Source organism: Alkalimonas cellulosilytica (assembly GCF_036325985.1).
GTDB lineage: Bacteria > Pseudomonadota > Gammaproteobacteria > Enterobacterales > Alteromonadaceae > Alkalimonas > Alkalimonas cellulosilytica.
In genome coordinates, this window is sequence record NZ_JAUHLI010000004.1 from 1 (window position 1) to 55,149 (window position 55,149).

The following is a 55,149-nucleotide window of genomic DNA, read 5'->3' on the forward strand; positions in this document are numbered from 1 at the left end:
CCGCTGCGCGGAAGTACCACTCACCCACGCCAGCCACCGGGGTGGCATTGCGAAACACCTCCCTGTGTTTCGCCCTTCGGGCCTGCCTACGGCAGTCCAAATTCGTTCCTGACGAATTTGTCGCCATGCCGGTTCGATGCATCAACCAACTAGCATGGAGCCGTTAGAATTTGATAGTCAGCTTCAGAGAGTAACCCTCTATAGCGTAACCCCGCCAATCCTTGCAAGCCACCGGTGTGGAAGAAGCTAATGCTGCTGCCTTTGGGAAATGAGCCCTGTGCAATTAACTGGTACAGTGCAGACATGGCTTTGCCAGTGTAGATCGGTTCAAGCGTGATCTGGTGACACTGCCTGAAATCCAGACAGAGTTGCAGCAGCTCGGCATCAAAGCGGCCATAGCCCTTGCCGGTATAACCTCTGATCAGCTGCCAGTTGTTTGCTTGTGGGCACCACTGCTTAATTTTATCCGGCAAGCTTATATCGTTCACCACATCAATACCTATCACCTTGGCATCGGGGTTACCAAGAGCCAGGCCTGCCAGGGTGCCGCCACTGCCGGAGGCTGTCACAATATACTGGCTATTGCCATGCGGAGTTTGGGTTAAATCCAGCTCAGTAACACCCTGTACACCAAGAGCAGAGCTACCGCCTTCCGGCACAATGAGAAATTCTGGGTACTGCTGCTGTAACTGCGTTAACCAGTCAGAGTCGCTACGCATACGATATTCAGTGCGACTGAGGGGCACAAGGTGCATGCCTGAAGTTTGGCAGTGTTGCAAGGTTGGGTTGTGAGCATCCAGCTGATCGGTGCGCACCAGGCCAATTGAAGCCATGCTTTGTTGCTTGCAAGCGCTGGCAGTCGCAGCCAGGTGATTGGAAAAAGCGCCTCCAAAAGTGAGAACACCCCTTTTGCCTTGTTTCTGAGCTATTTTAAGTGGATAGTGAAGCTTCAGTTGCTTATTGCCCGAGAGCACATCGAATGGATGGGCAGGGTGGTATAACCAAAGCCTTAGATCATGCTGATCAAATAATGGATCGCAGATTTGTTGCCAGTTATTTGCTGGCTTCTTGTTCATCATGCTAAGCTAAACCTGAAAGATACCTGACTACAATGACAACAATAATAAAGTCGTTCATTATATCGACTTAGCTAACAGGTTATATCCTTTATGTGGGCATCGCTACGAAAGCTTTTCGATAAACAGGCTCATCATCATGCTATTGCAGCCCTGCATTGGCAGCAAGATAGCTGCCATATGATCGTGGCAACAAAAGTACAGCACTCAGTAGAGTGTACGTTTCGCCGCTCTCTAAGCTTTCAAGGGGAAGATTGGAGTAAGCAGCTTGCGCTTTGTTTAAAAGAGTTGCCCGCTGTCGCTGAAGTTATCCTGGTTCTGTCACCCGAGCTTTATCAATTGGTACAAGTTGATAAACCGCAAGTACCGGACGCCGAATTAAAATCTGCCCTGCGCTGGCAGTTAAAAGAGCTGGTTTCGTTAGAGTTGGATGATATGCAGTTTGATTATCTGGACTTACCAAGCTCGCATCAACAACAAGCGCAACGGTTGCAACTGGTGGTGAGCAGTAGGCATTTATTGCAACAGTTGGTTCGAAGCTTCCATCAGAACCACTTGTCGATCACTACTATTCTGCCGGAAGAATGGTTGTTCAAAGCGTTTATTCCTCGTCAGCCTCAACCCATATTGGTGTTATCGCATCGCAGCGGTCAAGATGTTTCCATGATGATAGTACGTGGGGAGCAGGTTTGTTTTTCCCGGCGTATTCGTGGTTTACAGCAGCTGGAGCAGCTCAGCCTGGATGCGTTGCAGCAGGGCTATCTGGATACATTAGGGCTGGAGGTTCAGCGATCGGTAGACTATTTCGAAGGCCAGATGAAACAAGCACCGGTCAGGCACCTGTGTTTGGCTCTGGATAGCGAGCTGCAAGCAGAAATCGCTGTTTTTTTCCGCGAGCTTGGTTTTGCTAAGGTCGAAATACTCGACTTTACGCCTTGGTTCCCTGACTTACCATTGGTGCAACAGGTGCAATTTGCCGTGCCTTTGGCTGCCGCTATGGGAACAGAGCTACTTGCTGCGCAGGAGGACAGTCTTGAAAACGCAAGTTAATCTGTTTGAACCATCACTCTTACCTGTTGCTGAGCAATGGAGTTTACCTCAGCTTAGCGTGTTGCTCTGTGGCTGTGCTGCAGCACTGGTGCTGCTTTGGGGTGGGCTAAGCTATCAGCAAAAACAGTTAGATACCCGCTTGCAGCAAGCGCAGTTGCAACTCACACAGCAGCTGCAGCAACAGGAGCAGTTCCAGCAATTACTGCAGCAAAGAACAGCATCCAATGAGTTGCTGCAAACCCAGTCAAGACTGCAAATGCGGATCCAGCGTATTGAGCGCATCGATCTGTTATTGCAGCAACAAACGCAGCCACAGGTGCGGTATTCTGAAGTCTTGACGCATTTAATCACGGCCGATGCGCCTGAGCTCTGGTTAAGCGATTTTCAGTTACAACAACAGCGCAGCAGTTTCAGCGGTTACACCCTACGCTCAGCCGAAGTTCCGCGCTGGTTGTCACGCCTGGCTGTGCACCCTTATTTTCGCGGGCAGAGTTTTCAGCGTCTGACCATGGATCATGCCGATGAGGACGGGCTCTTGTTGTTTCGGGTCGATGCACTGCCGGGGAGTGGATCATGAATTGGCAACAGCTCACAGAAAAATTTCAGCAACTGCAACTGAGAGAACGCCGTTTACTGTTTTTTGCCAGTCTTGGCTTGTTGGTTTGGTTGCTGTTCGTGCTTTTGCTGGAGCCGACTTGGTTGCTGATGCAGCAACAGAAAACTCAACTGGCCAGTGTGCATGAGCAAGTGCGGCAATCCGAACTGGGTATTGCTGCTTTACAAGGTGAGCTCGGCCGTGACATCAATCAACAGCATCGTGAACGCATCCAGCGCCAAGAGCAGCGCTTAAGTCAGTTAGAACTGCAGTTGGCAGAGCGTACCGCTCACTTTGTTGGGGCTGACAAAATGCTGCCTATGCTCCAAAGCCTGTTGCTCAATGAGAGCCAGGTACGTTTGATGTCCTTAAAGAGTATGACGCCTCAGCCCGTTGCTTATGATGAAGCGCAAACACCACTGCTGTATGAGCACGGTATTCGGATGGTGATACAGGGCAACTACCAAAGCCTGACTGAGTTACTCAGTAGTCTGGAGCAGTTGCCATGGCAGCTGGGCTGGCGAAGCTTGCATTATCGAGTGCTGGAACATCCATTGGCTGAACTTTCGATTGACCTTGTCACTGTGGGGGAGTATGCAGATTTTATTCAGCTTTAGTCTCGTGTTGTTGATGAGTTTTGCCGCGAGTGCAGATCCTACCCGTCCTGCCAGGGCCGTTGCCACGGCTGCACAGCAGCAAGAGGCATCCAGCATCCAGTTGCATTTGATCCGTTGGCAGGGAGCTGACTCTTTGGCCATGATCGATGGCAGCCTCCTGAAGGCTGGCGATACCATCCATGGCTATGTGCTGGAATCCATCCAGCCAGATCATGTGGTGTTGGCAAGAGCTGGTGAGCAACTTCAATTATTTCTATTCCAAAAGATGACGCACAATGACGAATAAACCTTATTTCAAGCAGTTAACCTTGAGCTGTGCTATCGCATTGGTACTGAGTGGTTGTCAGGGGATGCAAGCCGGACATCAGGCGCAGCAGGCAAAAGCTCAGCTCGAGCAAGCCGCTGCAGCGCGCCAGCAATCCATGAGTTCAGAGACACCAACCAGTGTGCCGCCTTCGGTTACGCAGGACTTGTTAAATACGGCCAGCGCTTTGCCTGAGCCCGTAATGATACAGCCACGCTTTAATGTGGCCGCAACTCAGGTGGAGTTGGCTGACTTTTTTGCTTCACTGGTAGCGGATACTGACTACAGCATCGCAGTACATCCTGAAGTACAAGGGCGCATCAGTCTGAACCTGCGACAGGTGACGTTGCCCGAGGCTTTAGCCGTGGTGCAGGATTTGTATGGCTTTGACATTCGGCGGCATGGTCGGGTGTACCAGGTGATGCCGGCAGGGCTCAGAACAGAAACCATCGCCGTGAACTATCTGATGTTAAAGCGCAGTGGTTTCTCAGCCATTTCGGTAAACTCTGGTGGGGTGTCGCAAGACATGCGCAGTGGCAACCAGCAAGCGGGCCGCTTTGGTCAGCAAACGGGGGCGCTGGCTCAAAATCCCATGTTGGGTGGGCAGCAAAGCATGCAGCAGCAGTTTAGTGGTAGTAACATTCATAGTGAGAGTGAAACCGATTTCTGGAAAGATTTGCAAAGCGGCCTGCAGCAGATGTTGGGCTCTGGCCCTGAGCGGATGGTAGTGGTTAGTCCTCAGGCTGGTTTGGTGACGGTTCGTGGCATGCCGGAGGAGATAGCGGCGGTTCGAACCTTCCTTGGCGTTGCTGAACAACACCTGCAGCGTCAGGTCATTCTGGAGGCCCGTATCATTGAAGTCACCTTAAGTGATGAATACCAACAAGGGATTAACTGGAGCAATGCGCTGGCATCGGTGCGCTCAACTGACTTTAATTTTACCACCTCAGGAGTCACGCCAGGGAACACCACCAGTGCGGCTCTGGGTGGTGTGACTGCCATCTCTTTCAGTAATGCTGACTTTGCGGGTGTGATCAACTTGCTGGAAACTCAGGGCAGTGCCCAGGTACTTTCCAGTCCCCGAGTGACTGCGATCAACAACCAGAAAGCCGTGATCAAAGTTGGCCAGGATGAGTATTACGTGACCAACATCAGCAGCGACACTACCGCGACGGTTGGTGGCACCATCAGTACACCATCGATTGAGCTGCAGCCTTTTTTTTCCGGCATCGCGCTCGATGTCACACCGCAAATAGATCAGCATGGCCAGGTGATTTTGCATGTGCATCCCTCGGTGACGGAGACGGCCGAGCAAATTAAAACCATTCGGTTAAGTAATGAAGACGTGGTACTGCCTCTGGCCCGCAGTAATATTCGCGAGTCTGATACCATTATCCGTGCCCGTAGCGGGGAAATTGTGGTGATAGGGGGGCTGATGCAGTCGGTCAGTACCGATATGGTCTCCCGCACGCCGATCCTTGGCTCCATTCCATTGTTAGGACAACTCTTTACCAGTAAGAATACGCTGGAGCAGAAAAAGGAACTGGTGATTTTGTTGCGACCGGTGGTGGTGGAGCCAGATCAATGGCAACCACACATTCAACAGTCGGCAGATAGTTTGAATCGTTGGTACCCTTAGGGGCAGCGCATGTATCTTCAGCACTTCGCGTTAACGCAGTTGCCATTTAGCCTGACGCCGAACACGGCGTTCTATGTAGGGCTGGCACCTCACCAGCAAGCTTTTGAAGTGTTGCAGACGGCGTTAAACGCGGGTGAAGGCTTTATCAAGATAACGGGTGAAGTCGGTACTGGCAAAACGCTGCTCTGCCGCAAGCTGTTGCATTCAGCTCCGGCGCACTGGCGTCTGGCTTACCTGCCTGATCCGGCCTTAACGCCGATGGAGCTGCGCTGGGCTCTGGCAGCTGAGCTTGGGTTGCAGTATTCGGGCAATATCGATCAACAGCAATTGCATCAGTTGCTGCAGCGGCATCTGTTGCACCTGGCTGCCAGGGAGCAGCAAGTGATTCTGGTGATTGATGAAGCGCAAGCCTTGCCAGATGAAACCTTAGAGGCGCTGCGTCTACTCACCAACCTTGAAACCGAACAGCATAAATTATTGCAGGTGGTGCTGTTTGCTCAACCTGAGCTGGATCTGCGCCTGGCAAAGCATCAGTTTCGTCAGTTGCGTCAGCGCATCAGCTTTTCCTATCGATTACGTCCCATGACCGCGGCGGAAGTTGCCGCCTATGTCCAGACACGGTTAAGTATTGCCGGGAATCCGCAGCTGCATTTTAGTTCTTTAGCACTAATGCGTCTGGCGAAGTGTAGCCGTGGTATTCCCCGGTTGGTGAACGTACTGGCCCATAAGGCCCTGATGCTGGCTTATGGCCGGGGCTTGCAACAGATCAATTGGTGGCATATCCGCGCGGCGGCAAAAGATACGGAAGATGTTCAACCAGAACCCGCTTTCCTCTGGTTGGCTGCTGTGCTGATGGTTGTCGTTCTTTTTGGGGCCATACTCTGGCAGTGGGGTCCTTGATGAGTGTGATCAATCAGATGCTCAAAGACTTGGATCAGCGCAAAGCCGGGGAGGAGCCTGTGCAATCCTCACCTTCGCCGGTTATCGCAGTGCGGCATCGTCTGCCGCTGTGGCTGTTGATTGGTCTGGCGGGCATCCTGATAGCCTGGGTGCTGTGGTGGTTTATGCCCGTTAGCAGCAAGCCGGAGGCATTTGTACTACGAACCCAAGCCGAAACTCCCGCAACGGCATTGCAGCTGATACCTTCGGATGAGACAAAGATACCGCAGCAGCCCGATAGGACAGAGACAAGCCAACTGCTTAAGATTGAGCCGTTGTTGCCGCAGACCAAAAGCGAGCCGCAGACTGCTGAGCAAGAGATGGCTGCCGCCCCTGAACCGGTTCCAAAGGGTGAAGCGGTTGACACGGAGCAAGTCGTCGTGGTCGAGATGCAAGTTGCCGAGCTGGTCCAGCCTCAGCTTAGCGTGGAGCGAGTAGAGTTGACCCTTGCTCAGCAGCAGCAACAACTGCGTCAGCAAGGCCTGCAGGCCGAGCAGCGGGGCCGCACCTCGGAAGCCCGTAACTATTGGCAGCAACTACAGGCCCTGGCACCACAGCAGGCTGAAGCTTATGTGGCTCTGGCCAGGATGGCGCAGCAGGCCGGCTATGAAGCCGGCAGTCAATATTGGCTGCAATTAGGGTTAGAGCAGGGGGCGGATGCGCAGCAGCTGGCACCACTGCTTGCTGCCAGTTATGCCAGGCAGCAGTTGTGGCCGCAGGTGCTGCAGGTACTTGCATTGTTGCCTGAAACCAGCTTGCGACCGGCTGAATTGGCTATGCGTGCCGCAGCCTGGCAGCAACTTGGTGAGCATCAGGCAGCTCTGGCTGCTTTTGAGCATCTGGGCCGGTTGGAGCCACAGCAAGGCCGCTGGTGGTTAGGGATGGCGATAAGCTCTGATGCCCTGGGACAGCGTCAACAAGCGGTCAACCAATTTCAACGCAGCTTGCAGCTAGGGGATGATCTCACCTCCGTGAGCAAAGAATATATCCGGCAACGGTTACAGGAGCTGAACTAGGCAATGGCGAAACCTAAACTGAAAATGCGGCTGGGTGACTTGCTGGTGCATGAGCAGATGATTACCGAGCAGCAATTAGCGCAGGCACTGGCAGAGCAACGTTTGACTGGCCGAAAGCTGGGCGCCACCCTGATCGATCTGAATCTCTTGCAGGAAGATGAACTGCTGCATTTTTTAGCGCAGCAGTTGAATGTGCCTTTTCTCGATTTAAGTCAACAACGCTTGGATCCGAAAGTGGCGCAACTCTTACCCGAAGTGCATGCCCGCCGCTCCAGAGCCCTGGTGCTGGAAGCGAACGATCAGCAAGCCTTGTTAGGCATGAGCGACCCAGCCGATTTGTCCATATTGGACCAGTTGGCACCGATGCTTGCGCCCCGTCACATTCAAATTGCGGTGGTACGTGAGAGCCAGCTGATGGAGGCTTTTAATAATTTGTATCGCCGTACCAAAGAGATTGAAAGCTTTGCTACCCAGCTCAAGGAAGAATACGCCGAAACCGGTGAGTTTGATTTCAATGCACTGAACCTCGATACCGAGTCGGATACCACCATTGTCAAATTGTTGCAGTCGGTGTTTGAAGATGCGGTGCAGGTACGAGCATCCGATATTCATATTGAACCGGATGAAAAGCTAATCCGCATCCGTCAGCGGGTGGATGGGGTGTTGCAGGAGAGTACACTGAACGAGGTCAGCATTGCTTCGGCACTGGTGCTGCGGTTAAAGCTGATGGCCAATCTGGATATCTCAGAAAAACGTTTGCCGCAGGATGGTCGTTTTCAGATCCAGGTGAAAGGGCATAAGATTGATGTGCGTCTATCCACCATGCCGGTGCAGTACGGTGAGTCAGTGGTGATGCGATTGTTGGATCAAACCGCTGGTTTATTGTCGCTGGAACAAACTGGCATGCCGGCTGACTTTATCCGCAAGTTGCGGCAGTTGATTAAAAGCCCGCATGGCATGATTCTGGTCACCGGCCCGACGGGTTCGGGTAAAACCACCACCTTGTATGGGCTACTGAGTGAACTGAATCAGGAGGGGAGCAAAATCATTACGGTGGAAGACCCGGTCGAGTACCGCATCTCCCGTATCAATCAGGTGCAGGTGAATTACAAGATAGGGCTGGGGTTTAGCGAAGTACTACGAACCTCGTTGCGGCAAGATCCGGACATTATCATGGTGGGGGAGATGCGCGATCAGGAAACTGCCGAAATGGGTTTGCGTGGCGCTCTGACCGGGCACCTGGTGCTCTCGACCCTGCATACCAACGATGCCGTGACCAGTACTTTACGATTGGTGGATATGGGGGCGGCCCCATACCTGGTGGCGAGCTCACTGCGGGCTATTCTGGCACAGCGTCTGGTACGGCGGGTGTGTGACAATTGCAAGGAGCCATACCAGCCCGATGAGCTGGAGCAAAACTGGCTTCGGCATAGTAAGGCGAACCCTGCGGCTCAGTACTGGCATGGCAAGGGCTGTCAATCTTGCCACCACACCGGCTTTAAAGGCCGGGTTGGGGTCTTTGAGTTGCTGATCCTGACCAAGCCGCTGGCTGATGCACTCCGGCGAGGGGATAACGAAGGCTTTGTGTCGCTGGCTTATCACAGTGAACATTTCCGTAGTTTGGGGCAGATGGCGCTGGATTATGCCCAGCAGGGCATCACCACCCTGGATGAAGTGATCCGTGTTTCTGAGTACCTGGATACAGAGGGTAGCTCTGTAGGCAGCGCGCATGGCTGAGTTTCGTTATCAGGCGCGCGATAACCAGGGGCGTTCAGTCCAGGGGCAGATAGAGGCTGGTAGCGAGGCTGGTGTAGCCGATATGCTGCGTCAGCGCCAACTGATCCCGGTCATGATTGAAGCCATGGCGCAGCCAACAGCAACCAAGATCGATTGGCTGCAATGGCGCCGGGGCATCAACCTGACCGAGCTAACTATGTTTTGCCGACAGATGTATGCCTTGATGAAAGCAGGCATTCCGATGATCCGTGCTATTGAAGGGCTGGCCAGCAGTACCAGCTCACCCCGGCTGCAGCAGGTATTGCATGAGCTCAGTGATGAGCTGGAAAAAGGCCGTACTTTGTCGGTGGCGATGTCTGCTCACCCTAAGGTATTTAGTCGCTTAGTGGTGAGTATTGTCCATGTGGGTGAAAATACCGGTCGGTTGGATGAAGCATTTTTGCAATTATCCGAATATCTGGAGCAAGAGCAGGAAACGCGTAAACAGATCAAGCAAGCAACCCGTTACCCGACCTTTGTACTGATAGCCTTGGCAGTGGCTATGGTGATCTTGAATCTATTGGTGATCCCACAGTTCGCCTCGATGTTTGCCCGTTTTAATGCAGAGCTGCCCTGGTCCACCCAGGTGCTGTTGGCAACGTCCTCATTTTTCCAGAATTACGGCTGGCTGTTGTTACTGGTTCTGATCATGGCTGTTGTGGCGCTGCGCTACAGCATTGAAACCGATAAAGGCCGGGTACGCTGGGGACACTTTAAGCTAAGGGTGCCGCTGGTTGGTGACATTATCAACCGCGCTACGCTGGGGCGCTATGCCCGCAGTTTTGGTTTGATGCTAAAAGCCGGCGTGCCGATGACCACAGCGCTTAGCCTGGTGGCCGAAGCGGTGGATAATGCTTACCTGGGCGATAAAATTCGCGAGATGCGGCGAAAAATAGAACGGGGTGAGAGTCTGTACCGGGTGAGCGCCCAAAGCCAGATGTTTACCCCGTTGGTCATGCAAATGGTGGCGGTCGGCGAAGAAACCGGCCAGATGGATGCTATGTTGGCGGAAGTCGCCAGTTTCTACGAACGCGAAGTGGCCTACGATTTAAAAACGCTGACCGCCCGGATAGAGCCGATCCTGATCACCATAGTGGCGGTGATGGTGCTGATCCTGGCATTGGGTATTTTTACGCCGATGTGGGATATGCTCAGCGCTTACCGGGGTGGAAACTAGCACTGTCGAAAAAGCGTGTAATTTTAACAAGTCGCTCTATACTAAAACAAAGCAACTCAGGAGATTGACGATGAAAAAGCAAGCAGGTTTTACCCTGATCGAACTGGTGATTGTGGTCATCATCTTAGGTTTACTGGCCGCCACTGCGCTGCCACGATTTTTAAATATTACCGAACAAGCAGAAGAGGCTGCGGTAGAGGGCATTGCCGGGGGCTTTGCATCTGCCGTAGGGTTGGTGCGGGCTCAGTGGGAAGTGGCGGGTCGGCCGGTCGACAATGTTGGCGCCAATGTGACTTCGGTCACCGTTGATGGTGCTGTGGTGGGGATTAATACCGAAGGTACCATCCGCGGTTATCCTACCGGTGAACCTGTGACCAACACCAATGTCAGCGCCATGAGTGCAGATCGCTGCTTGCAGACACTGAATCTGATTTTGCAAAACCCACCATCAGCCAGTACTACCTTCGCAACCTCGAACACCCTGTTCGTTCGATACGAAGCACCAGACTGTTTTTATCATCAAACCACTGGTCTGGGCTCTGCGCCAACCAGTATTGCCGCCAGCAACGGTTTTAGTTACAACCCGGCCAGCGGACAAATCAGTATCTTTTTAAATAAACCATAAGGGCTCAAAGATGCCAGCTATGCAAAAACAACAAGGTTTTACATTGGTAGAGTTGATCATTGTGATCGTAATTCTTGGAATTCTGGCTGTGACGGCAGCCCCGCGTTTTCTGAACATTTCAGGGGACGCTCGAGCCAGTACCTTAAATGCTGTGAAGGGTTCTTTGGAGTCAGCCTCTGCGTTGGTGTATGGTAAAGCTATCATTGCCGGAGTGCAGAATGAAGAAACTGCGACTGTATCCGATCCGGCAGGGACTATTGCTACCGCTTATGGTTACCCGGCAGCGACCGTGGCGGTGATGGCGATTATTCTGGATCTGGATAACAGCGAGTGGACCGTCGCTGCAGTGCCCGCGTCTGATCCTGCCAGTATTGCGATTACCCCAGCAGGTACTGAGTATACAGCAACAGAAACACAAGCTTGCCAGGTGCTGTATACTGAGCCGGATGCACCTGTCACTAAGCCCACCATTGTTGTGCAAGCGGCTGGCTGCTAGTTCAGGGGCCAGCATGATCAGGCAGTACACGTCACCTCAAGGCTTTACCCTGGTAGAGCTGATTGTGGTGATGGTGCTGCTTGGGATCCTCAGTGTTACCCTGCTGCCCCGCTTTTTGAGCGGGGCAGGCACGTCTGAATACCAGTATCGGGATCAGGCACTCGCTGTATTACGTCGGGTTCAGATAGAAGCCATGCAGTGCACCGATCCGGTGTTTTGTGCTGGCAGATCATTGCAGCTAAACAGCTCAGCTCTGGGTAGCAGCGCCGACTGCCGCAACGATGCGACCCACCTTTGCATTGCCAGCCGCGATAATGTCACCTTAACCGCTAACTTTAGTCAGTTAAGCTTCGATGCACTTGGCCGGCCACAGGGCTGTGCAGCAGCTACGCCAGCCTGTACCCTGACCATTACCGGCAATACCAGCCTGCAGATTTGCCTGGAAAGCGAGGGGTATATTCGGCCATGTTAAGTCTCAGTCAGCGCGGGGTAACCCTGATCGAACTGGTGATCGGTATCACGGTGCTGGCCGTGGCGCTGACGCTGATCACCGCTGTGCTATCGCCGCTCTTTGTACGCAGTACTGATCCCTGGCATCAGGTTCGGGCGTCAGAGCTTGGCCACAGCCTGATGAATGAAATACTGGCCCGCTCCTTTGATGAGCAAAGTGACCGCAGTGGCGGTTTGTTGCGCTGCGATGAAGTAACCCTGGGAGCTGAACCCTGCACTGCAGAGGCGAACTTTGGCCCGGATGGGGAAACCAGGCTATGGTTTAATGATGTCGATGATTTTGATGGCTTTGGTGCCAGTGGCAGCGATATTCTAACCAACATTCTGGCGCTGGAGCTGGACGATGTGTATCGCAATTACCGGGCAGAGGTCAGCGTGCGCTATGCCGGTACCGAGCTGGGTCTGCCACAGCGCTCGGTGAAACGCATTGAGGTGGTCATTACCACGCCTGCCAACAGCGCTATTGCTTTTAGTGCGTACAAGGGGAACTGGTAATGGCCAGCCGCGGTTTTACCCTGATTGAGCTGATCACCAGCATTGTGTTGCTGAGCATTGTGGCCATTTCAGTGACCAGCTTTATTGGCTTTGCTGCCCGCATGTATGTCGATGTCAGCGAGCGTGAGCAACTGCTGGGGCAAAGCCGCTTTGCCATCGAACGGTTAAGCCGAGAGCTGCGCAGTGCGGCACCCAACAGTGTGCGTATTGCGGGCAGTGGTGGTTTGCAGTGCCTGGAGTTCACCCCTTTTGTGCTCAGTGGTTTGTATTTGCAAGCTCCCATTGGGCCGGATACGGCTACTGAACTGGAATTGGCCAGTTCTGCTGGCTTTGCTGGCGTAGCCGGTAATGAGCGGTTGGTGATTTATCCACGTAACGCAGCCGATATTTATGATGCAGCAGGGCCATACAATGCGGTGTTAAGCGGCATCACCCCGGATGCATCGGGCTCTGTGGCGCTGGCAAACCTGGCTGCCAGCCATAGCTTTCCGCAGCATTCACCTGAGCGGCGCTTTTATCTGCTGGCATCGCCCATCAGTTATTGTGTGCAGGGCAGTCAGCTGTGGCGCTATTCCGGTTATGGCTTTGCCGCCACTCAGCCTGAGCCTGCAGTAATGGGGGCCGGGGTATTAATGGCGGAAGGGATTCGCACTGCAGTCATTCCCTCAGGTCTTACCTTCCGATACGATGCGCCTGTGCTTAATCGCAATGCGGTAGTGCATATCGTGCTGAACTTTGGTGGTACCCTTACCGAAGACTTATTTTTCAATCATGAGGTGCATCTGCCTAATGTTCCCTAACGCTCAACAACATCAGGGCAGTGCATTGGTGGTGGCCATCTTTGTCATCGTAGTCATCTTTGGCCTCTTGTTGGCGATGAGTCGGATCCTGACAAGCAGCAGTGACTCAGTGGTGTACGAAGTGCTGGGTACCCGGGCACTATTGGCTGCTCAAAGTGGACTGGAGCTAGCGGCTACTCAGTTGTTCCCATTGGAACAAGAGACTGCAGATTGCAGTGCTGTCTCTGCCCAATTTGTGTTGAGTGGCACTGGTTTCAGTACCTGTCGGGTGCAGCTTGCTTGCTCGGCCTCTGCAGTGCTTGATACCGGTACCAGCCAGGGGCAGCTCTTTCTGCTGCAAAGTACTGGTATGTGCCGCAGCCAGACTGACTGGTCAGTGCCTTGCCAACCTGATGAGCTATGCGCCAGTCGTACTGTGCAGATGGAGGTGGGGCTGTGATGCAGCGATTGCTCAGCCGGTGGTGTATGCTGCTTTGTCTGGTCTTTGCCTTGCCAGTACTGGCGCAGCCGGTTTGCCAGGAGTTGTATGCCAGCCCGAGCGGCATCAACCCGAATCTGGGAGCGAACGGTATCAGCCCGTTTGATATGGCCTCGGTTCCCTGGCAAACGACCCCCTGGCCAGCCAGTGGCACCACTTTAAACAGCGGCAGTTATTATTTTGGCACATTAAATACCAATAACTTTTATCAGCTATCCATTGCCAGTGGTGCTCGTGTCACCATCTATGTCAATGACAATTTGGTTACTAATAACTTTCTGCGGTTGAATGCCAGCGGCAACCCTGAGCAGCTCACTATAGTGGTGCGCAGCAATGTGTCCATTAACAATCAGGGTGAAATCAATGGCTTAATTTATGCTGGCGGTAGCATCAATATCAATAATAATGATGTGATTGTCGGAGGTCTGGCAGCTACTGGCAGCATTAGTATTGGAACCAATACGGTGGTCACTCGCGATGAAAATGCCATAGCACAGTTGGATTTACCTGGCTTATGTACGGTCGGCCCGGTAAGTCTGCCTGAGCCCAGAGCTCTGTATCCGCTGGATTTATGCAACACGCTCAATAACAGTGTGGTGGAAGATCGGATGCAGCAGTATCCGGCAACCGGCTATTTACTGAGCCCTGCTGAGGGCAAGGTGTTGGCAGCCGCCAACTTCAGCACGGTAGGGATGAACCGTGTAGAGTTAGCTCCCGGCCTGCTGCATGGTTTAACTGACTTTACTGTGTCTTTGTGGTTTAAAGCTGAGGCCAGCAATAGCTTTCGCCAACTCCTTTCGGCGTCTAACAACAGCCAGGATACCGTGTTGGAGCTTTATGTTCGCAACAACAACGTGCTGCGCGCTGGCTTATTAGGTGTTTATTATGCTTTTGGCTCGCCAGAACCGGTATTGAACAACAACAGTTGGTACCACGCCACTTTAACCAGAAGCGGCAATCAACTCTGTCTGTATCTGAATGCCACTTTGGTGCAGTGCCAGGCAGCTTCGCCAGCTGCTCTCAATGTTACTCGGGCGGCTTTAGGGGTTTGGTGGCAGGCCAATGGCGCTATGTCGGATCAGTTTCTTGGTGATATGGATGAAGTGCTGTTTTTCTCTACGGCGCTTTCAGCCGGGCAAATCCAAACTATCTATATCAATCAGAATGAAGGGCGCAATTACGATGGTGCAGTGCGCGAGGATACCTGCTTAGGCTGCTTTACGGATACCTTCTCTGGCAGCGTGTTATCGGATGATTGGGTTACCTCACGCAGCAGTGGTAGCTTTACCCCTTCCATCGTCAATGGGCGTTTACGGATGACGCAAGCGGTGGGTAACCAGTCAACAGCAGCCACCTATCAGCGTTTATTTCCTGCAGCAGATAATTTGGTGGTGATTGAGTTTGACTACCTGGCCTATGGTGGCACGGGGGCTGATGGACTGGCGGTTGTGCTGTCGGATGCCAATGTGACCCCACAACCAGGCAGCTTTGGTGGCCCATTGGGTTACGGCAGCCGGGCTAATCAGAATATACCGGGCTTTGCAGGTGGTTGGCTGGGGATAGGGCTGGACGAGTTTGGCAATTTCTCAACGGAAGGTGGCCCCGGCGGCCCCGGCCGGCGGCAACAGTCGGTAGCAGTCCGTGGCTCGGGCTCTGGTACGATCGGTTATCGTTATTTACGAGGGACTTGCAATAATGGTGCGACCAACCCGGCCGGTGGCTGCCTGAACCCAAGGGTCGATGGCAATCAAACAAACCCGCATCGTTATCGCATTACCATCGACTCCCGAGCCACCGGCCGGGCCATTGTGTCGGTAGAGCGGGATCATGGTACTGGTTTTCTTAGCCTGATCGCTCCATTTGATGCACTTGCTCAGCCTGGCCAGGCAGCGGTGCCTGAAAATTTCTTACTCTCGTTGACCGGCTCTACCGGTGGTTCAACCAATATCCATGAGCTGGACAATGTCCGTATCTGTGCTTTGCGCTCGTTGCCGGTTGGGGTGCAAATTGATCATTTCGAGTTTGATCACAGCGGCCAGGCATTGACCTGTCAGCCAGAAACCTTGACGGTACGGGCTTGCTTAAATGCCGACTGCAGTGTGCTTTACACCGATCCGGTTACCGCGACCCTAAGCCCCCAGCCGGTGCCTGGCGGTGAGTGGGTTGGAGGGCACGTGATTAATTTTAGCGGTGGCAGCACCACCGTTCAGCTGCGGCGCAGTACCGTGGGCACTGTCACTGTGGGTGTCAGTGGCTCTGTACCCGGCACCCGGCCACTGAGCACCACCCTCTGCCGGGCTGGTAGTGGCCCGAAAAATGTCGCCAGTTGTACTGTGAGCTTTACCAGCAGTGGATTTGTGCTTGAGGTTCCAGATGGGATTGCCAATCAGCCGGAAACAAACGTGCGACTTAGGGCTGTGCGGGAAAGTGATCCCGGCCAGGCCTGTGTGCCGGCTTTTGCCAATGTGAACCGTACGGTGCAGTTCTGGTCGGGTTATATTACTCCGGATGCGTCGGGCCGGCCGGTATCCATGCCAGTGGAAGTGAATGAGCAAGCTATTGGTCTGAGCAGTGCTTCGCCATCCCCCCGTTCGCTCAGCTTTGATGCAAATGGCGAAGCCTTACTTCGCGTGAACTATGCCGATGCTGGCCGGGTACAGTTGAATGCCCGTTACCAGGGCTCGAACGCAACCGGCGATGCTGGCCTGGTGTTGCAGGGAGCGACCCAGTTTAGCAAGCGACCTTATGGTTTGTGTGTGCAGACGGCGTCGGATTGTGCCGCTGGCAATGCCAGTTGCCCGGCTTTTGTCCGTGCGGGCGAAACCTTCCCTGTACAGCTCAGTGCCCACGCCTGGCAGGAGGCTGTCACAGCCATTTGTCAGATGCCGGTCACGCCAAACTTTACGCTGGCAGGCATTTCGCTTGAACACGAACTGCTGGCGCCGCTCGCGTCCGATGGGGCTGTGCCTGGTCAGCTGCAGCCAGCCGTATATCAACATCAACGCTCTGTATCGGCCACCACAGAGGTGAGTGCGCTGTTAACGGAAGTTGGAGTATTTCGTATTACTGCCCGACCAACCCCGCTGTCTTATCTTGGCATGACCATTCCACCGGCCAGCAGTCAACCGGTTGGACGCATTACACCAGATCACTTTGCGTTGCTGTACGCTGATATCGAGCCTGGCTGCTCAGGTTTTAGCTACATGGGGCAGCCGATGCGGTGGTCGATGGCGCTTCAGGCCAGAGCACTATCCGGGCAGAGAACGTTCAATTATTTTGCCAATTTTGCCCGTTCTCCGCAAAACAGGCAGTTGGTTGCCGGGCAGCTAACCAGCGGGCAGGAGATGTCAACCCGTGTGAGCACCATGGCTGCTGACTTTAACTGGCAAGCGGGAGAAGCCGAGTGGCTGCAGCAGGAAGTGAGCTTTTTGCGCGCAAGTGAGCCCGATGGCCCCTTTAGCCAACTGCAATTTGGGCTGCGCTTTCAGGATAGCGATGGCATTGGGTTAGCCGGTTTTAACATGGATCCAGCTACGGCCGGAGATTGTGTAGCTAGCGGAAGCTGTACAGCAGTGCAACTGGCTGGTCTGCAGGATCTGCGCTATGGCCGGTTGACACTGGAGCAGGCTTTTGGCCCGGAAGACATTCCGTTGCCCCTGACCCTTCGCAGCCAGTACTGGGATGGCCAGCGTTTTCGCTTGTCCGAATTGGATCAATGCACAGCGTTCAGTGCCAGCGAAGCCAGTGTTGATGTCAGTGCAGGCTTGCCCTTGCTCAGCGTACAGGGGCCGGGTGGCTTGCTATCCAATGGTCAGAATGAGGCGCAGTCTCTTTGGTTAACACCACCTATGCAGCCTGGCGCCTGGCAATGGCAACTGAGCACTGATAGTTGGCTGCAATTTGACTGGAATGGCAACGGGGATGAAAACCCCCGTGCTGAAGCAATCTTTGGTCGTTATCGCGGCAATCCACGACGAATTTTCTGGCGTGAACCTTTGCCATAAGCAAAGGTCGAACCTGTGATCTTCATAAAATCAGTCTTTCTGCAAGGAATTCAGTAAAAATGCTGGATAAAGCTGTTTTCTTGCGGCATTGTTACATAGAATAACCACAGAATTTTTGTCTATCCGATACCCGGGATTGCAGCCGGTCTCTTAGTGCCTCGCTTGCAGCATCCGGGCTTGAATGAGCATAAGGATCAATCAGTTCCATGTTTAATAAACTGCGCGGTATTTTTTCCAACGACTTATCCATCGATCTGGGTACAGCAAACACACTTATTTACGTCAAAGATCAGGGTATTGTACTGAATGAGCCTTCAGTGGTTGCTATCCGGCAAGAGCGCGCTGGTGGTCCTAAGAGCGTAGCTGCAGTGGGCCATGCAGCCAAGCGCATGCTCGGCCGAACGCCTGGCAATATCAAAGCTATTCGTCCGATGAAAGATGGTGTAATTGCGGATTTCTATGTGACTGAAAAAATGCTGCAGCATTTTATTAAACAGGCGCATAGCAACAGTTTCCTACGTCCAAGTCCGCGGGTGCTGGTGTGCGTGCCTTGTGGCTCTACTCAGGTTGAGCGCCGTGCTATCCGTGAGTCGGCACAGGGTGCTGGTGCGCGTGAAGTCTACTTAATTGATGAGCCGATGGCTGCTGCTATCGGTGCTGGTATGCCGGTGTCTGAAGCCACGGGCTCCATGGTGGTGGATATCGGTGGTGGTACCACCGAGGTAGCGATTATCTCATTAAATGGTGTGGTTTATTCGTCGTCGGTGCGTATTGGCGGTGATAAGTTTGACGATGCTATCATTAATTACATCCGTCGTAATTACGGCATCTTGATTGGTGAGGCTACGGCAGAGCGCATTAAGACTGAAATTGGCTCGGCCTACCCCAGCGATGATGTGCTGGAAATTGAAGTGCGTGGTCGTAATTTAGCAGAAGGGGTACCCCGCAGCTTTACCATGACCAGCAATGAAATTCTGGAAGCTTTGCAAGAACCACTGGCTGGTATTGTCAGTTCGGTCATGGTGGCGTTGGAGCAATCACCGCCAGAGTTGGCATCGGATATTTCGGAGCGTGGCATGGTACTCACCGGTGGTGGTGCCTTACTGCGCGATCTGGACCGTCTGTTGATGGAAGAAACCGGCATCCCGGTGGTGGTGGCTGATGAGCCGTTAACCTGTGTGGCCCGAGGTGGTGGCAAAGCACTGGAAATGATCGATATGCACGGTGGTGATGTCTTTAGTTATGAGTAAACGACTATTCTGGTGGCAGCCCTGCGCTTTTAGGGTTGCCTGATGAATCCTATCTTTGAACGTGGCCCTTCGCTTCGGCTGCGGCTGTTTTTTGCATTGGTTCTGAGTATCGGCCTGATGCTAGTGGACCGCTATACCGATAGCTCTACACAACTACGCAGTTATCTCACTGCTGCGGTGAGTCCGTTAATCTATGTTGCCAGTTTGCCGCAGGTGATCCTGACTGGCGCTTCCGAGCAGTTTATGTCGCATCAGCGCCTGCTGGCAGAAAATGATCAGCTACGTGAACGCTTGCTGCGGCAAAGCGGCAACCTGCAGCGATTGGAGTTTTTGCAGCAAGAGAACAATAAGCTGCGCGAGCTGTTGGGCTCTGCCCCAGTGACTGAAGGGCAGCGGCTGGTCGCTGAAGTGATGGCCGTGTACAGCCATCCTTTCAGTCACCAAATTGTGCTCAATAAAGGTAGCAATGACGGCGTAACCGAGTTTCAGCCCATTATTGACGAGTTGGGTATTCTGGGGCAGGTAGTCAGTGTGGGACCAACCAGCAGCAGGGCTTTGCTCATTACCGATACCACCCATGCCATTTCACTGCGCATTGAGCGCACCGGCGTGACGGTGATCGCCGAGGGGCTGGGGCAGTGGGATCGTATCCGGCTGGTGCATCTACCGCACAGTATTGATATTCAGGATGGTGATCGGTTGGTTACCTCAGGGCTGGATGGTCGTTTCCCCGAGGGCTATCCGGTGGCTCGGGTCAATCGCATTCAACGTGATGTCAGCCAGCCTTTTTTGCAAGTCCAGGCTGAGCCTTTTGCACAACTCGATCGCATTCGTTATGTACTGTTGCTCTGGCCTCAGATGGAATTACACCAACAAGGGGAAGACGACTAATGCAAGCAGCGAAAGGCATAGGAGTGATTTACTTGTCGTTGTTACTGGCGTTGATCCTGATGGTCATGCCAATGCCGGCGATGGTGAAATTGTTCCGGCCAGACTGGGCTTTGCTGGTTATGCTCTATTGGGTATTGGCACTGCCATTTCGTGCCAATATTGGCACTGCTTTTGTGGTTGGCTTTCTGGTTGATGTGCTGGTAGGGACTGTGCTCGGGGTCAATGCGCTGGCATTTTCTGTGGTGGCTTTTGTAATGGCGGCTAACCATCAGAAAATCCGCAACTTCTCGATTTTGCAACAATCCTTATTGGTGGGGTTGTTGCTGGCTCTGTACCACTTGCTTATTTTCTGGCTGAGCCACTTCTTAACGGGTGTGTATTTTTTGCCGGATTACCTCTGGCCGGTGTTGACCGGTACCCTGGTTTGGCCTTGGTTATTCTGGTTGCTACGCCGGGTTCGACGACAATTTAAAGTACGGTAACACAACAGCATGAAAACAACGATTGGGCTGGCCTCAGCCTCACCGCGTCGGCATGAGCTGCTAAGCTTACTGCAACAGCCTTTTGAGCATGTGAGCATTGACGTGGATGAACAACTGCTGCCGGCAGAGCCGGCCGTGGATTATGTGCAGCGCTTGGCGCGCACTAAAGCGGAAGCTGGTTTTAAAGCGATAGGCGGCAGCATGCCAGTGCTTGGGGCTGATACTATCGTGGTGATTGAGAACCAGGTGTTGGGAAAGCCGGCGGATGAGGCAGACTTTACTGCCATGATGCAGCGGTTGTCTGGCAAGATCCACCAGGTACATACTGCGGTGGCGATTGCCTGTCAGGGGCGGTTGCTGGAGCAACTGGTAACCAGCCGCGTGCATTTCGCGTCTTTATCCGAGCAGATGATAGCCGACTACTGGCAAAGCGGTGAGCCTGCCGATAAAGCTGGTGGCTATGGTATTCAGGGCATTGGTGGCCGTTTTGTCCGTTACCTGGAAGGCAGTTACAGTGCCGTAGTAGGCTTGCCCTTGTACGAGACCGACCAGCTGTTGCAGCAGTTGGAGGTAGTTACATGAGCTCCGAGCTGCTGATCAATGTGACGCCCAGTGAGACCCGGGTGGCGCTGATTGAAAACGGTGTGTTGCAGGAAGTGCATATTGAGCGGCAGGCCAAGCGGGGCATTGTCGGCAATATTTACGTTGGAAAAGTCAGCCGGGTGTTGCCGGGGATGCAGGCGGCTTTTGTGGATATCGGGCTGGATAAAGCGGCTTTTTTGCATGCTTCCGATATTGTTCAGCCTCAAGTCGCCGATGATACCGGCCAGGCAGCGATGCCCCGTGATATTCGGGGGCTGGTGCGCGAAGGGCAACTGTTGCTGGTGCAGGTGGTCAAAGATCCTCTTGGTACCAAAGGCGCCCGATTAACCACCGATATCACGCTGCCCTCCCGTTATCTGGTATTTATGCCCGATGCCAATCATGTTGGGGTGTCGCAGCGCATTGAAAGTGAAACCGAGCGGGCGCGCTTAAAAGCTGTGGTGGCTGAGTTTGTTGATGAACAAAGTGGGTACATCATTCGCACCGCCGCAGAAGGCGCTGGCGAAGAAGAGCTAAAGCAGGACGCCCGCTTTTTGAAAAAACTGTGGGCCAAAATCAGCAAACGCAAACAGAAAACCCGCAAAGAAGGCCGGGTATACGAAGATCTCAATCTATCCTATCGCATCTTACGTGACTTTATTGGCACCGATCTGGAGCGTATTCGAATCGACTCCAAGCTGACTTACCAGGAGCTGCTGGCTTTTACCGATGAGTTTATTCCGCAGATGACATCCCTGCTGGAGTATTATCCGGGTGAGCGGCCGATTTTTGATATGTTCGATGTTGAAAATGAGATCCAGCGGGCGCTGGAGCGCAAAGTGATGCTGAAAAGTGGTGGTTACCTGATCATCGATCAAACCGAAGCCATGACCACGGTGGATGTCAATACAGGCGCTTTTGTCGGACACCGCAATCTGGAAGATACCATTTTTAATACCAATATCGAGGCCACTCAGGCGATTGCCCGTCAGCTTCGGCTGCGCAATCTGGGCGGTATCATCATCCTTGATTTCATCGATATGCAAAATGAAGAGCACCAACGACGGGTGTTGCATAGCCTGGAGCTGGCGCTGAGCCGTGATCGGGCTAAAACCAATATTCATGGTTTCTCTGCCCTTGGGCTGGTAGAGATGACCCGCAAAAGAACACGGGAGAGTCTGGAACATATCCTCTGTTCGGATTGTCCTGTATGTAAGGGGCGTGGCAGTTTGAAAACGGTGGAAACCGTTTGTTTTGAAGTGCTGCGCGAAATTGTCCGGGTAAACCGGGCGTACGACGCCGATGAGTTTGTGGTCTATGCCTCGCCGGAAGTGAAAGATGCACTGACCAACGATGAGTTTCATAACCTGGCCGAAGTGCAGGTATTTATTGGTAAACAAATCAGTGTTCAGGTAGAACCCTTGTACAACCAGGAACAATTTGATGTGGTGATGATTTAGTGCAAAAAGTAGGGCGGCTTTGTTTATTTTGTTTGCACAAGCTATGGCTGATAGCAGCCATCAGTCTGGTGCTGCTGGCGGCGTTGGTGTCTATCCTGCGCTACAGCCTGCCTTATGCCGATCATTACAAGTCTCAGATTGAGCAACTGCTATCCAATCAGTATGGTACCGAAGTGCGCATCGGTGAGCTGAGCGCCAGCTGGCAAGCCAGAGGGCCGGCTTTACTGCTGCAGGATTTAGAGTTTGCCAGTGAGAGCCAGCAGTTGGGGTTTTCGGTGGCCAGTGCAAGAATTCATCTGCACTTTTGGCATAGCTTGCGCAGCTTACAGCTGCGCTCCAGTCATGTCGAATTAACCGGCGTTGAGTTACGTTTGGTGGCTGATCATGTGCTTGCTGGTAGTGATACCAGCCATCAAGAGCCCCTCACAGATGCGCTGGAGCAGCTTTTTTTCCGTCAGCTGCAGCAGTTTACCATTCAGGACAGTCGGGTAGTACTCGAACTGGCGCACAGTGAGCCCTTAGTGCTGTCGGTGCGTCAGCTTAGTTGGCGCAATCAGGGGCAGCGACATCAGGGACAAGGCGCCATTGCGGTCCAAGGGGTCACCGGTAACAGTTTATCATTTGTGCTGGATCTGTATGGTGAACGGCTCGACACTACTTTTGGTCAGTTGTATCTGCAAAGCGAGCAACTTGATATTCAACCCTGGCTCAGCCAGTTTTTGCCCGAGTTGGTCGAGCTGGACTATGCCCATGTGAATTTACAAGCCTGGGGCCGGGTAGAGCAAGGTGCTATCCAGCGTATCCAGGTCGATTTGGCGGATAACACTCTGGGATGGCAATTGGAGCAACAAGACCACTGGCTGAAACTTAGCCAGGGACAAGTGCTTTGGTATCCGGTTGAGCGTGGCTGGTCACTGTTTTCCTCAGAGTTGGAGTTGAGCAGTTCAGAGCAAAGCTACCCGGGCATCCAACTGCAGCTGCACCGCATTGATGAGCAGCTGTCTGGCCGGCTGCAAGGGCTGGATCTGGCGGCGTTGCAGCCATTAACCGGCTTAATTGCCGAGCAGCGCAGTGAGCTGCAGTTACTTACCAGGTTGCAACCGGCCGGTCAGCTAAGCGAGTTGGCCTGGGCCATGCAGCCGGATGACTGGCAGCTGCAAGCAAAGCTGGATCAAGTGCAGAGTCAACCCTATGCCGATATACCCGGTGTTGAGCGACTCAGCGGCGATTTAATCGCGGCGGCGGGCTTTGCCGAACTCAACCTGACAAGTGAGGACAGTGCGCTGCAGTGGCAAGGCGCCTTCAGTCAACCGATGCAGTATCAGCAGTTGCAGGCAGAGCTGCAGCTGCGCAATCAGCACGGTTTCTGGCAATTGCGTATGCCTAGGTTTCAACTGCTGGGGCCTGATGTGCAGGCTGAAGCGCAGCTGGTACTTAATTTTACCGAGCAGGCTGAACTATTCTTGCTGGCTGCAGCCGATGGGGTGGCCGTAGCCAATGCCATGCATTTTTATCCGCGTCGCTACATGCCAGGCAGTATTATCGATTACTTATCCGAAGCCTTGTTAGCTGGCGAAGTCCGCAATGCGGCGACGCTCTGGCATGGGCCTGTGGCTCAGTTTCCGTTTCAGCATGATGAAGGTATTTTTCAATCCACTGGTCAGGTCACGCAGGGACGCATGCGTTTTCAACCGGACTGGCCAGAACTCACGGAGGTAGAAGCCGTGCTCTGGTTTGAAAACAGCCAGATGAAGATTTCCAGCTCAACAGCTCAACTGCAAGGATTAACGGTGAGTGACTTGGTTGAGGTGCGTATCGATGATCTGTTTCAGGCCGATACTTTGTGGATTGATATCGCAACCACCGCCGATGCCACTGAAGTTGAACGCCTGATGCAGCAATCACCGCTGGCAGCAACGGTTGGTGAGGCGCTGGCTTATGTTGGTCTTCAGGGCCAGGTACAGGGTAAGTTACAGCTGGCTGTTGGTTTGGCTGAGGCTGCAGTAAGGGCTCAGGGCGAAGTGTGGTTCGATGACAATCACGCTTATCTGAAAGCACCTGCTTTAAAGCTTGAACAGATCCGTGGTCGCTTGGGGTTTGATAATGATCGGATCGATGCCAGCGACATTCAGGCCAGTTGGCTGGGACTGCCTTTTGCTGTTCAACTGGCAGGTCAACAAGCTCAGCAACAGTACGAGCTAACCGTGCAGTTGGATGGCCAGCAAGATGCTGCACAGATGCTGAGCCAGCTGCCGATGCCATTACCAGAACTGGCCAGTGGGGATGCCAGCTGGACGTTGCAACTGGATGTACAGTTACCGGGTGATGGTTTTTCCTATCAGGCCCAATTACAGGCTAATTTTGAGCAAACAGCGCTGGCCTTGCCGGCACCTTATACCAAAGCCGCTGGTGATGGGTCGGCTCTGGAAGTCTGGGTGCAAGGCGACACCGAGCAAAGTCTGATTCGGGCCGCCTACTCCGAGCCACTGTATTTTCAGGCGCGGCTGCAACACGACAGTGGTGTGATGGATCAAGTGTTGTTACGGCTGGGCGGTCGTCATTACGGTGTACTGGAGCCAGGCATGGTGGTGGATATTGAGCTGGAAGCTACCGAGTTAATGCCCTGGCTTGAGCTGTTGTTGCCCCCCCTGACCACAGCCAGTGAGCAGGGCTCTGGGGTATGGCCAGCGCTGAACCGGGTGCGTGGTCGGGTAGCGACTTTGCAACTGACTGACCAACTGGCGCTGCATCAGACACTATTTGAGCTCGCGCCTGAAGACGATCACTGGGCCCTGCAGCTCAATGGTGCTGAGTTGGCCAGTCAATGGCGTTTTTACCACGATTGGCACCAAGGCGGCATCGCCATTGATATGGATTATTTGCGCCTGAAAGCATCAGGCACTGAACAGCCTCAGGCGGAGGTACTGTCAGCCTTAGAGCGGCAGCCAATGGGCTGGTTGCAGCAGTTGCCTCCGATCCGACTGCGCTGCCAGGACTGCAGCTATGGTTCCTATGCTCTTGGACAGCTGACGGCTGAAGTCGTCAATACTGAGCGGGGCCTTGAGCTGGCGCGTTTACAGGCCGATTACAAGCGCAATCGCCTGCAGCTGAGCGGGTTCTGGCAGCCAGACTATGGCCTTGGCCAAAGCCACTTTAAGGGAAGTCTCACCAGTCCCAACTTAGGCTCCTTGCTTAGTGAGTATGAACTAAGTAGTGCCATCAGTGGCAGCCGGGCGGATATTCAGTTTGACGTGCACTGGCAGGGCAGTCCGCTGCAGTTTGACCTTGCCAGTCTTGGAGGGACTGCCAGCTGGCAGTTGGGCGAAGGCTCTCTTTCTGAAGTCAGCGACAAAGGGGCCCGCTTATTTTCGTTGTTTAGCCTGAATTCCCTGGTACGTAAATTACGTTTGGATTTTCGCGATGTCTTTTCGAAGGGCTTTTTCTACAACCGGATGCAAGGCGATATCAGTCTGCACCAGGGCGTAGCGCAAACCAGCAACAGCACCATTGATGGTGTGGCCGGCAACCTTAGCATCCAGGGCTACGCTGATTTGGTAAACCGGAAGTTGGATTATCAGATGACGCTGGTACCCAAAGTGACCTCCAGTCTACCGGTGATCATTGCCTGGATGGTGAATCCGGTCTCAGGGCTGGCAGCTCTGGCACTGGATGAAATGTTTACCTCGGCTGAAGTGATTTCCCGGGTCAACTTTACCGTAACCGGTACCTTTGATGAGCCGGTAGTGACCGAAGTGAACCGTCACAGCACCGAAGTACCTGTGCCGGTGCGGGTGGCCCAGCCTCAGAATGAGACTGAACCAGAGGAACAAAATGGCCAACCTCATGGCGGCTGAGTGGCAGCTCAGTGCCCTGCAGTGGTGCAGTGCACCCGAGCCTGCTGCAAATTTACAACAGGTGCGCTCTTTCTTGCAGCAGCTACCTTCTTTTAAACAGCATTTGGTGGTGTTGCCAGAGTGTGCGCTGATTTTTGGTGGGCCTGAGGGCTGGCAACATCGTTATCAGGAGCCGCTTGGCCAAGGCCACTGGCAACAGCAACTGGTGGATTTGGCCTGTGAGTTTCAGATATTCCTGCTGCTGGGCTCTTTTCCAACGCAAAGCGCGGATCCCAAGCGTTTTTCGGCCTCCAGCCTGTTGTTTAGCCCGGATGGTCGCTTGCTGGCGGATTATCAAAAACTGCACTTGTTTGATGTCGAAGTGGCTGATAACACCGGCAGCTACCGCGAGTCGGACAGCACCATGGCTGGTGAAAAAGTCACCCTGGCTGATTGCCAGGGGCTGAAGCTTGGTTTGACGATATGCTATGATGTGCGCTTTCCCGGCCTGATGCAGCAGCTGGCGACGCTGGGTATGCAGGTGCTGGCGGTACCCTCAGCGTTTACCAAGGTAACTGGTGCTGCTCACTGGCATAGCTTGCTGCGGGCCAGGGCCATCGAAACCCAGTGCTTTGTGGTGGCGCCGAACCAAACCGGTGTGCATGCCAATGGCCGTGAGACCTTTGGTCATAGCCTGATCATTGATCCCTACGGCCGGGTGCTGGCGGATGCCGGTGTTGAGCCAGGCTGGATTAGCTGCCGTATTGATCTGAACGAATTGACGGCCGTGCGTCAGGCCATGCCACTTTGGCAACACAACCGTTTTAAATGTGAGTTGACACCATGAACCGAGTCGAACAAAACCTGCTGCATGCCCATGAGCTGACTGAACAGCACTTGCAACAGAATTTAAGCTATTTGCTCCAGCACCAACTGGATTACGCCGATCTGTACTTTCAATCCAGCGTGCATGAGTCCTGGGTGCTTGAAGACGGCCTGGTAAAAGACGGTTCTTTCAATATTGAGCAAGGCGTCGGCGTGCGCGCCATCAGTGGCGAGAAAACCGGTTTTGCTTATGCCGATACCATCAGTCAGGATGCACTGCTGCAAACCGCCACTGCTGCCCGGGGTATCGCCAACCAAGGTCAGCAAGGTACGGTGAAAGCCTTTAGCCGGCAGGAAAACCAGGCAATTTACTTGCCGTGTGAGCCACTGCAAAGCCTGAGCAATACCGAAAAAGTAGCCTTGCTGCATCAGATTGAAGCTTTTATCCGCACGCTGGATACGCGGGTCAAGCAGGTGATGGTCAGTTTATCCGGCGTGTATGAAGAAATGCTGGTGGTGGCCAGTGATGGTACCTTTGCCACCGATATCCGGCCGTTGATCCGCCTCAATTGCTCCGTGCTGCTGCAGCAGGGGGAGCGCCGCGAGCGCGGCAGTGCCGGTGGTGGTGGTCGCAGCAATTACGATTACTTCACCGCCGAGCTCGATGGTAGTCCACGCTGGCAACAGTATGCCCGCAAAGCGGTGCGGATGGCGCAGGTGAATCTGACTGCCATTGATGCACCGGCTGGCACCATGCCCGTGGTGCTGGGCGCTGGCTGGCCTGGCGTGCTGCTACACGAAGCGGTTGGTCATGGCCTGGAGGGCGATTTTAACCGCAAAGGTTCCTCCACCTTCAGTGGCCGTATTGGTGAGCAGGTGGCGTCCAAACAGTGCACCATCGTCGATGATGGTACCCTGGCGCATCGCCGTGGTTCGCTCAATGTCGATGATGAGGGCACACCTTCCCAGTACAATGTATTGATTGAGAACGGTATTCTCAAAGGCTACATGCAGGATAAGCACAACGCCATGCTGATGAACACAGCGCCTACCGGCAATGGCCGCCGTGAGACCTTTGCCCATCTGCCGATGCCACGGATGACCAACACCTACATGCTGGCCGGCAATCATGCGCCGGAAGAAATTATCGCCAGCGTGAAAAAAGGCATCTATGCGCCGAATTTTGGTGGTGGTCAGGTCGACATTACTTCCGGCAAGTTTGTCTTCTCGGCGTCGGAAGCCTATCTGATTGAAAATGGCAAGATCACGGCGCCGATTAAAGGCGCAACCCTGATTGGTAATGGCCCGGCTGCGATGCAGCAGGTGTCAATGGTGGGCAATGATCTGGCTCTGGATACCGGCGTTGGCGTTTGTGGTAAGCAAGGCCAGAGTGTGCCGGTGGGCGTAGGTCAGCCCACACTGAAGCTGGATGCCATGACCGTAGGTGGCACTCAGTAAGTCTGAGGCCCCTTGCTGATACGGATGGCGGCTGGCTGGTGCAATCAGTTTGCCAGTCTGGCTGCCAGTGAGTACACTCAGGCCCCTAACAAATTTGTTTTATCAACCCGCCCCAGAGCGGGCTTAGACCCCGAACCTTACAGGAAGAAGTTATGGCAGCATTTGGTACCGTTTTTATGCCAGAAATGGCAATGGCCCGCTTCAGTGACGGCGCCTGGAGCAGTGCAGAGATCGCCTCATCCAACAGCATCAGTCTGCATCCGGGCGCGCATGTGCTGCATTACGCCAGCACCTGCTTTGAAGGTTTAAAAGCCTTCCGGCATGACGATGGCTCCATCCATCTGTTCCGGATGGATCGCAACGTGGCCCGGATGCAACAAAGCAGTCAGTTGCTGTCTTTACCAGCCTTTGAGGCGCCGATGCTGGAGCAGATGATCATCGACATCGTGCAGCGTTTTGCTGCCGAAGTACCGGCCCCGCCGGGATCCATGTACATCCGGCCTACGCATATTGGTACCGAAGCGGCCATCGGCAAAGCGGCGGCACCAACATCGTCATCGCTGCTGTATGTGCTGCTGTCACCGGTCGGTGATTACTTTGCCGGTGGTGCCAAGCCACTGCGTTTGTTGCTGGAAGAAAATGGTGCCCGCTGTGCGGCCCATATGGGCATGGTCAAAAGCGGTGGCAACTACGCCAGCGCGCTGCAGCCGATTTTAAAAGCCCGCGCCAGTGTGCAGGCCGATCAGGTGCTGTTCTGCCCAGGCGGCGATGTTCAGGAAACCGGTGCTGCCAACTTCCTGCTGATTGACGGCAATGAAATCATTACTAAGGCGCTGGATACCAGCTTCTTGCACGGAGTCACCCGCGATTCTATTTTAACGCTGGCACGTGATCTGGGCATGACAGTCTCAGAGCGCGAACTAACGGTAGAAGAGCTGCTGGAACGTGCAGCCAAGCCTGGCGCCGAAGCTGCGCTGTCTGGCACAGCAGCCGTGCTGACCCCGGTGGGTACCTTGATCCGTGGGACTCAGGAGCACCAGGTTGGCAGCGGCGAAGCTGGCCCGATCACCATGAAGCTGCGCCAGGCGCTGAATGCCATTCAATGGGGCAAAGCCGAAGACAAGCACGGCTGGCTGCGTAAAGTCTAAACCAGCCTACTGCACTAACAAAAGGCCCGTTCTCGGGCCTTTGTCATTATAGAACACTGATCCAGCCAAGGGTTACATCCAGCCTTTATTACTGCTTTGCGCCTGATACAGGGCGTCATTGGCGATCTGTTCGGCATCCTCTGCCGGCATGTAAGGAATGCTCAGGCTGCCGGAGGCAAACACCAACTGCAGATGGCGCAGCCTGGCGCGGCGCATCAGCCAGTGTTGCTGGCGGGCGACTTGCTGCAATTTGTACAGGGGCACGCAGAAATAATCCACCCCGATGACGCCGCGGCGCAGGTACAGGTAGTGCTCGTCGGTGGCATAACCAAAGCGGCGCCAGCGCAGCAGCAGGAGTGCCAGCAGCAGCGCAAAGAGTGGTAACAGCAGATTGGCCAGCAGTGCATCGTCCGGCCGCAGCGCCCACTGGCTGATGCCAAGCGCAGGCAGCCAGAACAGCAGCAGGCTCGGTAACACAAAGCGCCAGTTTACCGGCCGAAAGTTTATCTTAGGCAGTTGCTGATCCGGGTAGGCTTCGCTTAGCAGCTGCTGTGCCTCGCGTGGATACAGGGCAGGTACCATGATTTTGCCATGCTCGGCATGGCTCTGAGCGGCGCTCATTGGTGCCTGCACTTGCTCGTAACGCAGGTTGCAGCGGCCAAAGACTTTATCCAGCCAGTCCTGCTGCAGCCTGATCCACTGCAAACGGGAAGGTTTCATGCTGATTTCATGCCGGGTCAGCAGGCCGCTGCGGCGGATATAACGATCCTCGCTGCGTACCAGGGTGAACTGATAATAGCTGAGCACTGAGGCGGCAATGGAAAACAAGGTGATCAGCAGCATAATCAGCATGGTCAAGGCCAGTACGGCCAGTCCAAGCCAGAACCAGGACTGCTGCTCGGGGTTAAACCAGTGACTAATGTCCAGCCCCAGCCGTTGAAACAGATCACCAAGTATCATGGTCAACTGGTTGTAAAATGGAGCCGCCAGGCCCAGGGCCAGCATCACCCGGTTGTTGCTGATGCCATAAAGCACCAGATCGCTGACCGAGCGCTGGCAGAGCAGGCGTTCATCACTGGTGGTTTTGACGGTCTCTGGCTGCACCGGCTGCTCCGGATCAGCAGTTTGCTGTGGGTTTTGCTGCTGCACAGCATAAATGGCTTGTTGCAACTCGGTGGCCAGTGCTTTGGGCAAGGCGGCGAGCTGGGCCTCCTGCTGGTTGGAGCCTGCGGTATCCAGTTGCAAACACAGATGCCCGGTGGGTCGGTAATACAGCGGTTGCTGCAGCCGTACATTCTGGATGCGGCTAAAGGGTAAGTTCAGCTGCTTTTTACGCAGCACGCCAGAGCGGATTTCCACCGTATCGCCGGTGACACGAAAGCGAAAGGCCAGATAACGCAGCAAAGCGATAACCAGCAACAGAGCACCAACCGCCAGCAGTGCCAGCGCAAAATAGCCCGGGTGGCGTTTGATGCCCTGATAAAACACCAGCAAGGTCGGGGCCAGATAAGCCATATTGCCAAACACGGCCTTGATAAGACGTAAACAAAAGTACAGCAGCGCAATCGGTGACACCCGCTGCCATTGCCGCAGGGTCTGCAGCTCGGTTGCTTCAGCCTGGCTGCTAACAGGTTGCTCAGTCATGCTGACGACTACTCTTGTGCTGCAGAATAAACTGGCGGATTTTCTTTGCATCCGCCACAGGTAAGCCCGGGATTTCAAACGTATGCAGGGCGCCGCCAGCACTGAACACCTGCAAGGTCGCCAGCCCGGCCCGGCGTTCAATCGGACCGCGCTTTAGTTCAATGTGCTGAATGCGCAAAATCGGCTGAGTGACACTTTTCTCAAACCAAAGCCCGCTGTGAAAACTCAAATCGTGTTCACGCAGGGCATAACGCTTGCGAGGAAAGGCCAGAAAACAATACAAGGTGACCCACAAGCTGCCGGCAATCAGCAAGCCGGCAAAAGCCAGCAGGATTTGTTGGTTGTGCTCACTTGGCTGCCAGAACGGTTGCAACCAGAAGGCCAGGGTTAGTAGAAGCAGCAACAGGCTGGTTGCGCTGTTCAGCCACAGGTTTAAACGGCTGTAGCGGGGCGATAACGGCTGCCAGTCCAGCTGCTCCAGAGCGGGTAACTGATTAGGGGCAACAGAGCTATTGTGAAAGGGCACGGTTTCCATAGGGCTGTGTTCTTGATCACCAACTGTAAGCAGAATGGTAACTGATTTTATGGCCAGCGCCTATGGGCTTTTACGGCTCAGGGGCATCCGCAGCACCGCCAGCATGGCTATCCGAGCAGCGCAATGCTGGTGGCGGCAGAACAGGAGCTCACTGCTCGGTGGTGATGTAAGGGCGGATCAGCTGAAACAATTCACGAAAGGCTTTTGGCGGCTGCTGTTTCTGCTGCTCTTTTTGCGCCTGACGGATCAGCTGACGCAGCTGCTGCACGTCCACCTCCGGGTACTCGGCAACAAAGGCGGTGACGGCATCTTTTTCTGCCAGCAGGCGATCGCGCCATTGTTCCACCAGATGAAACTTGCGGGTAGCCGCCTGGTTGGTATTGCGGATCAGCGCCAGCGCCTGCTCAATCGGTTCGATATCCCGGCTGCGCATTAAACGGCCAATAAACTGGATATGGCGACGCAGGGCTTCGCGCTTGCTCGATAGCTTGTCGGCCAGCAGCAAGGCATCTTTCAATTCGTCGTCCATCGGTACTTTGGCACGGGAGGCCGGTGCCAGCGCCACCAGCTCTTCACCCAGCTTCTGCAAGGCTTCCATTTCGCGCTTTACCTGGCTTTTGCTCTTCAGCTCTTCGTCTTCATCCCAGTCGCCGTGGAGAAATTCTGTCATCTTGTCACTTATCTGAGTACACTATATGCCATCATTATAACGTATCGCGGTGGGAAAGAGCAGCGCCTTGCAACGAGCGAGCTCTTTATTGCAATAACGAGGGGCTATGCAAGCATCACAGCAGCACATACAGCAAGATATCCAGCAGGAAATTGCGGAAGTCAAAGAAGCGGTCAGCCAGGTGCTGGCGCATGCCAAACAGCTGGGCGCCAGCAGCGCTGAGGCGTCGATGAGCCGCACCCGTGGTCTGAGTGTCGAAACGCGCCATGGCGAGGTGGAAACACTGGAGTTTAATCAGGATGGTGGCCTTGGCATCAGTTTGTACTTTGGTCAGCGCAAAGGTTCGGCGTCTACCGCTGATCTCAGCCCGCAAGCCCTGAAGCGTGCGGTCGAAGCTGCGGTCGATATCGCCCGCTATACCTCCGAAGACCCATGTGCCGGCGTAGCCGAAGCTGCCTGGCTGGAGTTTAACCCGCCAGAGCTGGATTTGTTTCACCCGCACCAGGTGGATACCACTGAGGCGATTGCCAGTTGCGCCCGTGCCGAGCAGGCCGCTTTTGATTACGACAGCCGTATTGTCAATTCCGAAGGAGCGTCGTTTTCATCGCATCAGGGCATCAAGGTCTATGGCAACAGCCATGGCCAGTTGGTGGGGTATCCCAGCAGCCGGCATAGCATCAGCTGTGTGATGATCGGTAAAACCGAGCAGGACATGCAGCGCGATTACAGCTACAGCGTGCACCGCGACTTTGCCAAATTGCTCAGCCCGGAGCAGGTTGGTCGTGAAGCTGCCGAGGAAACCGTTGCCCGGCTGGATGCGCGCCAGGTGCCTACCGAGAAGGTACCAGTGATTTTCCGCGCGGATATCGCCAGCAGCTTGTTTGGCCATCTGGTCAGTGCCATCAGCGGTGGCAGCATCTACCGTCAGTCCAGCTTCTTGCTGGATAAGTTAGGCCAGCGTATTTTCCCAGAGCATCTGAACATCATCGAGCGGCCTCATCTGCGGCAGGGGCTGGCCTCCAGTCCTTTTGATGCGGAAGGGGTGAAAACCCGTGATTTAGCCGTGATTGAGCAGGGCGTACTGTCCAGCTGGTTGCTGACCAGTTACTCGGCCCGCAAACTGGGCTTGGCCAGTACCGGCCATGCCGGCGGCATTCATAACTGGCTGGTGCAGCATGGCGAGCAGGATTTAGCCGCCCTTTGTCAGCAAATGGGACGTGGCCTGCTGGTGACCGAACTGATGGGCCAGGGAGTGAATACCGTTACCGGCGATTACTCACGCGGTGCTGCAGGTTTCTGGGTCGAAAACGGTGAAATTCAGTTCCCGGTAGCTGAAGTGACCATTGCCGGTAATCTGAACGAGATGTTTCAGCGCATTGTCGCCATCGGTAAGGATGTGGATGTACGCGGCGGCGTGCAAACCGGTTCGGTGTTGATAGAGTCAATGCAGCTGGCTGGTCATTAACCGTGACTCTGCGAAACACAGGCCCGCGTGAGCGGGCCTGCTGCTGGCTATCCCGCTAGCTGCTGACAGCTCAGGCCAGTACCGAGTCAAACAACTGCAAAAAGGTCGGCGCTGGCGTGACTTTCAGTGGCAGCTGCAAGCGCTTGGCGATGGCTTCACTGCTCAGCACACCACGGATCTGATGGTTGTCGCGATCCAGTACCAAACAGAAAGCCTCGCCTTCGCGCTGTAAGGTACTCAGCACATCGCCTATCTTGCTGTGCAGTAAGTCCTGGTAGGCCAGCGCTTTTAACCGGCTGCGTGGCAGCATCAGATCCCGCACGGTGATTTCATCGCGGGCTTCGCCCATCACCACCCGGCGCATAATGCTTTGCGCCGATAATTGCTGTGGGCTAATCAGCCCAACCAACTCTTCATCGGTATCCACCACCAGCTTGAGTGTGCTGTGTTCACGCTCCAGCATCATCAATGCTTCGGTGGCCAGGGTTTCGGCTTCCAGCAAACTTGGCTGGTGCTGCTGAAAGTCGGTCAGCCACTGGATAGCGGCAGTGCCAAGCTCTTGCTGATGGCATTCATTGGGTTGCACCAGATGATCAAAGGCATCCAGTGGGTAAAGGGTCAGGTGTTTCATGGTCAATCCTCCGCAGCAGCCGGATAGGCTGATGCAACAAAGCAGTTAGGCTCCAAGGTCGGAGCAAAAAAATGACTGTTGTGTTAGCAGGATAAAACCGGTGGGGCTCGGGCAGGATTGGCATTGCGAACTGCGACCGGTTCAGCGGTAGTGGTCGGGGTAGCTATCCGGTGAAGGCTGGCTAGTTGCTGTGGCTGGGTACTTGTGGTGGTCGCATCATGGTCATCCGGCGACTCTGTATGCTGTACCCAATCGCTGCTGTGTTGCAGTAGCGCAGCAATGCTGTCCTGCTGCGGCAGGACCGAGGCTTCGCTACTGGCATAAGGCTGCGACTGGCTAAAGCCAGTGACCAGCAACAACAACCAGAGTGAACGGAACAGCTGCATCAAGGTTCCACAAAAAAGCGAATGACAAGTCCTAAGATGGCGCCAGGCTCGGGAAAATGCAAGAGGAACTCTTAAAAAAAGCAGCGGTTTGTGCTAACTGGCAACTGGCGCTGCACCTTAAAGCTGTAAGCCGCAAGCTGTGGCCTGCGGCTCTGGTGGTGGTTGCTTACTTCGTTGCCTGTTCGTCGTGGTCAATTTTGTACAGAAAGTACACCGCATAAAAGATGCAGAGGCCAATCACAATGGCGAGGCCAGTAAAGGAAATAAAGATCACCGGATCGGATATAAATTCTTGCCACAGGTTCATGGGATGCTCCTCCTGTCTGATAACTGCACTCAGTGTAGAAGCAAGTGGTTGGATAAAAACTGACCTGGATCAAGCTTTGCGGTGGCTGTGACAGCCAAGCTGTGGTTAGCGAGCCTGGCTTTGACGCAGATCAAATAATGTCTGCTGCCAGCGCTCAGTTGACGGGGCCAGCTGCGTCAGATAGTCACGGATCAAATCGGCAGCTTTACCGGCTGTGGGTTCTGGCAAGGCCGCGAGTAGAGCTTGCTGCTCCAGTTGCTCTGCGGCCAGCTCGGCTTGCAGCAGGGCGACTTTGATGGTTGGTTGCTCACTTAACTGGCGGCGTAATTGGCGAATCGGCAGGGTGACCTGCTGATGGACAGGCTGTACCGCCTGGTGCAGCCGGGTTATCTCTGTTGCAGACCAGTGCCAGCGATGTTGCTCTGCATAAAGCAACAGCAGCAGTACATTGACATTGGCACCTACATCATCCTGTAATCTCAGTAAAGGCTGTTGCAGGCCTGGATAGTGCTCAAGGCAAAACTGCCAAAACTGTTCGCTGCTTGGTAGCTTAACCATGTTGCTGCCAGAACGCCTGTTCGGTTTGCTCCAGCTCATCCTGCAGCAAGAACCAGTCTTCTTCCACCTGAGCCAGGGTTTTGCTGGCATTGGCCTGTTCGGCCAGTCGTTCGGTCAGCTCAGCTTTACGCGTAGCTTCGTACAGTTCTGGCTCTGCCAGTAGTTGCTCCAGCTCAGTCAGTCGGGCCGTTAACTGCTCTTGTTGGGTCTCGGCCTGCTCCAGTTTTTTCTTCAGAGGCCTAAGCAAATTACGCAGTTCGGCTTCGAGGCGCTTTTGATCTTTGCGCTGGTTGGCACTGTCGCTTTTGGCCGAGGTTGATGCGGCCTGGCTGCTTTGTTTGCGGCTGTCTTGCTGCAGCCATTGGTAGTAATCCTGCAAATCTCCGGCAAAAGGGGCTACCTTGCCATCGGCCACCAGATAAAACTCATCGGTGGTGCTGGTCAGCAAGTGGCGATCGTGCGACACCACCACGATGGCGCCTTCAAAGTCCTGCAATGCCATCACGATGGCTTCGCGCATATCCAGATCCAGGTGGTTGGTTGGCTCATCCAGCAGCAGTAAGTTGGGGCGTTGGTACACCAGCAAAGCCAATACCAGCCGGGCTTTTTCACCACCGGAAAATGGTGCACAGGGCTCCAGCGCCTTATCACCATGAAAACCAAAGCCACCCAGAAAATCACGCAGGCTTTGCTCGCTGGCCGCTGGGTCTAGTCGTTGCAATTGCAGCAGGGCTGAGTCGCTTGGGCGCAGCGTTTCCAGTTGATGCTGGGCAAAATAACCCAGACTGATGCCGCTGGCGGTCCAGAGTTCACCGGCCTGGGCCGGCAGATTGCCTGCCAGGTGTTTGATCAGCGTCGATTTACCGGCGCCGTTACGGCCCAATAAGCCAATGCGGCTGCCTGGCAGCAACTGAAAATTGATGTTGTGCAAAATGGTGTGATTGCCATAGCCCAGCTGCACTTTTTCCAGCTTCAGCAATGGGTTTGGCAAAGCCTTGGGTGGTCGAAAGGCAAAGCTGAAGGGCGAGTCGACATGGGCCGGTGCCAGCATCGTCATGCGCTCTAAGGCTTTCACCCGGCTTTGTGCTTGCTTGGCCTTCGAGGCTTTGGCTTTAAAGCGGTCGATAAACTGCTGCAAATGCGCCACTTGCTGCTGCTGTTTCTCGAACATGGATTGCTGCTGAGCCAGCCGCTCGGCGCGTTGGCGCTCAAACTGGCTGTAATTGCCCTTGTACAGTTGCACTTGTTGGCGTTCAATGTGAATAATGCTGTCAGTGACGGCATCCAGAAAGTCGCGGTCGTGACTGATCAGCAATAAGGTGCCATCGTAGCTTTGCAGGTATTTTTCCAGCCAGAGCACGGCATCCAAATCCAGGTGGTTGGTGGGCTCATCCAGCAGCAACAGCTGCGAGGGTTTCATCAACGCCTTAGCCAGATTGAGCCGCATGCGCCAGCCACCGGAAAAGGATTTCACCGCCTGTTGCTGCATGGTGCCATCAAAGCCCAGGCCTGCCAGCAGAATGCCGGCTTTGGCTTCGGCGCTGTAGCCACCCAGTTGTTCAATCTGCTGGTGCGCTTTGGCCAGCTGCTCACCGTCACCGCCTTGTTTCAATAACTGCAACAAAGGGTAGAGCACTTCATCGCCCTGCAACACATAATCCATCGCCGGGCAGTCCAATGCCGGCGTTTCCTGCGCCACCGTCGATATGGCCCAGCTGGCCGGAATGCTCAGCTCTCCGGCATCGGGTGCCAGCTGGCCCAAAAAGCAGGCAAACAAGGAGGACTTACCGCAGCCATTGGCACCAATAATGCCGATTTTCTGGCCAGGGAAGATGGTCAGGTTGGCATCGCTGAACAGGGCTTTGCTGCCACGGCGTAGTTCAAGGTGTTGCAGTTGGATCATGAAAGCATCTCGGTTGCGGGCTGGCACAAAGCAGGCAGTATACCCGAAGAAGAGGCTGCTCAGCGAGTACAGTGGGTGAGACTACTGATCATTTCAGTGGTCACTGATGTATAATGGGCAGAGTTCACTGATCGAGATTTTTATGAATACCCGCAAGAAAAAGCGCTTTATCGCCGGCGCAGCCTGTCCCAAATGCCATGCCATGGACAGCATGATGCTGTTTTTAGAGCACAATGTAGAAAAGGTGGAATGCGTGCAGTGCGGCTACCAGATGACGCAGCCGGATGCCGAGGTAAGCAAAGCGGCGCGTGCCAGTGAGCAGCTGATCGGGGTGTTTAAACCGGAATAACCGGCTAATGCCGCATCAATAATGCGGCGGTGGTGGTTCCTGATCCTGTGGCATCATTTCATCCTGATCCTGCCGCTGCAATTGCTTCGCCAGCAGCAGCACCTGCTGCTGCAGTACCTTAATTTGCTTCTGGTGCTCCAGCAACTCTTTGCTCAGATGCTGCATGGCATCATCCTGAAAGGCAATCTTACTTTCCAGCTCGATAATATGAAGTTCCAGCTCGTCTGGTTCTGTGCTGCTCATGGTCATACTCGTCTTGGGTTTAGGGGCGCAAGTCTAAGCAATACTATCAAGGGCTGTCCAGTTGGATCTGCCACACTTCAGCCAAACCACTGGAGCTTTCGCTGAGCAATTGATCCTGGCCAAAAAACGCCACGGCATGCACCGCGGCGCTGGGTGGACGACTGCCAACTCGCGGTGACACCCGCCAGCGCTGCAGCTCCCGGCCCGTTTGCACATCCCATAAGGCTAGATTGCGGCTGGGGGCACCAGTGGCCAACCAGCGGCCATCGTCACTAAAGCGCACTGCACTGAAAATTTGCTGGCGGGCGGTAAATTGCAGCCGGCTGACCAGCTGACCGGTCTGGATATCCCAGATTTGTGCGGTGTTTTGGCTATCGGCGGTAAAGGCAAAACGGCCTTGCGGGTCCAGGGCAACCTTGGTGACCCGGCTTGGGTGTGGAAAGCTGTGAATGATCTGGGCGGTTTCGGTATTCCATAAATAGGCCATGTAATCATTGCCACCGGTCAGGGCAAAGCGCCCATTAGGTGACAAGTCGACACTGTTGATGCGCTCGCTGTGGCCTAAAAACTCCAACCGCCGGCCGCTGGCAAAGGTAATGTGCTGCACACCGCCATTGCCTTTACCAATAAGCAGGTGCTCCGCATTGTGCGACACAGCAATATCGCGCACTGAAGACTCATCCAGTTGCCAAAACCCGACATTTTCGCCATCGGCAATGCGCCACAAAGCAAAGTTGGTGCGGTCGGCGCTCAGCACATGGCTGTTGTTCGGGCTTATCGCCAGTGCAAACACAATGTTTTCATCGGCATCGCGATGATTCCACTGATACATCAGGCCCTGGCGTTCGGTATCCCAAATGGTGATGCCATGTTGCACCGACGATTGCACCGCATAACGACCATCGCTGGAGATAGCTGCTGCATAGGTAGCCTGTGCAGCGTGTTTCCATTGCTGCACTGGCGTGGTTTCTACCCGGCTGCAGGCTGCCGTTAACAGTGAAAGCAGGAAAATTGGCAGATATTTGCTGTGATGGCTTAACCTCATCTCCACAAACCGTTAGTATAGGTGGATGATTAAAATCATAACACAGTGCGCAGCTTAGGCTGCCCGATTTGGAGAAAATAATGCGTGTAACAACCAAACTCAGCCTGGTGGCTGCATCTGTTCTTACTCTGGCTGCTTGTCAGCCTGCTTCCGTTTCCGATGAAGGCCCGGTGACACTGACGACCGATACCCAGAAACAATCGTACAGCTTTGGTGTGTCTGCTGGCTACTACATTGAAAATGCGGTCGCTGAGCATCAGGCCATGGGCATTGAGCTGGATGCCGATCTGATCGTGCGGGGCATGAAAGATGCTATCGCGGGCAAAGCGATTGTCACTGAGGAAGACATCCAGCAGCATTTGACGGCCCTGGATCAAAGCTTCCGGGAAAAGCAGGAACAGCAGGCTCAGGCTGCGGCAGCAGAAGCTAAAGCGGTTGGCCAGCGTTATCTGGCAGACAATGCCAGCAAAGATGGCGTGCAGGTCACCGAGTCTGGCTTGCAGTACGAAGTGCTGGAGCAAGGCGACGGGGCGAAACCAGCGGCGGCGGATACCGTGAAGGTGCACTATCAGGGCGCTCTGATCGATGGCACCGTATTTGACAGCTCGCACGAGCGAGGTGAGCCGATCGAATTCCCATTAAACCGGGTGATTCCGGGTTGGACCGAAGGCGTACAACTGATGAATGTGGGCTCTAAGTTCCGTTTCACCATTCCATCTGAACTGGCGTACGGTGAGCGTGACATGGGCGTGATCCCACCAAACAGCGTACTGGTGTTTGAAGTTGAGCTGCTGGATGTCAAAAAAGCCGGCGAGTAACAGCCAACTCAGCATGAAAAAGGGCAGCCATCAGCTGCCCTTTTGCTGTACTGCAGTGGTCTCAGGCGGTCGTTTGCCGATCACTGTGTTTGTGATGCAAGGTGTGGATTAGCTCATCTTCCAGCTCAAAGCGCTCTTCCAGTGCTTGCCCCAGATCGGATAACTCCAGATCAAAAGCGCCACTTTGGCGGGTGCTGAAGTGCTCTGCGTATTTATCATTGAAATCCAGTGCTAAGTCGGTAGAAACAGCGATTTTCGGATACAAGCGATTGGCTAATTGCCGACTGTCGGTGCCATTGATGGCGCATTCCGACACGATTTGCTCATAGACTTCAAAATGACCGGCCGACAGATAATCCATCAGGATCTGGCAAAATTCCTGCACCGCTTCCTGGCTGGGTTTAGCGCGTTGTTTGTCATCAAACGGTGGCAAGCCAGCCAGTTTGCAGTAGCTGATGATCAGTTGCTGGCGTTCTTCCAGCCAATGATCGATTGCGGTTAAAGCGCCGCCCCACTTTTGTTGTGCTGCCTGAACCCGCCTGTACATGACCTGCTCCTTACCCTGTCTGGTCTTAAGTCTACTTAAAAGAATTCTGCTGCTAAAATCAATGCTTTTTTCATTGGTCTGAACTCTTTGACCATTTATCATACCCCCAGTCAGGCAGCAGGCCAACCATTGTTGCTAAATGTTCCTAAAACAAGGATGAATGATGATCAGTCACAGTCTACCGCTTCAGGCCGATACTCAGGGCTACTGGTTCATTGTCAACCAACAGCGGTTGTACTGGCCCGAAACACAGCATGCTTTGCTTTTTAGCAGCATGGCCGAGCTGGTGCCACTGTTTGGTGAGCCAGAGCAAAGTGGCACACTAGGCCAGTTGAATGGTAAGCCGGTGTATTATTGGGTGGTCAATGATCGGCGGGATGATGAAGAGAACTGGCAAAACCCAAGGCAGTTGTTGCATTTTGGTGAGGCGATTTTTGAATTGGCAGCCCGGGCAGTACAGGTGGCACTCTTTATCCAAACCCATCGTTTTTGTGGCCAGTGTGGTTCTGCCATGCATCTGGTGAGTTGGGAGCTGGCGGCTTTGTGTCATCGCTGTGGCCACCGTTGCTATCCGCGCATCGCGCCCTGTGTATTGGTGGGCGTGGTGAAGGATGAACAGTTATTGCTGGCACGCTCCAGCCGCCACAAAGCAGGTTTTTTCTCCATTCTGGCTGGTTTTGTCGAGTCGGCCGAAACGCTGGAGCAAGCCGCCATCAGGGAAGTTAAAGAAGAGGTCGGGATCGATATCGACAGGCTAGAGTATGTGGGCAGCCAACCCTGGCCTTTTCCCCATTCGTTGATGACCGGCTTTATTGCCCGCTATGTTGGCGGTGATATCCGCTGTCAGCCGAATGAAATTGAAGAGGCGCATTGGTTTGACTTAACGGCTTTGCCAGAGGTGCCTCCGGTGCAAACCTTATCCGGACAAATGATTGAGCTGGTGCAGCAGCGGATTGCAGGCAATAAAAAAGCCACTTAACGTGGCTTAAATCACCGTAGCGCTTAGTAACACCGGGTGATTAACAGGTCCCGTAAACGGGCTTCTTTATTCTTATTCTTCACTAGCGCACTCATTTTATAGCAGATTTATTTTCTGCATACAAGCGTCTTTTTGAACTTTTTTTGTAATATTCAGTCTGCGGTCAGTTTGATTTGGATCCGCATTGGAACTAGAGCCCTTGCCGTAGCAATGTTAAGATAGCGCCATTCATTTCGAGGACAGTTCCCATCATGCAATTAAAAAACGATCGTTACCTGCGCGCCTTGTGCAAAGAACCCGTGGACCGTACCCCCATCTGGATGATGCGCCAGGCTGGCCGTTATTTGCCAGAGTACCGCGCGACCCGGGCTCAAGCCGGTGATTTTATGTCGCTGTGCAAAAACCCGGAGCTGGCTTGTGAGGTGACCTTGCAGCCGCTGCGCCGTTACCCGATGGATGCGGCGATTTTATTCAGCGATATTCTGACCATTCCGGATGCCATGGGCTTAGGACTTTATTTTGGCGCTGGCGAAGGGCCAAAGTTTGAGCGGCCTATTCGTGATTTTATGGATGTGGTGAACCTGCCCATTCCGGATCCGGAGCAAGAGCTGCGCTATGTGATGGATGCGGTACGTACCATTCGCCGCGAACTGAACGGTGAAGTACCGCTGATTGGCTTCTCCGGTAGCCCCTGGACCTTAGCGACCTACATGGTGGAAGGTGGCAGCAGCAAGACCTTCAGCATCATTAAAAAGATGATGTACAGCGAGCCGGAAGTGCTGCACATGCTGCTGGATAAGCTGGCGCAAAGCGTCACCTCTTACCTGAACGCTCAGATTGCTGCGGGTGCTCAGTCCATTATGATTTTCGATACCTGGGGCGGGGTGCTCACGCCGCGCGATTACAAAGAGTACTCGCTCAGTTACATGCAGCAGATTGTCGATGGCTTAACCCGTGAAGCCGATGGCCGCAAGGTACCGGTGACCTTATTCACCAAAAACGGTGGCCTCTGGTTGGAGCAAATCGCCGCCACTGGCTGCGATGGTGTGGGCCTGGATTGGACCATGGATATCGGCCAGGCGCGTAAGCGCATCGGCGACAAGGTAGCGCTGCAAGGCAATATGGACCCGAATATTTTATTGGGTACGCCAGAGCGCATTCGCCAGGAAGTGCAGACCATTCTGGATGGCTACGGCCAGGGCAGTGGCCATGTGTTTAACCTCGGCCATGGCATCACACCAGATGTGGATCCTGAGCGGGTCAGTGTCTTTGTCGAGGCGGTGCAATCCTTTAGCCCGACCTACCATATGAATACCGACGATTAAATGCGGTAAAAACGCACAAAGCCTGGCAGTTGCCAGGCTTTGTGCGTTTAAGGGCTCTGCAAAACCTTAAAACAACCGATTCAAACCATTCAATGCCGCCACCCGGTAGGCTTCGGCCATGGTAGGGTAGTTGAAGGTGGTATGAACAAAGTACTCAATGGTATTGCCACCATTTTTTTGCATCATAATGGCCTGACCGATATGGACGATTTCCGCCGCCCGTTCGCCAAAGCAGTGAATGCCTAAAATTTCTTTGGTCTCGCGGTGAAACAGCAGTTTCAAACTGCCAGCATTGGTGTTGGCAATCTGGGCTCTGGCCAGGTGCTTGAACTGGGCCCGGCCTACTTCGTAGGGAATACGGGCAGCGGTCAGCTCCTGCTCGGTTTTACCGACTGAGCTTATTTCCGGAATGGTGTAAATGCCCACCGGGATATCGGTAATCAGCTGGCTTTCGCACTGGCCCTTGACAATGGCGGTACCGACAATACGGCCCTGATCGTAGGCCGCGCTGGCTAAGCTGGGGTAGCCAATCACATCGCCCACCGCATAAATGTGCGGTACTTCGGTTTGGTAGTTGTCGTCGACCTTCAACTGGCCACGGCCATCGGCTTTTAGCCCCACCGCAGCCAGGTTCAGGCTGTCGGTGTTGCCGGTGCGACCATTGGCAAACAGAATGCAGTCGGCTTTCATTTTCTTGCCGGATTTTAAATGCAGCACCACGCCATCGTCGCGGCCTTCGATGTGGTCGAATTCCTCACCATGACGGATATTGATACCGGAATTCCAGAAGTGGTAGCTGAGCGAGTCCGAAATCTCACTGTCCATAAAGGCCAGCAGGCGATCGCGGTTATTGACCAGATCGACCCGTACCCCAAGGCCGCGGAAAATCGAGGCGTACTCGCAGCCAATCACGCCGGCACCATAAATAATGACATGGCGCGGATCATCACGCAGCGACAAGATGGTATCGCTGTCGTAAATGCGCGGGTGATTAAAGTCGACAGAGGCTGGCCGGTAAGGGCGCGAGCCGCTGGCAATGACAATATTGGCGGCGCTTAGCACCTGCTTGGAGCCATCGGCTTCGGTGATTTCCAGCTGGTGTGGGCCAACAAAGGTGGCATCAGCATGAAAAATCGTCACCCGGTTGCGATCGTAAAAGCTGCTTCTAAGCCGCACTTGTTTGCGGATAACGCCAGCCGCATGCTTGAGAATTTCATCAAAGGTCAGATGGGTTTTGTTTTCATCCAGCTGAAACAACGGGTTTTCTTTGTATTCAATGTAGCGGCTGACGGAGTGGCGCAGCGCTTTGGAGGGGATGGTGCCCCAATGGGTGCAGCCGCCACCGACCGACTGATAGCGCTCAATTACGGCGACCCGTTGGCCACTTTTGGCCAGGCTCATCGCCGCCCCTTCACCACCCGGGCCGGTGCCGATAATAATGCTGTCAAAGTCGTAGGCAGGGGTTTTTTGCTTGGTTTTTGTCGCCACAGGCGGCTCCATCTCAGCGAGTTTCAAAATTAGTATAACAATAGCCTGATTTCACACTGAAAAAAAGCCGACGAAGGTCGGTAAGGTGGCTTTTATGCGGGCTATTGCCAAAACACAGTGCTCACGTAAAATCAGGTCAGGACTTTTTACATAACAAGAATAAACAGCATGGAAACCTTGCTAAAACACTGCGATAACTGTGGTACCGCCCTGCAAGGGGCCTTCTGCCATCACTGCGGTCAGGAGAAGAAGAGCTACATTCGGAATCTGACTGGGGTGCTGAGCGAGTTTTTTGGCGAGTTTAGCAACTGGGACAGCCGTTTATGGCGAACCTTGTGGCCGCTGTGGTTTCGACCGGGGTTTTTAACCCGCCGCTATGTGCAGGGACACAGGGTGCCTTATGTGCCGCCGCTGCGGTTGTATATTTTTACCTCGGTACTCACTTTTCTCATTCTGGCCCAGTTGGTACCGCATCAGGCGATTGAAGACAGTTCTCACACTGATCCAGACAGCATTTTGATCGAGATTGAGGATGGCAGCCAGCTTACCTTGCGCGAGCTGATGCGAAAAATTGAGGCCGAGGCTCGTGGTGACGAAATAACAGCAGCTAACAATGGGCCAACTCAGTTGGTTGGCGTGGAAAAGCTGCCCTATGCGTTGCCACTGCCTTTTCTTTCCGATGCAACCCAGCAGCGGGTTGATGAGCGTTTTAATGCCTTGATTGCCAGCCCCAAGCTCGCGATCAATAAGTTTTTTTCGCTGGCACCGCAAATGATGTTTTTGCTGCTGCCGCTGTTTGCCTTATTGCTGAAGCTGATGTACATCCGCTCCAACCGCTTTTATATGGAGCACCTGATCCTGGCGCTGCACAGTCACAGCTTTATTTTGCAAATGGGTGTCTTTGTGTTGCTGCTTGGCATGCTGCAAAGCAGCATCCCCTGGGCCTGGCTTGCCAGTCCCGTCGGTTGGCTGAAAACTGCTTTACTGTGGTGGATCCCGCTGTATTTGTTGCTGTGCCAAAAGTTTTACTACCAGCAAAGCTGGGGCAAAACCCTGCTGAAGTTCTGGCTAACCAGTTCCATCTACAACCTGATTTTCCTCAGCGCTTTTCTGGCGCTGATAGTGCTGAGTGTGTTGTGGATGTAAGCTTCGCAGCATGTTGGTGTTTATACAATTCGTTGGAGGGTTGGTGCGATGACTGCAAATACTGCAATTACCGAGCTTGATGCATTGTTAGCTTCATTAAACCCAGAGCTACAGCCGGCTGAGTATGTATATTGCTCTGTGCCTGGGCCTGTCAGTACCTATCTGGCACTGCAGCCATTGGCAAGCTTTACTGAACCGGAAGGATTAACCCTGGTGTTGGAAAAGTCCCGGGCCGAGGCGGCGGGCTTGTCGTGTAGTGGCTGCTTTCGCCAGATCACCCTGACGGTGCATTCCAGTCTTGAGGCCGTTGGCCTCACGGCCGCAGTCTCATCCGCTCTGGCAGCAGCCGGTATCAGCGCCAATGTGATGGCTGCTTATTACCACGATCATATTTTTGTGCCTGCTGATAAAGCAGATGAAGCAATGGCTGCTTTGGCCGCTATCAGAGCTAGCGAATAAAATAACCGACCGGTTGCCACTTACCCTGATGGTACTTCAAGGTCAGGGTTTCAATGGCTTCTTGTTTGTGTTCAAACTGGCTTTGCAGAGTCAGGATCAGGTAACGGCCATCCGGTGCACCGGGTAAGCTGCCGTGTGCTTGTTGACTGTGCAAAGTTCGGCTCATCAGAGCGCCTAATGGCTGGCGCGCGGCTTGAAGCGCCTGCTGCCATTGTTCGGCAGTGACTTGCTGTTGCACCATAGTGCCGGCCTGCTGCCAGCTGGCTTCATACTGGCCTTGATCAAGCAGTTGCAGCCAATGCCTTGCAATGGCTTGTGCTTCAATGGCAGTGGCATTTTCATTGTCCGTAATAAAACAAAATGCCCAGGCCTCATGGTCATTGCTTCCACCCCCTTGTAAAGTAAAGTCCATCTGAAAAGGGATCCGAACGGGAGCCGCTGCCGGGTTTTTCTCTCCAGGTTGCCACTGAAATTTTGCCAGGGCTCGCCGTGCTGAATGGTCGAACACCCCGGCCGGGAAGGACGCAATCTGTTCAATCTGCTGAGGGCGGCCATGGTTATCAATGGTCAGATGAAAACGCACGCAGCCATTGAGCTCTCGTTGTTCCGCTTGCTTTGGATACTCGGGCCGAACAGCCCGGGTCACTTGCCAGTACTGCGCTACCCGATGGCGTTCATTGGTTAAATCCATGGCGGTAGGGGGCTCGAGGTTTGGTGTACTGCTGCATGCTGTTAGGGTAAGCAGAAGTGATGGAATTGATACAGTTCGGATACTCATTGATCTTCCTTGATGGTAGGTCGAAGCCATAGTTTCAATAATGCAGCGATAGCCAGCAACGCCAACAAGGCTGACAACCATGGAGCTGTCTTTATCAATCCCACTGCAAAGCCACCAGCCACGCAGGGCAAGGCCCATGCCATGCGCTTTCGTTGTGCCATGGCTTTCTGTTGCGCTTTTTCCTGACGTTGCCTTTTGGCATCGATTTTTGCCTGCTGTGGGCTCAGTAGTGCATCGGCAACGGTTTTGGCTTGCTGTTCATTAAGCTTATTCATACTCAGGCTCGCTGGTGGTAAATAACATTCCATTGCTCCTGTCTCTCTTTGAACATCAAGAGTAGCGAAACGAAGGGTAAAATTAAAGTATCTCTAGCGCATTACTTTGTAACTAACTAGATAAGTTGCCGACGTTGCTTTGGCCCCAAATTTTTTCCTAAAAACCGCGACACAAAGCTTTTGTCTTGATCTCAACTATACTTTGACAGGTCATTGAGTCGGGATGGTTAGCATGGATCTTCAATTAACAGGTAAGAACTGCATCGTGCTGGGTGGCAGCCGCGGTATTGGCCGTGCTATTGCTCTGGGTTTGGCGGCAGAGGGTGCCAATGTCGCCATTTGTGCGCGTGGTGAGGCCTCGCTGCATAAAGCGGAGAGTGAACTGCTGCAAAAAGGAGTGAAAGCTTACGCAGCCAGTTGCGATGTGGCCGATCAGCAAGCCCTTTCGGCCTTTCTTAACGCGGCCAGAGCAGCTTTGGGTGGGGTGGATATTCTGGTGCATAACGCTTCAGCACTGGCAGTGGGGCCTGGGCTTGACGATTGGAATGCCAGTTTAGCCGTTGATCTGATGGCGGCTGTCCATGCCTGCGAGCAAGTGATCCCCTGGCTGCTGGAGCAGGGCAGGGGCTCTATCATTCTGGTGTCATCCATTTCTGGCTTGGAGTGCGATCCGAGCCCCGATTATGGCTACACGGCAGCCAAAGCAGCATTGATCGCCTATGCCAAGAAACTGGCGGTGATGCATGCAGCGCAAGGGCTTAGAGTGAATGCGATCGCACCGGGTTCAACCGAGTTTCCGGAAGGGATCTGGGCACAGCTCAAAGTGCATCAACCAGAGATTTACCAGATGGCAAAAAGCAGCATTCCGGCCGGCCGCCTTGGTTCTGCCGAAGAGATTGCGGATGTTGCTGTATTTTTGGCTTCGCCCCGTGCCCAGTGGGTCAATGGCGAGTGCATTTCGATCGATGGCGCCCAGCATCGGGGCATGCGTTAACAGGATTCAGCAGTGCAAAACTATGGTTTGGTACACTAAGGACAAGGGAATGAAATGGTCATTCTGGCTGCTAATGATCATCGGCTTTGTTTTCATCAATGAAAACATCGTGCACTGGCTGCTGGCGATAAAAGTAGGGGGATATAGCATCAGTGATGGCTATACGGCGGCAACCAGATACTTTACGTGGAAGAGCTTTCTATTTTCTGCTTATTTCAGGGCCATTCCTTACCTGATACTGGCGCTGGTCGCTGTAAAATCAAGGCTTCGATTTACATCACAAGGAAAAACAGCTATTTGGTTTGCGCTTGCTGCTTTGCTTGTGATCCACTTTCTGGGCTACTGGGGGATGCAGTATGCGCTTTATACGCCAGATCATATTTCATCCACTGCTTCACTAGCTGTAATTTTCATTCCATTTCATGCTACCTTGCTAGCTATTATCGGTGCTGCGATTGGTTATGCTTTAGCATTAGGTGTACAGTCAGCGTTGCGTCGCGCATCATGAGCGTATTATTGGAGAGAAGGTCGTGAAAGGATTCCTGGCAGGTGTCTGCACATTTTATGCTATCAAGTATCTGGTACCAGAAAGCTGGCCTTGGTGGTATGAGCTTGCCATTTTGTTTGCTGTCGGGCTAATAGGTTTGGTTGTGCTCAACGTGCTGAAGAGGCAAGGGGCAACCTAAGAGCTCAAGTTCTTTATCCTGCTATATGCAGCTTGCCTTGTCAGGCCCGCTGCAATTTGACGGCAGTACCATAGGCCAGCAGTTCGCTGGAACCGGCCAAAATCGCGCTGGTGCTAAAACGAATACCGACCACAGCATCGGCGCCCAGTTTGCTGGCTTCTTCCACCAGTCGCTGAATGGCTTTGTCCCGCGCTTCGCTCATCATCTCGGTGTAGCCTTTTAGTTCTCCGCCGACAATGCCTTTTAGGCCTGCCATAATATCGCGGCCAACATGCTTGGATTGCACGACATTGCCGGTGACAACACCGAGCACAGTTTGGATCTGATAGCCGGGCAGGGTATCGGTGGTGGTAAATAACATGGCAGGGCTCCGCTAGCACAGTGAGCATTTAAAGTAGCGAACCTGCGGGTAAAACTAAAGGAGCTTGTTTGCTCTATTTTGTAACGAAGGATGAATGGGCTTGTGATTCATGCTTAAAGCCAGGCTCTTGATTAATGTTATGTGACAAATTAAATTTTTTTGTGTTACCTGATTGTTGGTGCATCACATTTCCATTATGATGCGCCAACCCAAAACAACATGGATCTGGTGGAGACTCTTCAAAGACATGATGGTTTCTTAATCATTCCAGAACCACCTAATTAAGCAAAGGAGAGCTTTTCCGATGAAGTACCTGTTACCGGCATTATTCTTGTTTCTTGGCGGCTGCGCCTCAACCTTGCCAACGTCCCAGTATACCAACACCAGCACAGTCATTGCGGCGGCAGCGGAGGTTGCACCAGACGGAGTTACAGGTGAATTTATTCTGCCTATCAAAGCATCAGGTGTACGACGTGGGAAAGTTTTTTTAAATACGCAGTTGGACTACCGGGATCAACGGTCGATCACTGTCGCTATCTCGCCAGAAGTTGCAGCAAAGCTTGCCGAGCAACACGGTCAATCGGCAGCCGAGTTTTTCATCAACAAAGATATTCGGGTTAAGGGCACGGCCAGACGTGTAACCATAGATTTATTCTGCCAAGGCAGGTTAATGAATACCTACTATTATCAAACACATATCGATGTGACCAGTGCTGCTCAGATCCAGCTGTTAAACTAGGGAGCTGCCTGAAAAGGCGATTGCATCAGCCCCGGAACCGGGACTGATGCCAGGCGCTTACCCCAGCCAGGGCTGGCTGGTTTTGCGGCTTTGCTCAAAATCGCTAATTTGCGGCGCGAACTGCTCGCTGCTGCCGATAAAATCCAGCCCGCTTAACAGGCGCTGCTTGATATCCGGGTCAATCTCAAAGCCGAGTGCGGCATTGTTGCCAAAGCGGATTTCCTGATTTTTTAAATCGATTTGCCACTGCTGCGGCCCTTCGTTGCAGCGGGTGAACAGGCTGTCGATATTGCCTTTGCTCAGCGCAATCAGCAGCATGCCGTTGTTGGCGCAGTTGTTGTAGAAAATATCGGCGAAGCTCTCGGCAATAATCACCTGAAAACCATACTGCTGCAGGGCCCAGGGGGCATGCTCCCGGCTGGAGCCACAGCCGAAGTTGGCGCGGCTAAGCAGGATGGTGGCACCCTGATACTGTGGGAAGTTCAGCACAAAATCCGGGTTCGGGCTGCCATCGGCCAGATAACGCCAGTCGTAAAACAGCGCTTCGGCAAACCCATCGCGGCTGACCGAGGTCAAGAACTGCTTTGGAATGATCTGATCGGTATCGACGTTGTTTTTATCCAGCGGGCCAACCAGGCCGCTGGCAAATACCGGGTGGATGCTTGGATTCATGCCCAGTCTCCTGTGGTGATGTCTACAAAACGGCCGGCAATGGCAGCGGCGGCGGCCATGGTCGGGCTGACCAGATGGGTACGGCTGCCCCGGCCCTGACGGCCTTCAAAGTTGCGGTTGCTGGTCGAAGCGCAGCGCTGACCGGCATCAACCCGGTCGTCGTTCATGCCCAGGCACATCGAGCAGCCCGGTTCACGCCATTCAAAACCGGCATCTTTGAAAATGGTGGCCAGACCTTCGCTTTCGGCCTGACGCTTCACCTGGCCAGAGCCAGGCACAATCAGGGCGCGCACGCCGGCAGCCACCTTTTTATCTTTCACCAGGCTGGCGGCAGCGCGTAAATCTTCAATCCGGCTGTTGGTGCAAGAGCCAATAAAGACCACATCCACCGCCAGGTCGGTCAGCTTCTGGCCTGGCTGCAGCCCCATGTACTCGTAAGCACGGCGGGCGGCATCCTGCTTGCTGCTTTCGCTAAAGGACTCGGCTGATGGAATAGGCTGATCAACGGCGATCACCTGCTCCGGGCTGGTACCCCAGCTAACCTGTGGTTTGATTTGGCTGGCATCCAGCGTCACCACCTGATCAAACACAGCATCCGCGTCTGAATACAGGCTTTGCCAGTAGCTGACCGCTGCCTCCCAGTGCTCGGCTTTGGGCGCGTGCTCTTTGCCTTGTAAATAGGCGATGGTGGTGTCGTCCGGGGCAATCAAACCGGCTTTGGCGCCCATTTCAATGCTCATATTGCACAGCGTCATCCGGCCTTCCATGCTCATGGCGCGGATGGCACTGCCGCAAAACTCAGCGACATAGCCATTGCCCCCTGCGGTGCCCAGCTGACCAATCACCGCCAGGATCACATCTTTTGGCGTCACATGCGCCGACAGGCTGCCGTTAATTTCAATCTTCAGCGTTTTGGCGCGCTGCTGTGGCAGGGTTTGGGTGGCCAGCACATGCTCGACTTCGGAGGTACCGATGCCAAAGGCCAGGGCACCAAAAGCGCCATGGGTTGAGGTGTGCGAGTCGCCACAAACAATGATCATGCCAGGCTGGGTTAAGCCCAGCTCCGGGCCAATCACATGCACAATGCCCTGATCCGGGTGGGTTAAATCCAGCAGTGGAATGCGGTGCTCATCGCAGTTCTCTGCCAGGGCTTCCAGTTGCTTGCGCGAGGTTTCGCCAGCGGCGTCCATGCTGCGACGCTGGGTCGACACATTGTGATCCATGGTGGCAAAGGTCAGATCCGGCCGACGCACCGGCCGCCCGGCCTGCTTTAAACCGGCAAAGGCCTGTGGCGAAGTCACTTCGTGGATCAGGTGGCGGTCGACGTACAGCAAATCGGTGCTGGCATTTAACTGACCGACAACATGGCTCTGGTAAATTTTCTGGTATAAGGTCTGGCCCATGCTCAGGCTCCTGCAATGGCGTTGGCGATGGCACTGCCGACATCGGCGGTACCATAGGACGAATCGGGTTGAATATCGCGGGTGACAATGCCCTGCTGCAGGCACTGTTGCACCGCCTGTTCAATGGCTTTAGCGGCGTCTTCCAGCCCAAAGCTGTAACGCAGCATCAGGGCGGCACTTAAAATTTGGGCGATGGGGTTGGCAATGCCTTGGCCTGCGATATCCGGCGCGCTGCCACCGGCTGGCTCGTACAGGCCAAAACCACTGCCATTCAGACTGGCCGAAGGCAATAAGCCCATCGAGCCGGCAATGGCGGCCAGCTCATCGGATAAAATATCGCCGAACAGGTTGTCGCACAGCAGCACATCAAATTGTTGTGGGCTACGGATCAGCTGCATGGCGGCATTGTCGATGTACATATGCTCCAGCGCAACATCCGGGAAATCTTTCGCCACTTCGGTCACCACTTCGCGCCACAAAATACTGGTTTGCAGCACATTGGCTTTGTCGATGGAGGTCACTTTGTGGCTGCGTTTTTGCGCCGCTTCAAAAGCCACCCGGGCAATGCGGCTGATTTCTGCTGTGCTGTAGGTCTGGGTATCGAAGGCGCTGTCCTCACCGCGGCCTTTTTCGCCAAAGTAAATGCCACCGGTCAGCTCGCGTACGCACAGCACATCCATGCCCTGACTGCTGACCCGCGGGTGCAGTGGCGATAACTCGGCAAAGGCCGGGTAAATCTGGCCGGGACGCAGATTGCAGAATAAATCGAAGGTTTTACGCAGCGGCAGCAAAGAGCCACGCTCGGGCTGCTGATCCGGTGCCAGCCCGGTCCATTTCGGGCCGCCGACCGAGCCAAACAAAATGGCATCGCTTTGCTGGCAAATGGATAAAGTCTGCGGCGGCAGTGGCTGACCAACGGCATCAATGGCGGCACCGCCAACCAGCGCCTCGGTGCGCTCAAAAGTCAGGCCAAAACGCGCTTCAACCGCATTCAGTACCTTGTGGGCTTCGGCCATTACTTCCGGTCCGATGCCATCGCCTGCCAGGACGGCAACCTTAAAACGTGTCTGACTCATTCTGTTTCTGCTCCTGCGGTTCGTTGACGCGCTTGCTTGCAGGCATCGACCTGCTGGGCGCGTTGGATCATATTCAACACATGGACATAGGCCAGCACCGAGGCGCGGACAATGTCGGTAGCAAGGCCGGCACCATGAAAACGGCGGCCTTCAAATTCGGCAATAATATCGACCTGGCCCAGCGCATCTTCGCCGCTGCCTTTGGCGGATAAGTTAAAATCTACCATCCGGATAGGCAGTTTGCTGATGCGTTGAATGGCCTGAAAAGCCGCTTCGACCGGGCCATTGCCGGTGGCGGCTTCGGTCAGCAGGTCGTCGCCGCAGCGCAGGCCGACGGTAGCGCTCGCCACATGGCCGGTATGGGTGGAGGAGCTTAAGAACTCCAGTTGGTAAAACTCGTCCTGCTCCTGCAGGTTCTGGAAAAACACCAGGGCTTCCAGATCGTAATCAAACACCCGGCCTTTCTGATCGGCCAGTGCCAGAAAGCTCTGGTACAGCTCATCCAGGTTGTAGTCGTCTTTGCTGTAGCCCAGATCGCTTAACCGGTGCTGGATCACATGGCGGCCGGAGCGCGAGGTCAGGTTCAGTTCGTTCTGACGAATGCCGACTTGCTCTGGGGCCATAATTTCGTAGGTATTCTGTGCTTTTAACACCCCGTCCTGATGAATGCCGGATGAGTGGGCAAAGGCATTTTCGCCGACCACCGCTTTGTTCGGCTGGATCGGCATATTGCAGATCTGGCTGACCAGATGCGAGCTGCGGTAAATCTCGGTGGTTTTAATGTCAGTGTACAGCGGCGCAAACACATCCTGGCGGGTTCGTACAATCATCGCCACTTCTTCCAGCGAGCAGTTGCCGGCGCGCTCGCCAATGCCATTGACGGTACACTCAATCTGACGGGCCCCGGCCTGCACTGCGCTGATGCTGTTGGCCACCGCCAGCCCTAAATCGTTGTGGCAATGCACGCTTAAACGGGCTTTGTCGATGTTCGGCACCTTGTTTTTCAGTGCATGAATAATGGCAGCAAACTCGGTCGGGATAGTGTAGCCCACGGTGTCCGGGATATTGATGGTGGTGGCGCCGGCGGCAATGGCCCGTTCAATGATGTAACACAGATTGTCTATCGGGGTGCGGCCGGCATCTTCGCAGGAGAACTCGATATCGTCGGTGTAGCGGCTGGCCTGGCGGATGGCCGCTACCGCTTGCTCGGTCGCCTGCTGCAGGGTTTTACGCAGCTTGAACTCCAGGTGCAGCGGCGAGGTGGCGATAAAGGTATGGATCCGCTTACGCTCGGCGTCTTTTAACGCTTCGCCGCAGGCTTCAATATCGCCGGCCACAGCCCGGGCCAGGCCACAGATCACCGGGCCTTTGACTTCGCGGGCAATGCGCTGCACCGAGTCAAAATCACCGGGGGACGACACCGGGAAGCCGACCTCCATCACATCGACATTCAGCCGGGCGATGGCATGGGCCAGTTGGATCTTTTGCTTCTGGCTTAAACTGGCCCGTAGCGCCTGTTCGCCGTCACGCAGGGTGGTGTCGAAGATCCAGATTTTATTGTCCGCACTCATGCTGCTTTTCCTTTCATCGTACTTGTCAGTGGTAGGCCCTGGCTGGGATGGCGCTGCCTAAAAGCAAAAAACCCCGGCCTTAGGCACGGGGTTTTTTCAGAATTTGGCTGCGTTACTTGCGCACAGCACCAACTGCCCCGTGTGGTATACGACGGAGGAGGAGGTTGAAAATAATGCTGTTGTGGCAAGCATTCAATGGCATTGTGGTTCGCCTTATTTTTGTACTGGCTCTATTAGTACCACCATTTTTTTTAGGTTGCAACAGTATAGATGGCTAAACGTCGATCTTTTTCAGTGGTCGGCGCAGCCGGTAAGTCACGGCCAAACCCCGTATTTCCGCGGCTTTGCAGCCGGTGTCGCAAAAAAAAGACAGTATAACCACTTGTTTTTAAATGATTTTGTTTTCATGTCGTTTTTGCTGTCGCTAATCGGAGACACTTTCGCAGTCCTCTTTCACTGGTTTCGATCTAAGTGCTTGATAATAAACAGATAATAAACTTGGCACAACAGTTGTATTAGTCAACCCAGAATGCGCTGGAATTCATCACGAACTTTGTATCATGGCGCCTG

At 54.0% G+C, this 55,149-nt stretch carries 55 protein-coding genes; 35 read left to right on the forward strand and 20 right to left on the reverse strand.

Going from position 1 to position 55,149, the window contains the following annotated elements; translation table 11 throughout:
• Positions 1-149: 149 nt before the first annotated feature.
• Positions 150-1,079 (reverse strand): 1-aminocyclopropane-1-carboxylate deaminase/D-cysteine desulfhydrase, encoded by a 930-nt coding sequence (locus tag QWY20_RS04550; protein WP_330127853.1) that lies wholly within the window; start codon positions 1,077-1,079, stop codon positions 150-152.
• A 177-nt stretch (positions 1,080-1,256) separates the two neighbouring features.
• Here QWY20_RS04550 and QWY20_RS04555 point away from each other — a divergent pair, with 177 nt between their 5' ends.
• The 25 genes from QWY20_RS04555 to QWY20_RS04675 all read left to right on the forward strand — a co-directional run bounded on the left by QWY20_RS04555 (position 1,257) and on the right by QWY20_RS04675 (position 29,526).
• The gene (locus tag QWY20_RS04555) at positions 1,257-2,126 is read left to right on the forward strand and encodes a hypothetical protein (protein WP_330127854.1); all 870 of its coding nucleotides are present in this window, start codon (positions 1,257-1,259) and stop codon (positions 2,124-2,126) included.
• Positions 2,110-2,703 (forward strand): hypothetical protein, encoded by a 594-nt coding sequence (locus QWY20_RS04560; RefSeq protein WP_330127855.1) that lies wholly within the window; start codon positions 2,110-2,112, stop codon positions 2,701-2,703. The genes QWY20_RS04555 and QWY20_RS04560 overlap by 17 nt, the downstream gene beginning before the upstream one ends.
• A complete protein-coding gene (locus QWY20_RS04565; protein WP_330127856.1) occupies positions 2,700-3,338 on the forward strand; it encodes a hypothetical protein in 639 nt (212 codons plus the stop codon). Before QWY20_RS04560 ends, QWY20_RS04565 begins: the two co-directional genes overlap by 4 nt.
• A gap of 13 nt (positions 3,339-3,351) precedes the next feature.
• On the forward strand, positions 3,352-3,624 hold the full coding sequence (locus QWY20_RS04570; RefSeq protein ID WP_330127857.1) for a hypothetical protein: 273 nt from the start codon (positions 3,352-3,354) through the stop codon (positions 3,622-3,624).
• Complete coding sequence (mshL, locus tag QWY20_RS04575; RefSeq protein ID WP_330127858.1) at positions 3,614-5,281, forward strand: pilus (MSHA type) biogenesis protein MshL; 1,668 nt, start codon at positions 3,614-3,616, stop codon at positions 5,279-5,281. The genes QWY20_RS04570 and mshL overlap by 11 nt, the downstream gene beginning before the upstream one ends.
• Positions 5,282-5,290: 9 nt before the next feature.
• Entirely contained in the window at positions 5,291-6,181 is an 891-nt protein-coding gene (locus tag QWY20_RS04580; RefSeq protein WP_330127859.1) for an ExeA family protein, read from the forward strand.
• Positions 6,181-7,236 carry a tetratricopeptide repeat protein gene (locus QWY20_RS04585; RefSeq protein ID WP_330127860.1) on the forward strand — a complete coding sequence of 352 codons (1,056 nt, stop codon included), beginning with the start codon at positions 6,181-6,183 and terminating at the stop codon, positions 7,234-7,236. Before QWY20_RS04580 ends, QWY20_RS04585 begins: the two co-directional genes overlap by 1 nt.
• A gap of 3 nt (positions 7,237-7,239) precedes the next feature.
• Positions 7,240-8,973 carry a GspE/PulE family protein gene (locus QWY20_RS04590; protein ID WP_330127861.1) on the forward strand — a complete coding sequence of 578 codons (1,734 nt, stop codon included), beginning with the start codon at positions 7,240-7,242 and terminating at the stop codon, positions 8,971-8,973.
• Positions 8,966-10,189 (forward strand): type II secretion system F family protein, encoded by a 1,224-nt coding sequence (locus QWY20_RS04595; protein WP_330127862.1) that lies wholly within the window; start codon positions 8,966-8,968, stop codon positions 10,187-10,189. The genes QWY20_RS04590 and QWY20_RS04595 overlap by 8 nt, the downstream gene beginning before the upstream one ends.
• A 70-nt stretch (positions 10,190-10,259) precedes the next feature.
• Complete coding sequence (locus tag QWY20_RS04600; protein ID WP_330127863.1) at positions 10,260-10,814, forward strand: type II secretion system protein; 555 nt, start codon at positions 10,260-10,262, stop codon at positions 10,812-10,814.
• Between the two features lie 19 nt (positions 10,815-10,833).
• Complete coding sequence (locus tag QWY20_RS04605) at positions 10,834-11,310, forward strand: prepilin-type N-terminal cleavage/methylation domain-containing protein (RefSeq protein ID WP_330127864.1); 477 nt, start codon at positions 10,834-10,836, stop codon at positions 11,308-11,310.
• Between the two features lie 13 nt (positions 11,311-11,323).
• Positions 11,324-11,782: a type II secretion system protein gene (locus QWY20_RS04610; RefSeq protein ID WP_330127865.1), complete on the forward strand. Its 459-nt coding sequence runs from the start codon at positions 11,324-11,326 to the stop codon at positions 11,780-11,782.
• Positions 11,776-12,315 carry a type IV pilus modification PilV family protein gene (locus tag QWY20_RS04615; RefSeq protein WP_330127866.1) on the forward strand — a complete coding sequence of 180 codons (540 nt, stop codon included), beginning with the start codon at positions 11,776-11,778 and terminating at the stop codon, positions 12,313-12,315. Before QWY20_RS04610 ends, QWY20_RS04615 begins: the two co-directional genes overlap by 7 nt.
• Entirely contained in the window at positions 12,315-13,115 is an 801-nt protein-coding gene (locus QWY20_RS04620) for a PilW family protein (protein WP_330127867.1), read from the forward strand. Before QWY20_RS04615 ends, QWY20_RS04620 begins: the two co-directional genes overlap by 1 nt.
• Positions 13,105-13,554 carry a type II secretory pathway component gene (locus QWY20_RS04625; protein WP_330127868.1) on the forward strand — a complete coding sequence of 150 codons (450 nt, stop codon included), beginning with the start codon at positions 13,105-13,107 and terminating at the stop codon, positions 13,552-13,554. The genes QWY20_RS04620 and QWY20_RS04625 overlap by 11 nt, the downstream gene beginning before the upstream one ends.
• Positions 13,554-17,597, forward strand: coding sequence for a DUF6701 domain-containing protein (locus QWY20_RS04630; RefSeq protein WP_330127869.1), 4,044 nt, complete (start codon positions 13,554-13,556; stop codon positions 17,595-17,597). The genes QWY20_RS04625 and QWY20_RS04630 overlap by 1 nt, the downstream gene beginning before the upstream one ends.
• Before the next feature lie 206 nt (positions 17,598-17,803).
• Positions 17,804-18,847: a rod shape-determining protein gene (locus QWY20_RS04635; RefSeq protein WP_091345165.1), complete on the forward strand. Its 1,044-nt coding sequence runs from the start codon at positions 17,804-17,806 to the stop codon at positions 18,845-18,847.
• Positions 18,848-18,889: 42 nt separating this feature from the next.
• Positions 18,890-19,738: a rod shape-determining protein MreC gene (mreC, locus tag QWY20_RS04640; protein ID WP_330127870.1), complete on the forward strand. Its 849-nt coding sequence runs from the start codon at positions 18,890-18,892 to the stop codon at positions 19,736-19,738.
• The gene (mreD, locus tag QWY20_RS04645; protein WP_330127871.1) at positions 19,738-20,220 is read left to right on the forward strand and encodes a rod shape-determining protein MreD; all 483 of its coding nucleotides are present in this window, start codon (positions 19,738-19,740) and stop codon (positions 20,218-20,220) included. The genes mreC and mreD overlap by 1 nt, the downstream gene beginning before the upstream one ends.
• A 9-nt stretch (positions 20,221-20,229) precedes the next feature.
• Positions 20,230-20,802, forward strand: coding sequence for a Maf family protein (locus QWY20_RS04650; RefSeq protein WP_330127872.1), 573 nt, complete (start codon positions 20,230-20,232; stop codon positions 20,800-20,802).
• On the forward strand, positions 20,799-22,262 hold the full coding sequence (gene rng, locus QWY20_RS04655; protein WP_330127873.1) for a ribonuclease G: 1,464 nt from the start codon (positions 20,799-20,801) through the stop codon (positions 22,260-22,262). Before QWY20_RS04650 ends, rng begins: the two co-directional genes overlap by 4 nt.
• The gene (locus tag QWY20_RS04660; RefSeq protein ID WP_330127874.1) at positions 22,262-26,116 is read left to right on the forward strand and encodes a YhdP family protein; all 3,855 of its coding nucleotides are present in this window, start codon (positions 22,262-22,264) and stop codon (positions 26,114-26,116) included. Before rng ends, QWY20_RS04660 begins: the two co-directional genes overlap by 1 nt.
• Positions 26,094-26,942: a carbon-nitrogen hydrolase family protein gene (locus QWY20_RS04665; RefSeq protein ID WP_330127875.1), complete on the forward strand. Its 849-nt coding sequence runs from the start codon at positions 26,094-26,096 to the stop codon at positions 26,940-26,942. Before QWY20_RS04660 ends, QWY20_RS04665 begins: the two co-directional genes overlap by 23 nt.
• Positions 26,939-28,378 (forward strand): metalloprotease TldD, encoded by a 1,440-nt coding sequence (gene tldD / locus QWY20_RS04670; RefSeq protein ID WP_330127876.1) that lies wholly within the window; start codon positions 26,939-26,941, stop codon positions 28,376-28,378. The genes QWY20_RS04665 and tldD overlap by 4 nt, the downstream gene beginning before the upstream one ends.
• A gap of 152 nt (positions 28,379-28,530) precedes the next feature.
• Positions 28,531-29,526 (forward strand): branched-chain amino acid aminotransferase, encoded by a 996-nt coding sequence (locus QWY20_RS04675; protein ID WP_330127877.1) that lies wholly within the window; start codon positions 28,531-28,533, stop codon positions 29,524-29,526.
• A gap of 72 nt (positions 29,527-29,598) precedes the next feature.
• Here the strand turns inward: QWY20_RS04675 and QWY20_RS04680 are convergent, their stop codons facing one another.
• The 3 genes from QWY20_RS04680 to yjgA form a co-directional block, all read right to left on the reverse strand.
• Complete coding sequence (locus QWY20_RS04680) at positions 29,599-31,170, reverse strand: PH domain-containing protein (protein ID WP_330127878.1); 1,572 nt, start codon at positions 31,168-31,170, stop codon at positions 29,599-29,601.
• Positions 31,163-31,705 (reverse strand): PH domain-containing protein, encoded by a 543-nt coding sequence (locus tag QWY20_RS04685; protein ID WP_330127879.1) that lies wholly within the window; start codon positions 31,703-31,705, stop codon positions 31,163-31,165. The genes QWY20_RS04680 and QWY20_RS04685 overlap by 8 nt, the downstream gene beginning before the upstream one ends.
• A 148-nt stretch (positions 31,706-31,853) precedes the next feature.
• Positions 31,854-32,375 (reverse strand): ribosome biogenesis factor YjgA, encoded by a 522-nt coding sequence (gene yjgA, locus QWY20_RS04690; protein WP_330127880.1) that lies wholly within the window; start codon positions 32,373-32,375, stop codon positions 31,854-31,856.
• 106 nt (positions 32,376-32,481) lie between these two features.
• On the opposite strand from yjgA, the gene pmbA reads away from it, so the two are divergent.
• Positions 32,482-33,840, forward strand: coding sequence for a metalloprotease PmbA (pmbA, locus tag QWY20_RS04695; protein ID WP_330127881.1), 1,359 nt, complete (start codon positions 32,482-32,484; stop codon positions 33,838-33,840).
• 70 nt (positions 33,841-33,910) lie between these two features.
• Here the strand turns inward: pmbA and QWY20_RS04700 are convergent, their stop codons facing one another.
• The 5 genes from QWY20_RS04700 to QWY20_RS04720 all read right to left on the reverse strand — a co-directional run bounded on the left by QWY20_RS04700 (position 33,911) and on the right by QWY20_RS04720 (position 37,625).
• A complete protein-coding gene (locus tag QWY20_RS04700) occupies positions 33,911-34,471 on the reverse strand; it encodes a CBS domain-containing protein (RefSeq protein ID WP_330127882.1) in 561 nt (186 codons plus the stop codon).
• A gap of 83 nt (positions 34,472-34,554) precedes the next feature.
• Positions 34,555-34,857 carry a hypothetical protein gene (locus QWY20_RS04705; RefSeq protein ID WP_330127883.1) on the reverse strand — a complete coding sequence of 101 codons (303 nt, stop codon included), beginning with the start codon at positions 34,855-34,857 and terminating at the stop codon, positions 34,555-34,557.
• A 166-nt stretch (positions 34,858-35,023) separates the two neighbouring features.
• Positions 35,024-35,164, reverse strand: coding sequence for a DUF3149 domain-containing protein (locus tag QWY20_RS04710; protein WP_330127884.1), 141 nt, complete (start codon positions 35,162-35,164; stop codon positions 35,024-35,026).
• A gap of 105 nt (positions 35,165-35,269) precedes the next feature.
• Positions 35,270-35,722 carry a TIGR02444 family protein gene (locus tag QWY20_RS04715; RefSeq protein WP_330127885.1) on the reverse strand — a complete coding sequence of 151 codons (453 nt, stop codon included), beginning with the start codon at positions 35,720-35,722 and terminating at the stop codon, positions 35,270-35,272.
• Complete coding sequence (locus tag QWY20_RS04720; RefSeq protein WP_330127886.1) at positions 35,715-37,625, reverse strand: ATP-binding cassette domain-containing protein; 1,911 nt, start codon at positions 37,623-37,625, stop codon at positions 35,715-35,717. The genes QWY20_RS04715 and QWY20_RS04720 overlap by 8 nt, the downstream gene beginning before the upstream one ends.
• 142 nt (positions 37,626-37,767) lie before the next feature.
• On the opposite strand from QWY20_RS04720, the gene QWY20_RS04725 reads away from it, so the two are divergent.
• A complete protein-coding gene (locus QWY20_RS04725; protein ID WP_330127887.1) occupies positions 37,768-37,974 on the forward strand; it encodes a YheV family putative zinc ribbon protein in 207 nt (68 codons plus the stop codon).
• 15 nt (positions 37,975-37,989) lie between these two features.
• On the opposite strand, the gene QWY20_RS04730 is transcribed toward QWY20_RS04725, so the two are convergent.
• On the reverse strand, positions 37,990-38,217 hold the full coding sequence (locus tag QWY20_RS04730) for a SlyX family protein (RefSeq protein ID WP_330127888.1): 228 nt from the start codon (positions 38,215-38,217) through the stop codon (positions 37,990-37,992).
• A gap of 46 nt (positions 38,218-38,263) precedes the next feature.
• The gene (locus QWY20_RS04735) at positions 38,264-39,262 is read right to left on the reverse strand and encodes a WD40 repeat domain-containing protein (RefSeq protein ID WP_330127889.1); all 999 of its coding nucleotides are present in this window, start codon (positions 39,260-39,262) and stop codon (positions 38,264-38,266) included.
• An 80-nt stretch (positions 39,263-39,342) separates the two neighbouring features.
• On the opposite strand from QWY20_RS04735, the gene fkpA reads away from it, so the two are divergent.
• Complete coding sequence (gene fkpA / locus QWY20_RS04740) at positions 39,343-40,080, forward strand: FKBP-type peptidyl-prolyl cis-trans isomerase (RefSeq protein WP_330127890.1); 738 nt, start codon at positions 39,343-39,345, stop codon at positions 40,078-40,080.
• A 61-nt stretch (positions 40,081-40,141) separates the two neighbouring features.
• Here fkpA and rsd read toward each other — a convergent pair whose 3' ends face one another.
• The gene (gene rsd, locus QWY20_RS04745) at positions 40,142-40,627 is read right to left on the reverse strand and encodes a sigma D regulator (RefSeq protein WP_330127891.1); all 486 of its coding nucleotides are present in this window, start codon (positions 40,625-40,627) and stop codon (positions 40,142-40,144) included.
• A 163-nt stretch (positions 40,628-40,790) separates the two neighbouring features.
• Between rsd and nudC the strand changes: the two genes are divergently transcribed.
• On the forward strand, positions 40,791-41,606 hold the full coding sequence (nudC, locus tag QWY20_RS04750) for an NAD(+) diphosphatase (protein ID WP_330127892.1): 816 nt from the start codon (positions 40,791-40,793) through the stop codon (positions 41,604-41,606).
• Between the two features lie 251 nt (positions 41,607-41,857).
• A complete protein-coding gene (gene hemE, locus QWY20_RS04755) occupies positions 41,858-42,931 on the forward strand; it encodes a uroporphyrinogen decarboxylase (protein ID WP_330127893.1) in 1,074 nt (357 codons plus the stop codon).
• Positions 42,932-42,997: 66 nt separating this feature from the next.
• On the opposite strand, the gene sthA is transcribed toward hemE, so the two are convergent.
• Complete coding sequence (gene sthA, locus QWY20_RS04760) at positions 42,998-44,419, reverse strand: Si-specific NAD(P)(+) transhydrogenase (RefSeq protein WP_407935397.1); 1,422 nt, start codon at positions 44,417-44,419, stop codon at positions 42,998-43,000.
• Positions 44,420-44,587: 168 nt separating this feature from the next.
• Here sthA and QWY20_RS04765 point away from each other — a divergent pair, with 168 nt between their 5' ends.
• Both QWY20_RS04765 and QWY20_RS04770 read left to right on the forward strand, forming a co-directional pair.
• Entirely contained in the window at positions 44,588-45,565 is a 978-nt protein-coding gene (locus QWY20_RS04765; RefSeq protein ID WP_330127895.1) for a DUF3667 domain-containing protein, read from the forward strand.
• A 48-nt stretch (positions 45,566-45,613) separates the two neighbouring features.
• Positions 45,614-46,024 carry an ACT domain-containing protein gene (locus QWY20_RS04770; RefSeq protein ID WP_330127896.1) on the forward strand — a complete coding sequence of 137 codons (411 nt, stop codon included), beginning with the start codon at positions 45,614-45,616 and terminating at the stop codon, positions 46,022-46,024.
• On the opposite strand, the gene QWY20_RS04775 is transcribed toward QWY20_RS04770, so the two are convergent.
• Both QWY20_RS04775 and QWY20_RS04780 read right to left on the reverse strand, forming a co-directional pair.
• Positions 46,014-46,802 (reverse strand): TonB family protein, encoded by a 789-nt coding sequence (locus QWY20_RS04775; RefSeq protein ID WP_330127897.1) that lies wholly within the window; start codon positions 46,800-46,802, stop codon positions 46,014-46,016. The two genes, QWY20_RS04770 and QWY20_RS04775, sit on opposite strands and share 11 nt — an antisense overlap.
• Positions 46,799-47,077: a hypothetical protein gene (locus tag QWY20_RS04780; RefSeq protein WP_330127898.1), complete on the reverse strand. Its 279-nt coding sequence runs from the start codon at positions 47,075-47,077 to the stop codon at positions 46,799-46,801. The genes QWY20_RS04775 and QWY20_RS04780 overlap by 4 nt, the downstream gene beginning before the upstream one ends.
• Before the next feature lie 232 nt (positions 47,078-47,309).
• On the opposite strand from QWY20_RS04780, the gene QWY20_RS04785 reads away from it, so the two are divergent.
• Both QWY20_RS04785 and QWY20_RS04790 read left to right on the forward strand, forming a co-directional pair.
• A complete protein-coding gene (locus QWY20_RS04785) occupies positions 47,310-48,071 on the forward strand; it encodes an SDR family NAD(P)-dependent oxidoreductase (protein WP_330127899.1) in 762 nt (253 codons plus the stop codon).
• 49 nt (positions 48,072-48,120) lie between these two features.
• The gene (locus QWY20_RS04790) at positions 48,121-48,579 is read left to right on the forward strand and encodes a hypothetical protein (RefSeq protein WP_330127900.1); all 459 of its coding nucleotides are present in this window, start codon (positions 48,121-48,123) and stop codon (positions 48,577-48,579) included.
• A gap of 218 nt (positions 48,580-48,797) precedes the next feature.
• Here QWY20_RS04790 and QWY20_RS04795 read toward each other — a convergent pair whose 3' ends face one another.
• Positions 48,798-49,118 carry a heavy metal-binding domain-containing protein gene (locus QWY20_RS04795; RefSeq protein ID WP_330127901.1) on the reverse strand — a complete coding sequence of 107 codons (321 nt, stop codon included), beginning with the start codon at positions 49,116-49,118 and terminating at the stop codon, positions 48,798-48,800.
• A gap of 304 nt (positions 49,119-49,422) precedes the next feature.
• Between QWY20_RS04795 and QWY20_RS04800 the strand changes: the two genes are divergently transcribed.
• Entirely contained in the window at positions 49,423-49,857 is a 435-nt protein-coding gene (locus QWY20_RS04800) for a hypothetical protein (protein WP_330127902.1), read from the forward strand.
• 57 nt (positions 49,858-49,914) lie between these two features.
• Here the strand turns inward: QWY20_RS04800 and leuD are convergent, their stop codons facing one another.
• From leuD to leuA, 4 genes are read right to left on the reverse strand one after another with little or no spacing between them, the layout of a single operon-like run.
• Positions 49,915-50,529: a 3-isopropylmalate dehydratase small subunit gene (gene leuD, locus QWY20_RS04805; protein WP_305945180.1), complete on the reverse strand. Its 615-nt coding sequence runs from the start codon at positions 50,527-50,529 to the stop codon at positions 49,915-49,917.
• Positions 50,526-51,932, reverse strand: coding sequence for a 3-isopropylmalate dehydratase large subunit (gene leuC / locus QWY20_RS04810; RefSeq protein WP_330127903.1), 1,407 nt, complete (start codon positions 51,930-51,932; stop codon positions 50,526-50,528). The genes leuD and leuC overlap by 4 nt, the downstream gene beginning before the upstream one ends.
• Before the next feature lie 2 nt (positions 51,933-51,934).
• Positions 51,935-53,008 carry a 3-isopropylmalate dehydrogenase gene (gene leuB / locus QWY20_RS04815; protein WP_330127904.1) on the reverse strand — a complete coding sequence of 358 codons (1,074 nt, stop codon included), beginning with the start codon at positions 53,006-53,008 and terminating at the stop codon, positions 51,935-51,937.
• Positions 53,005-54,579, reverse strand: a complete 1,575-nt coding sequence (leuA, locus tag QWY20_RS04820) for a 2-isopropylmalate synthase (RefSeq protein WP_330127905.1) — start codon at positions 54,577-54,579, stop codon at positions 53,005-53,007. The genes leuB and leuA overlap by 4 nt, the downstream gene beginning before the upstream one ends.
• Positions 54,580-55,149 lie beyond the last annotated feature (570 nt).

Excerpts from the sequence above, each read along its gene's own strand:
- QWY20_RS04570 (WP_330127857.1), top strand. The coding sequence starts at position 3,352 with ATGAGTTTTGCCGCGAGTGCAGATCCTACCCGTCCTGCCAGGGCCGTT.
- QWY20_RS04550 (WP_330127853.1), bottom strand. The coding sequence starts at position 1,079 with ATGATGAACAAGAAGCCAGCAAATAACTGGCAACAAATCTGCGATCCA.
- QWY20_RS04585 (WP_330127860.1), top strand. The coding sequence starts at position 6,181 with ATGAGTGTGATCAATCAGATGCTCAAAGACTTGGATCAGCGCAAAGCC.
- fkpA (WP_330127890.1), top strand. The coding sequence starts at position 39,343 with ATGCGTGTAACAACCAAACTCAGCCTGGTGGCTGCATCTGTTCTTACT.
- rsd (WP_330127891.1), bottom strand. The coding sequence starts at position 40,627 with ATGTACAGGCGGGTTCAGGCAGCACAACAAAAGTGGGGCGGCGCTTTA.
- rng (WP_330127873.1), top strand. The coding sequence starts at position 20,799 with ATGAGCTCCGAGCTGCTGATCAATGTGACGCCCAGTGAGACCCGGGTG.
- pmbA (WP_330127881.1), top strand. The coding sequence starts at position 32,482 with ATGCAAGCATCACAGCAGCACATACAGCAAGATATCCAGCAGGAAATT.
- QWY20_RS04720 (WP_330127886.1), bottom strand. The coding sequence starts at position 37,625 with ATGATCCAACTGCAACACCTTGAACTACGCCGTGGCAGCAAAGCCCTG.
- QWY20_RS04625 (WP_330127868.1), top strand. The coding sequence starts at position 13,105 with ATGTTCCCTAACGCTCAACAACATCAGGGCAGTGCATTGGTGGTGGCC.
- QWY20_RS04565 (WP_330127856.1), top strand. The coding sequence starts at position 2,700 with ATGAATTGGCAACAGCTCACAGAAAAATTTCAGCAACTGCAACTGAGA.
- QWY20_RS04710 (WP_330127884.1), bottom strand. The coding sequence starts at position 35,164 with ATGAACCTGTGGCAAGAATTTATATCCGATCCGGTGATCTTTATTTCC.
- QWY20_RS04630 (WP_330127869.1), top strand. The coding sequence starts at position 13,554 with ATGCAGCGATTGCTCAGCCGGTGGTGTATGCTGCTTTGTCTGGTCTTT.
- tldD (WP_330127876.1), top strand. The coding sequence starts at position 26,939 with ATGAACCGAGTCGAACAAAACCTGCTGCATGCCCATGAGCTGACTGAA.
- QWY20_RS04800 (WP_330127902.1), top strand. The coding sequence starts at position 49,423 with ATGAAGTACCTGTTACCGGCATTATTCTTGTTTCTTGGCGGCTGCGCC.
- QWY20_RS04600 (WP_330127863.1), top strand. The coding sequence starts at position 10,260 with ATGAAAAAGCAAGCAGGTTTTACCCTGATCGAACTGGTGATTGTGGTC.
- hemE (WP_330127893.1), top strand. The coding sequence starts at position 41,858 with ATGCAATTAAAAAACGATCGTTACCTGCGCGCCTTGTGCAAAGAACCC.
- QWY20_RS04615 (WP_330127866.1), top strand. The coding sequence starts at position 11,776 with ATGTTAAGTCTCAGTCAGCGCGGGGTAACCCTGATCGAACTGGTGATC.
- QWY20_RS04725 (WP_330127887.1), top strand. The coding sequence starts at position 37,768 with ATGAATACCCGCAAGAAAAAGCGCTTTATCGCCGGCGCAGCCTGTCCC.
- mshL (WP_330127858.1), top strand. The coding sequence starts at position 3,614 with ATGACGAATAAACCTTATTTCAAGCAGTTAACCTTGAGCTGTGCTATC.
- QWY20_RS04730 (WP_330127888.1), bottom strand. The coding sequence starts at position 38,217 with ATGAGCAGCACAGAACCAGACGAGCTGGAACTTCATATTATCGAGCTG.
- leuC (WP_330127903.1), bottom strand. The coding sequence starts at position 51,932 with ATGGGCCAGACCTTATACCAGAAAATTTACCAGAGCCATGTTGTCGGT.
- mreD (WP_330127871.1), top strand. The coding sequence starts at position 19,738 with ATGCAAGCAGCGAAAGGCATAGGAGTGATTTACTTGTCGTTGTTACTG.
- QWY20_RS04580 (WP_330127859.1), top strand. The coding sequence starts at position 5,291 with ATGTATCTTCAGCACTTCGCGTTAACGCAGTTGCCATTTAGCCTGACG.
- QWY20_RS04735 (WP_330127889.1), bottom strand. The coding sequence starts at position 39,262 with ATGAGGTTAAGCCATCACAGCAAATATCTGCCAATTTTCCTGCTTTCA.
- leuA (WP_330127905.1), bottom strand. The coding sequence starts at position 54,579 with ATGAGTGCGGACAATAAAATCTGGATCTTCGACACCACCCTGCGTGAC.
- QWY20_RS04650 (WP_330127872.1), top strand. The coding sequence starts at position 20,230 with ATGAAAACAACGATTGGGCTGGCCTCAGCCTCACCGCGTCGGCATGAG.
- QWY20_RS04590 (WP_330127861.1), top strand. The coding sequence starts at position 7,240 with ATGGCGAAACCTAAACTGAAAATGCGGCTGGGTGACTTGCTGGTGCAT.
- QWY20_RS04685 (WP_330127879.1), bottom strand. The coding sequence starts at position 31,705 with ATGGAAACCGTGCCCTTTCACAATAGCTCTGTTGCCCCTAATCAGTTA.
- QWY20_RS04665 (WP_330127875.1), top strand. The coding sequence starts at position 26,094 with ATGGCCAACCTCATGGCGGCTGAGTGGCAGCTCAGTGCCCTGCAGTGG.
- nudC (WP_330127892.1), top strand. The coding sequence starts at position 40,791 with ATGATCAGTCACAGTCTACCGCTTCAGGCCGATACTCAGGGCTACTGG.
- mreC (WP_330127870.1), top strand. The coding sequence starts at position 18,890 with ATGAATCCTATCTTTGAACGTGGCCCTTCGCTTCGGCTGCGGCTGTTT.
- QWY20_RS04620 (WP_330127867.1), top strand. The coding sequence starts at position 12,315 with ATGGCCAGCCGCGGTTTTACCCTGATTGAGCTGATCACCAGCATTGTG.
- QWY20_RS04555 (WP_330127854.1), top strand. The coding sequence starts at position 1,257 with ATGATCGTGGCAACAAAAGTACAGCACTCAGTAGAGTGTACGTTTCGC.
- leuB (WP_330127904.1), bottom strand. The coding sequence starts at position 53,008 with ATGAGTCAGACACGTTTTAAGGTTGCCGTCCTGGCAGGCGATGGCATC.
- yjgA (WP_330127880.1), bottom strand. The coding sequence starts at position 32,375 with ATGACAGAATTTCTCCACGGCGACTGGGATGAAGACGAAGAGCTGAAG.
- QWY20_RS04605 (WP_330127864.1), top strand. The coding sequence starts at position 10,834 with ATGCAAAAACAACAAGGTTTTACATTGGTAGAGTTGATCATTGTGATC.
- leuD (WP_305945180.1), bottom strand. The coding sequence starts at position 50,529 with ATGAATCCAAGCATCCACCCGGTATTTGCCAGCGGCCTGGTTGGCCCG.
- QWY20_RS04770 (WP_330127896.1), top strand. The coding sequence starts at position 45,614 with ATGACTGCAAATACTGCAATTACCGAGCTTGATGCATTGTTAGCTTCA.
- QWY20_RS04775 (WP_330127897.1), bottom strand. The coding sequence starts at position 46,802 with ATGAGTATCCGAACTGTATCAATTCCATCACTTCTGCTTACCCTAACA.
- QWY20_RS04610 (WP_330127865.1), top strand. The coding sequence starts at position 11,324 with ATGATCAGGCAGTACACGTCACCTCAAGGCTTTACCCTGGTAGAGCTG.
- QWY20_RS04675 (WP_330127877.1), top strand. The coding sequence starts at position 28,531 with ATGGCAGCATTTGGTACCGTTTTTATGCCAGAAATGGCAATGGCCCGC.
- QWY20_RS04635 (WP_091345165.1), top strand. The coding sequence starts at position 17,804 with ATGTTTAATAAACTGCGCGGTATTTTTTCCAACGACTTATCCATCGAT.
- QWY20_RS04765 (WP_330127895.1), top strand. The coding sequence starts at position 44,588 with ATGGAAACCTTGCTAAAACACTGCGATAACTGTGGTACCGCCCTGCAA.
- QWY20_RS04715 (WP_330127885.1), bottom strand. The coding sequence starts at position 35,722 with ATGGTTAAGCTACCAAGCAGCGAACAGTTTTGGCAGTTTTGCCTTGAG.
- QWY20_RS04680 (WP_330127878.1), bottom strand. The coding sequence starts at position 31,170 with ATGACTGAGCAACCTGTTAGCAGCCAGGCTGAAGCAACCGAGCTGCAG.
- QWY20_RS04785 (WP_330127899.1), top strand. The coding sequence starts at position 47,310 with ATGGATCTTCAATTAACAGGTAAGAACTGCATCGTGCTGGGTGGCAGC.
- QWY20_RS04795 (WP_330127901.1), bottom strand. The coding sequence starts at position 49,118 with ATGTTATTTACCACCACCGATACCCTGCCCGGCTATCAGATCCAAACT.
- QWY20_RS04700 (WP_330127882.1), bottom strand. The coding sequence starts at position 34,471 with ATGAAACACCTGACCCTTTACCCACTGGATGCCTTTGATCATCTGGTG.
- QWY20_RS04595 (WP_330127862.1), top strand. The coding sequence starts at position 8,966 with ATGGCTGAGTTTCGTTATCAGGCGCGCGATAACCAGGGGCGTTCAGTC.
- QWY20_RS04705 (WP_330127883.1), bottom strand. The coding sequence starts at position 34,857 with ATGCAGCTGTTCCGTTCACTCTGGTTGTTGTTGCTGGTCACTGGCTTT.
- QWY20_RS04790 (WP_330127900.1), top strand. The coding sequence starts at position 48,121 with ATGAAATGGTCATTCTGGCTGCTAATGATCATCGGCTTTGTTTTCATC.
- QWY20_RS04780 (WP_330127898.1), bottom strand. The coding sequence starts at position 47,077 with ATGAATAAGCTTAATGAACAGCAAGCCAAAACCGTTGCCGATGCACTA.